This window comes from Pseudomonas sp. PB106, from assembly GCF_009764645.1.
GTDB lineage: Bacteria > Pseudomonadota > Gammaproteobacteria > Pseudomonadales > Pseudomonadaceae > Aquipseudomonas.
Genome location: NZ_RWIM01000078.1, coordinates 1 through 55,163 on the forward strand (window position 1 = coordinate 1; position 55,163 = coordinate 55,163).

The 55,163-nt window shown below is 59.1% G+C and carries 58 protein-coding genes and 2 pseudogenes (1 of these 60 running past the window's edge); 35 read left to right on the forward strand and 25 right to left on the reverse strand.

Going from position 1 to position 55,163, the window contains the following annotated elements:
- Positions 1-73 precede the first annotated feature (73 nt).
- Positions 74-670 carry a LysE family translocator gene (locus EJA71_RS09860; RefSeq protein ID WP_158956382.1) on the reverse strand — a complete coding sequence of 199 codons (597 nt, stop codon included), beginning with the start codon at positions 668-670 and terminating at the stop codon, positions 74-76.
- Positions 671-725: 55 nt separating this feature from the next.
- Complete coding sequence (locus tag EJA71_RS09865) at positions 726-1,562, reverse strand: AraC family transcriptional regulator (protein ID WP_158956384.1); 837 nt, start codon at positions 1,560-1,562, stop codon at positions 726-728.
- 146 nt (positions 1,563-1,708) lie between these two features.
- On the opposite strand from EJA71_RS09865, the gene EJA71_RS09870 reads away from it, so the two are divergent.
- The 10 genes from EJA71_RS09870 to catA all read left to right on the forward strand — a co-directional run bounded on the left by EJA71_RS09870 (position 1,709) and on the right by catA (position 10,030).
- Positions 1,709-1,984 carry a hypothetical protein gene (locus tag EJA71_RS09870; RefSeq protein WP_158956386.1) on the forward strand — a complete coding sequence of 92 codons (276 nt, stop codon included), beginning with the start codon at positions 1,709-1,711 and terminating at the stop codon, positions 1,982-1,984.
- A gap of 333 nt (positions 1,985-2,317) precedes the next feature.
- Positions 2,318-2,536 carry a hypothetical protein gene (locus EJA71_RS09875; RefSeq protein ID WP_105707715.1) on the forward strand — a complete coding sequence of 73 codons (219 nt, stop codon included), beginning with the start codon at positions 2,318-2,320 and terminating at the stop codon, positions 2,534-2,536.
- A gap of 202 nt (positions 2,537-2,738) precedes the next feature.
- Positions 2,739-3,695: an AraC family transcriptional regulator gene (locus tag EJA71_RS09880; protein ID WP_158956388.1), complete on the forward strand. Its 957-nt coding sequence runs from the start codon at positions 2,739-2,741 to the stop codon at positions 3,693-3,695.
- A gap of 141 nt (positions 3,696-3,836) precedes the next feature.
- Entirely contained in the window at positions 3,837-5,192 is a 1,356-nt protein-coding gene (benA, locus tag EJA71_RS09885) for a benzoate 1,2-dioxygenase large subunit (RefSeq protein WP_158956390.1), read from the forward strand.
- Positions 5,192-5,680, forward strand: a complete 489-nt coding sequence (benB, locus tag EJA71_RS09890) for a benzoate 1,2-dioxygenase small subunit (RefSeq protein ID WP_158956392.1) — start codon at positions 5,192-5,194, stop codon at positions 5,678-5,680. Before benA ends, benB begins: the two co-directional genes overlap by 1 nt.
- A gap of 20 nt (positions 5,681-5,700) precedes the next feature.
- Positions 5,701-6,714: a benzoate 1,2-dioxygenase electron transfer component BenC gene (gene benC / locus EJA71_RS09895; RefSeq protein WP_158956394.1), complete on the forward strand. Its 1,014-nt coding sequence runs from the start codon at positions 5,701-5,703 to the stop codon at positions 6,712-6,714.
- 20 nt (positions 6,715-6,734) lie between these two features.
- Positions 6,735-7,496 (forward strand): 1,6-dihydroxycyclohexa-2,4-diene-1-carboxylate dehydrogenase, encoded by a 762-nt coding sequence (locus EJA71_RS09900; RefSeq protein ID WP_158956396.1) that lies wholly within the window; start codon positions 6,735-6,737, stop codon positions 7,494-7,496.
- Positions 7,497-7,518: 22 nt separating this feature from the next.
- On the forward strand, positions 7,519-8,640 hold the full coding sequence (locus EJA71_RS09905; RefSeq protein WP_158956398.1) for a muconate cycloisomerase family protein: 1,122 nt from the start codon (positions 7,519-7,521) through the stop codon (positions 8,638-8,640).
- A 15-nt stretch (positions 8,641-8,655) separates the two neighbouring features.
- Complete coding sequence (gene catC / locus EJA71_RS09910; RefSeq protein WP_158956400.1) at positions 8,656-8,946, forward strand: muconolactone Delta-isomerase; 291 nt, start codon at positions 8,656-8,658, stop codon at positions 8,944-8,946.
- Between the two features lie 166 nt (positions 8,947-9,112).
- Positions 9,113-10,030, forward strand: a complete 918-nt coding sequence (catA, locus tag EJA71_RS09915) for a catechol 1,2-dioxygenase (RefSeq protein WP_158956402.1) — start codon at positions 9,113-9,115, stop codon at positions 10,028-10,030.
- 155 nt (positions 10,031-10,185) lie between these two features.
- Here catA and EJA71_RS09920 read toward each other — a convergent pair whose 3' ends face one another.
- Both EJA71_RS09920 and EJA71_RS09925 read right to left on the reverse strand, forming a co-directional pair.
- Complete coding sequence (locus tag EJA71_RS09920; RefSeq protein ID WP_158956404.1) at positions 10,186-12,564, reverse strand: DUF3772 domain-containing protein; 2,379 nt, start codon at positions 12,562-12,564, stop codon at positions 10,186-10,188.
- Between the two features lie 72 nt (positions 12,565-12,636).
- On the reverse strand, positions 12,637-13,095 hold the full coding sequence (locus EJA71_RS09925; RefSeq protein ID WP_158956406.1) for a metallophosphoesterase family protein: 459 nt from the start codon (positions 13,093-13,095) through the stop codon (positions 12,637-12,639).
- 125 nt (positions 13,096-13,220) lie between these two features.
- Between EJA71_RS09925 and EJA71_RS09930 the strand changes: the two genes are divergently transcribed.
- Together EJA71_RS09930 and EJA71_RS09935 are read left to right on the forward strand one after the other, a co-directional pair.
- Positions 13,221-13,574, forward strand: coding sequence for a hypothetical protein (locus EJA71_RS09930; protein ID WP_158956408.1), 354 nt, complete (start codon positions 13,221-13,223; stop codon positions 13,572-13,574).
- Between the two features lie 157 nt (positions 13,575-13,731).
- Positions 13,732-13,995, forward strand: coding sequence for a hypothetical protein (locus EJA71_RS09935; protein WP_163005357.1), 264 nt, complete (start codon positions 13,732-13,734; stop codon positions 13,993-13,995).
- Between the two features lie 51 nt (positions 13,996-14,046).
- Here the strand turns inward: EJA71_RS09935 and EJA71_RS09940 are convergent, their stop codons facing one another.
- The 3 genes from EJA71_RS09940 to EJA71_RS09950 all read right to left on the reverse strand — a co-directional run bounded on the left by EJA71_RS09940 (position 14,047) and on the right by EJA71_RS09950 (position 16,053).
- A complete protein-coding gene (locus EJA71_RS09940) occupies positions 14,047-14,607 on the reverse strand; it encodes a fasciclin domain-containing protein (protein ID WP_158956410.1) in 561 nt (186 codons plus the stop codon).
- A 201-nt stretch (positions 14,608-14,808) separates the two neighbouring features.
- Complete coding sequence (locus EJA71_RS27540; protein WP_256671614.1) at positions 14,809-15,348, reverse strand: AAA family ATPase; 540 nt, start codon at positions 15,346-15,348, stop codon at positions 14,809-14,811.
- A 186-nt stretch (positions 15,349-15,534) separates the two neighbouring features.
- A complete protein-coding gene (locus EJA71_RS09950; RefSeq protein ID WP_158956414.1) occupies positions 15,535-16,053 on the reverse strand; it encodes an isochorismatase family protein in 519 nt (172 codons plus the stop codon).
- A gap of 412 nt (positions 16,054-16,465) precedes the next feature.
- On the opposite strand from EJA71_RS09950, the gene EJA71_RS09955 reads away from it, so the two are divergent.
- From EJA71_RS09955 to EJA71_RS09965, 3 genes are all read left to right on the forward strand, one after another.
- The gene (locus EJA71_RS09955) at positions 16,466-16,867 is read left to right on the forward strand and encodes a hypothetical protein (protein WP_178113675.1); all 402 of its coding nucleotides are present in this window, start codon (positions 16,466-16,468) and stop codon (positions 16,865-16,867) included.
- Between the two features lie 211 nt (positions 16,868-17,078).
- Complete coding sequence (locus EJA71_RS09960; RefSeq protein ID WP_158956418.1) at positions 17,079-17,522, forward strand: lysozyme inhibitor LprI family protein; 444 nt, start codon at positions 17,079-17,081, stop codon at positions 17,520-17,522.
- Between the two features lie 251 nt (positions 17,523-17,773).
- Entirely contained in the window at positions 17,774-18,331 is a 558-nt protein-coding gene (locus tag EJA71_RS09965) for a nucleotidyltransferase family protein (RefSeq protein ID WP_158956613.1), read from the forward strand.
- An 81-nt stretch (positions 18,332-18,412) separates the two neighbouring features.
- Here EJA71_RS09965 and EJA71_RS09970 read toward each other — a convergent pair whose 3' ends face one another.
- Complete coding sequence (locus EJA71_RS09970) at positions 18,413-19,291, reverse strand: LysR substrate-binding domain-containing protein (protein ID WP_158956420.1); 879 nt, start codon at positions 19,289-19,291, stop codon at positions 18,413-18,415.
- Between the two features lie 154 nt (positions 19,292-19,445).
- Here EJA71_RS09970 and EJA71_RS09975 point away from each other — a divergent pair, with 154 nt between their 5' ends.
- The 8 genes and pseudogenes from EJA71_RS09975 (at position 19,446) to msrA (ending at position 25,020) form a co-directional block, all read left to right on the forward strand.
- Entirely contained in the window at positions 19,446-19,871 is a 426-nt protein-coding gene (locus tag EJA71_RS09975) for a VOC family protein (RefSeq protein ID WP_122595572.1), read from the forward strand.
- Positions 19,872-19,984: 113 nt separating this feature from the next.
- Entirely contained in the window at positions 19,985-21,241 is a 1,257-nt protein-coding gene (locus tag EJA71_RS09980) for a cation:dicarboxylate symporter family transporter (RefSeq protein WP_158956422.1), read from the forward strand.
- Positions 21,242-21,348: 107 nt separating this feature from the next.
- Positions 21,349-22,452 carry an alkene reductase gene (locus EJA71_RS09985; RefSeq protein WP_158956424.1) on the forward strand — a complete coding sequence of 368 codons (1,104 nt, stop codon included), beginning with the start codon at positions 21,349-21,351 and terminating at the stop codon, positions 22,450-22,452.
- A 53-nt stretch (positions 22,453-22,505) separates the two neighbouring features.
- Positions 22,506-23,249, forward strand: a complete 744-nt coding sequence (locus EJA71_RS09990; RefSeq protein WP_158956426.1) for an SDR family oxidoreductase — start codon at positions 22,506-22,508, stop codon at positions 23,247-23,249.
- A 32-nt stretch (positions 23,250-23,281) separates the two neighbouring features.
- The gene (locus EJA71_RS09995; RefSeq protein WP_158956428.1) at positions 23,282-23,668 is read left to right on the forward strand and encodes a nuclear transport factor 2 family protein; all 387 of its coding nucleotides are present in this window, start codon (positions 23,282-23,284) and stop codon (positions 23,666-23,668) included.
- Between the two features lie 65 nt (positions 23,669-23,733).
- Positions 23,734-24,171 carry an SRPBCC family protein gene (locus tag EJA71_RS10000; RefSeq protein WP_158956430.1) on the forward strand — a complete coding sequence of 146 codons (438 nt, stop codon included), beginning with the start codon at positions 23,734-23,736 and terminating at the stop codon, positions 24,169-24,171.
- A gap of 29 nt (positions 24,172-24,200) precedes the next feature.
- Positions 24,201-24,422: pseudogene (locus tag EJA71_RS27545) on the forward strand (SAM-dependent methyltransferase); the annotation flags it as partial.
- Positions 24,423-24,513: 91 nt separating this feature from the next.
- Positions 24,514-25,020, forward strand: a complete 507-nt coding sequence (gene msrA / locus EJA71_RS10005; RefSeq protein WP_158956432.1) for a peptide-methionine (S)-S-oxide reductase MsrA — start codon at positions 24,514-24,516, stop codon at positions 25,018-25,020.
- Between the two features lie 192 nt (positions 25,021-25,212).
- Here msrA and EJA71_RS10010 read toward each other — a convergent pair whose 3' ends face one another.
- The 5 genes from EJA71_RS10010 to EJA71_RS10030 form a co-directional block, all read right to left on the reverse strand.
- Entirely contained in the window at positions 25,213-26,538 is a 1,326-nt protein-coding gene (locus EJA71_RS10010; RefSeq protein ID WP_158956434.1) for an LLM class flavin-dependent oxidoreductase, read from the reverse strand.
- A gap of 7 nt (positions 26,539-26,545) precedes the next feature.
- Positions 26,546-28,900 (reverse strand): TonB-dependent receptor, encoded by a 2,355-nt coding sequence (locus EJA71_RS10015; protein ID WP_158956436.1) that lies wholly within the window; start codon positions 28,898-28,900, stop codon positions 26,546-26,548.
- 129 nt (positions 28,901-29,029) lie between these two features.
- Positions 29,030-30,103 carry an AraC family transcriptional regulator gene (locus EJA71_RS10020; protein ID WP_158956438.1) on the reverse strand — a complete coding sequence of 358 codons (1,074 nt, stop codon included), beginning with the start codon at positions 30,101-30,103 and terminating at the stop codon, positions 29,030-29,032.
- Positions 30,104-30,145: 42 nt separating this feature from the next.
- Positions 30,146-30,763 carry a glutathione binding-like protein gene (locus EJA71_RS10025; RefSeq protein ID WP_158956440.1) on the reverse strand — a complete coding sequence of 206 codons (618 nt, stop codon included), beginning with the start codon at positions 30,761-30,763 and terminating at the stop codon, positions 30,146-30,148.
- A 15-nt stretch (positions 30,764-30,778) separates the two neighbouring features.
- Positions 30,779-31,825, reverse strand: a complete 1,047-nt coding sequence (locus EJA71_RS10030) for an ABC transporter substrate-binding protein (protein WP_158956442.1) — start codon at positions 31,823-31,825, stop codon at positions 30,779-30,781.
- Positions 31,826-32,151: 326 nt separating this feature from the next.
- Between EJA71_RS10030 and EJA71_RS10035 the strand changes: the two genes are divergently transcribed.
- Entirely contained in the window at positions 32,152-32,607 is a 456-nt protein-coding gene (locus EJA71_RS10035) for a hypothetical protein (RefSeq protein WP_158956444.1), read from the forward strand.
- A gap of 53 nt (positions 32,608-32,660) precedes the next feature.
- On the opposite strand, the gene EJA71_RS10040 is transcribed toward EJA71_RS10035, so the two are convergent.
- The 4 genes from EJA71_RS10040 to EJA71_RS10055 all read right to left on the reverse strand — a co-directional run bounded on the left by EJA71_RS10040 (position 32,661) and on the right by EJA71_RS10055 (position 36,234).
- On the reverse strand, positions 32,661-33,554 hold the full coding sequence (locus tag EJA71_RS10040) for a LysR family transcriptional regulator (RefSeq protein ID WP_158956446.1): 894 nt from the start codon (positions 33,552-33,554) through the stop codon (positions 32,661-32,663).
- A gap of 98 nt (positions 33,555-33,652) precedes the next feature.
- Complete coding sequence (locus EJA71_RS10045; protein ID WP_158956448.1) at positions 33,653-34,426, reverse strand: carboxymuconolactone decarboxylase family protein; 774 nt, start codon at positions 34,424-34,426, stop codon at positions 33,653-33,655.
- 234 nt (positions 34,427-34,660) lie between these two features.
- The gene (locus EJA71_RS10050) at positions 34,661-35,248 is read right to left on the reverse strand and encodes a flavodoxin (protein WP_158956450.1); all 588 of its coding nucleotides are present in this window, start codon (positions 35,246-35,248) and stop codon (positions 34,661-34,663) included.
- Complete coding sequence (locus tag EJA71_RS10055) at positions 35,245-36,234, reverse strand: aldo/keto reductase (protein ID WP_158956452.1); 990 nt, start codon at positions 36,232-36,234, stop codon at positions 35,245-35,247. The genes EJA71_RS10050 and EJA71_RS10055 overlap by 4 nt, the downstream gene beginning before the upstream one ends.
- Positions 36,235-36,838: 604 nt before the next feature.
- Here EJA71_RS10055 and EJA71_RS10060 point away from each other — a divergent pair.
- The 3 genes from EJA71_RS10060 (at position 36,839) to EJA71_RS10070 (ending at position 40,318) form a co-directional block, all read left to right on the forward strand.
- Entirely contained in the window at positions 36,839-38,869 is a 2,031-nt protein-coding gene (locus EJA71_RS10060) for an alkyl/aryl-sulfatase (protein ID WP_158956454.1), read from the forward strand.
- A 92-nt stretch (positions 38,870-38,961) separates the two neighbouring features.
- Positions 38,962-39,630, forward strand: coding sequence for a DUF3313 domain-containing protein (locus EJA71_RS10065; RefSeq protein ID WP_158956456.1), 669 nt, complete (start codon positions 38,962-38,964; stop codon positions 39,628-39,630).
- Positions 39,631-39,805: 175 nt separating this feature from the next.
- Complete coding sequence (locus tag EJA71_RS10070; protein ID WP_158956458.1) at positions 39,806-40,318, forward strand: hypothetical protein; 513 nt, start codon at positions 39,806-39,808, stop codon at positions 40,316-40,318.
- A 153-nt stretch (positions 40,319-40,471) separates the two neighbouring features.
- Here the strand turns inward: EJA71_RS10070 and EJA71_RS10075 are convergent, their stop codons facing one another.
- From EJA71_RS10075 to EJA71_RS10085, 3 genes are all read right to left on the reverse strand, one after another.
- Positions 40,472-40,831 carry a DUF6124 family protein gene (locus tag EJA71_RS10075; protein WP_158956460.1) on the reverse strand — a complete coding sequence of 120 codons (360 nt, stop codon included), beginning with the start codon at positions 40,829-40,831 and terminating at the stop codon, positions 40,472-40,474.
- An 89-nt stretch (positions 40,832-40,920) separates the two neighbouring features.
- Positions 40,921-41,286 carry a DUF6124 family protein gene (locus tag EJA71_RS10080; RefSeq protein WP_122595591.1) on the reverse strand — a complete coding sequence of 122 codons (366 nt, stop codon included), beginning with the start codon at positions 41,284-41,286 and terminating at the stop codon, positions 40,921-40,923.
- 701 nt (positions 41,287-41,987) lie between these two features.
- A complete protein-coding gene (locus tag EJA71_RS10085) occupies positions 41,988-42,854 on the reverse strand; it encodes an AraC family transcriptional regulator (RefSeq protein WP_069556797.1) in 867 nt (288 codons plus the stop codon).
- Positions 42,855-43,016: 162 nt separating this feature from the next.
- On the opposite strand from EJA71_RS10085, the gene EJA71_RS10090 reads away from it, so the two are divergent.
- On the forward strand, positions 43,017-43,487 hold the full coding sequence (locus EJA71_RS10090; protein WP_158956462.1) for a nuclear transport factor 2 family protein: 471 nt from the start codon (positions 43,017-43,019) through the stop codon (positions 43,485-43,487).
- 134 nt (positions 43,488-43,621) lie between these two features.
- Here EJA71_RS10090 and EJA71_RS10095 read toward each other — a convergent pair.
- Both EJA71_RS10095 and EJA71_RS10100 read right to left on the reverse strand, forming a co-directional pair.
- Positions 43,622-43,906, reverse strand: a pseudogene (locus tag EJA71_RS10095) (LysR substrate-binding domain-containing protein); the annotation flags it as partial.
- A gap of 133 nt (positions 43,907-44,039) precedes the next feature.
- Positions 44,040-44,954, reverse strand: a complete 915-nt coding sequence (locus EJA71_RS10100; protein WP_158956464.1) for a LysR family transcriptional regulator — start codon at positions 44,952-44,954, stop codon at positions 44,040-44,042.
- Positions 44,955-45,116: 162 nt separating this feature from the next.
- On the opposite strand from EJA71_RS10100, the gene EJA71_RS10105 reads away from it, so the two are divergent.
- Complete coding sequence (locus tag EJA71_RS10105; protein ID WP_158956466.1) at positions 45,117-46,127, forward strand: NAD(P)-dependent alcohol dehydrogenase; 1,011 nt, start codon at positions 45,117-45,119, stop codon at positions 46,125-46,127.
- Between the two features lie 96 nt (positions 46,128-46,223).
- On the opposite strand, the gene EJA71_RS10110 is transcribed toward EJA71_RS10105, so the two are convergent.
- Positions 46,224-46,388: a DUF2986 domain-containing protein gene (locus EJA71_RS10110; RefSeq protein WP_158956468.1), complete on the reverse strand. Its 165-nt coding sequence runs from the start codon at positions 46,386-46,388 to the stop codon at positions 46,224-46,226.
- Positions 46,389-46,515: 127 nt separating this feature from the next.
- Positions 46,516-47,424 (reverse strand): alpha/beta fold hydrolase, encoded by a 909-nt coding sequence (locus EJA71_RS10115; protein ID WP_158956470.1) that lies wholly within the window; start codon positions 47,422-47,424, stop codon positions 46,516-46,518.
- Between the two features lie 219 nt (positions 47,425-47,643).
- On the opposite strand from EJA71_RS10115, the gene EJA71_RS10120 reads away from it, so the two are divergent.
- From EJA71_RS10120 to EJA71_RS10130, 3 genes are read left to right on the forward strand one after another with little or no spacing between them, the layout of a single operon-like run.
- Complete coding sequence (locus EJA71_RS10120; protein ID WP_158956471.1) at positions 47,644-48,162, forward strand: 2,4'-dihydroxyacetophenone dioxygenase family protein; 519 nt, start codon at positions 47,644-47,646, stop codon at positions 48,160-48,162.
- A gap of 59 nt (positions 48,163-48,221) precedes the next feature.
- A complete protein-coding gene (locus tag EJA71_RS10125; protein WP_218576477.1) occupies positions 48,222-49,244 on the forward strand; it encodes an NAD(P)-dependent oxidoreductase in 1,023 nt (340 codons plus the stop codon).
- Between the two features lie 52 nt (positions 49,245-49,296).
- Positions 49,297-50,376, forward strand: coding sequence for a zinc-binding dehydrogenase (locus tag EJA71_RS10130; RefSeq protein ID WP_158956473.1), 1,080 nt, complete (start codon positions 49,297-49,299; stop codon positions 50,374-50,376).
- A gap of 18 nt (positions 50,377-50,394) precedes the next feature.
- On the opposite strand, the gene EJA71_RS10135 is transcribed toward EJA71_RS10130, so the two are convergent.
- On the reverse strand, positions 50,395-51,408 hold the full coding sequence (locus EJA71_RS10135) for an AraC family transcriptional regulator (RefSeq protein ID WP_158956475.1): 1,014 nt from the start codon (positions 51,406-51,408) through the stop codon (positions 50,395-50,397).
- Between the two features lie 250 nt (positions 51,409-51,658).
- Between EJA71_RS10135 and EJA71_RS10140 the strand changes: the two genes are divergently transcribed.
- The 3 genes from EJA71_RS10140 to EJA71_RS10150 form a co-directional block, all read left to right on the forward strand.
- Positions 51,659-53,533: a DUF1302 domain-containing protein gene (locus EJA71_RS10140; protein ID WP_158956477.1), complete on the forward strand. Its 1,875-nt coding sequence runs from the start codon at positions 51,659-51,661 to the stop codon at positions 53,531-53,533.
- Positions 53,534-53,556: 23 nt separating this feature from the next.
- On the forward strand, positions 53,557-54,912 hold the full coding sequence (locus EJA71_RS10145; RefSeq protein WP_158956479.1) for a DUF1329 domain-containing protein: 1,356 nt from the start codon (positions 53,557-53,559) through the stop codon (positions 54,910-54,912).
- Positions 54,913-54,983: 71 nt separating this feature from the next.
- Positions 54,984-55,163: the beginning of a YCF48-related protein gene (locus tag EJA71_RS10150; protein ID WP_158956481.1), read on the forward strand. Its footprint extends 777 nt past the window's final position; the window shows 180 of its 957 coding nt (coding positions 1-180); the start codon lies at positions 54,984-54,986; its stop codon lies off the right edge, out of view.

Sequence of the window (55,163 nt, forward strand, 5' to 3'; positions counted from 1 at the left end):
GCGATCTTTTGATCTGTCTTTTTAAAAACAACATCAAAAGATCGCAGCCTGCGGCAGCTCCTACAGGGGATATTCAGGCGAGGATGGTGAGCCATGCCGACAGCAGCAGTAACAGCGCCAGCACTGCATTCATGCGCTTGAATGCTCGCGGTGAGCCGATCAATCGCCTGCTGCCCACGCCCAGCAGCGCCCAAAGTGTCATGCACGGCAACGACACCAGCAGAAATGCCAACGACAACACCAACAGGCGCAGCGTCTTGTCGCCGCCGCCGACAAACACACTGACCACTGCCATGGCCATCATCCACACCTTGGGGTTGACCAGTTGCAGCGTTGCCGCGCCGAGCACGCTCAAGCCTTGTTCTTGCTGCTCGGTCGGGTTCAGTGATGGCGGTGCACTGCGAAAGATCTGCCAGGCTAGCCAACTCAACCAGAGCACGCCGACCCAGGCCATCGCTTGCTGCACACGAGGGAAACGCAGCAGTGTTTCGCCGGCACCGAGGCCCACCACCAGCACGATGAGCGCCGCCGCTGCGCAGGCACCAAAAATGATCGGCAGCGTGGCCAGCAAGCCTTGGCGCGAGCTGTGGCTCAACACCAGGATATTGGTCGGCCCGGGAGTGATGGACGCAACGAAAGCAAACAGCAGGAAGGGCAGTAATGACGCCATGGTGCAGATTCCCTGAAAGTGAAAACAGGGGGCCATGATTACTCGGCGGTGCGCGTCAGTCTGGAAGGTTTGAGCAACGCTTGCGGTAGTCCGCTGGTGTCAGTTGGTAGGCGCGGCGGAACCAGCGACCCAAGTGACTCTGATCGGCAAAACCCAGCACGCTGGCGACCTGCGCCGGTGTTTCACCGCGTGCCAGCAACTGCCGTGCCTTGGCCAAACGTAGCTGGATCAGGTACGCGTGCGGTGCCAGACCAAAGGCTGTCTTGAAGGCACGGCTCAGACGAAAACGATCCACTCCGCAGACGCGCGCCAGGTCATCAAGGCCGATGTCTTCATAGGTATGCGCGTGCAGGTAGTCCCGCGCCACTTGAGCCACCATCGGCAGGCGCGGATCGAAATCCTGACGCTTGCGCCAGGCGAGATGGCCAGTGAGCGAGCCCAGCAGGCCATCGATGGCGGTTTGGCGAACGATGCGCAAGTCGCCGTCATGCAGTGCGTGGAAGGCTTGATGAATGGCGGTCGCCAGACGCGGGTCCTGGCTCAGGGTGTCGGCAAAACCGGGCTGGCTGTCGGACGGCGCGTCTTCGAACAGCGCGTGCATTTCGCGCTCCAGCCAATGCGGATCGAGGTACAGCATCGAATAGGTGAAGCCGTCCTCAGTCGGCGCATGGCCATCGTGAATCTCCCCCGGTTCCAGCAAGATCGCCTGGCCCGGCGTACTGCGATGGCGCACGCGGCGGCAATTGAACTGCTGAACGCCTTGCTCGGTGACCCCAACGAGAAAGCTGTCATGCCAGTGCGGGTCGTAGGCATGCCCTTCGAAGTGAGCGCGAATCGATTCAATCCCGGTGTCGACATCCTGGGACAGATCGATCCAGTTGCGTTTATCCACGGAAGGCTCCAGGGCTCGGCTTTGAACAATGCGGCCTCATAAAGTACCGCGCAATGCACCTGGACGTTTAGAAGATTTGTGCAGAAAGGCGAGTGCAAAAGGCTAGACTCAACGGCACACGACCCTTTAGCGACAGGTGCAACGCGATGAACGACCGACGCTCGCTATGGGTTCTGCCTACCCTGATCGTCCTCAGCCTGACGCTGATCGCAGGCTGCTCGAACCGCAAGCATTATCCACCGTCCGGCGTCGGCGACAGCTGTTACGCCAAAGCCTTGCCGACCGTTGGCGAGGGAGGTCTGGCGTGGGGCTCCAGCCTGAACATGGCGCGGCAGAAATCGATGAATAACTGCATCCGCTACGCCGGCCGTTCAGGCGGCACGCCGAATACCTGTCAGGTGGTGTTGGCCAAATGTAAATAGCGTTTCATTGGCTTGGGTGCGTTGGTTGTGTGCATCTGGAACACCAATTTACAGGCGAAAAAAAACCGCCTTTGCGGGGCGGTTCTTTTGTAAACCTCGGTTTGCGGCCGGGGTTTGGTGCTTCACTAGCCGAACTGACGTGCAGGAATGGTAAGAGCCTTTGCTTCACCCTGCAACGGTGTTTTGGCCTTTCATCGGCGCCTATAGGTAATCATCCCGAGGGTGTAACTATTGACTGCATCAATAACAACCATTAACTCAATGAAGTTCTCATATCAGTACCACGGCGTAAGATCGGCTCCATTCCCAACCACGCAATCGGAGCACATCACCATGAAACGCCAAGTCCTTCTCGGTATCGCTTTCTCGATCTTCGCACTGAATGCTTTTGCCGCCACCGAAACCGATCCTTTGTTCAGTGACGCCGTTGCCGCTACTGAAACCGATCCTCTATTCAGCGACGCCGTTGCCTCTGATGGTTCGGATCATCTGCAGGGCAATCGGGTCGCGGAAGGCGGCGCGGATCGTCTGATCGAACGCCGTGCAGTCTGAATGCACGCACTTACCGCAGTCGCCACCGAAAAGCCCGGCCAGATCAGCCGGGCTTTTTCGCTTGAGCGACCATGACACGCTGGTAAAAGTGTTCGATTACCGGATACCCGATCTGTCGTCCGATTGCCCGCATCAGAACCGGGGCGTACTGTGACCGGTGAAGCCGTGAAACCATAATAATGACAAGATCGAGCACCGCCACATGGACAGCCATCTGCTGAGTGATCGCAGCAGCGTGTTTCGTCACGCTGACCCTTACGCCGTCTCCGACTACGTCAACCAGCACGTCGGCCAGCACTTCATCGGCCTGTCCAAAACCGCCCATCCGCAAGCCAGTCTCAATCACCGCAAACTCGCCGATCTCGATCTCGCACGCATCAGTTATGGCGGCAGTGTTCGCGTGACATCGCTGGCGCTGGAAACCGTTTACCACCTGCAAGTCCTGCTGCAAGGCAATTGCCTGTGGCGCGGGCACAAACACGAGCAACATCTGGTGCCGGGCGAACTGTTGCTGATCAACCCGGACGATCCGGTCGATCTGACCTACTCGGACGATTGCGAGAAATTCATCCTCAAGGTGCCGGTCAGCGTGCTCGAAACAGTGTGCGACGAGCAACGCTGGATACGCCCGGCGAGCGGTATTCGATTCCTGCGCAATCACTATCAGTTGAATGAGCTGGAAGGCTTCACCAACCTGCTGGCAATGATCTGCCAGGAAGCCGAGGCCAGCGATCCGTTGTTGCGGGTGCAGGAGCATTACGCGCAGATCATCGGCAGCAAACTGATTTCGCTGATGAACACCAACGTCAGCCGTGAATGCCTGAGTTCACCCAACGTCAGTTTTGAACGCATCCTCGATTACATCGAACGCAACCTGAAACGCGACTTGCCCGCCGAACATCTGGCCGCGCAAGCCAGCATGAGCCCGCGTTCGCTGTACACCTTGTTCGAACGCCAACTGGGCGTCACGCCGATGCAATACATCCGCCAGCGCAAGCTCGAACGCATCCACGCCTGCCTCAGCGACCCGAGTTGCCCGGTGCGCAATCTGACTGAACTGGCGCTGGATTACGGCTTCCTGCACCTGGGCCGTTTCTCCGAAAGCTATCGCCAACAGTTCGGCGAACTGCCGTCACAGACCTTCAAGCGCCGCCACTGATACCTCCCTTCGAAACACGCTGAATCATCTGCCGCGCCGTCCTGCACAAAACGGATAGCAGTCTGCAGGATTCGGCTATTGCCCCGCGCATCGCCTCCCTAATCTGACCTGGCCTGAACAATAACAATGGAGGCCCCGGCCATGTCCCTGGGAATCGACTACCTCAATGCCATGCTTGAAGAAGACAAGGAGAAGGGCGCCTACCGCTGCAAGCGGGAGATGTTCACCGATCCGCGTCTGTTCGAACTGGAGATGGCGCACATCTTCGAGGGCAACTGGATTTACCTCGCCCACGAAAGCCAGATCCCCAACAACAACGATTTTCTGACCACCACCATGGGGCGCCAGCCGATTTTTATCGCGCGCAACAAGGACGGTGTGCTCAACGCTTTTCTCAACGCCTGCAGCCATCGCGGCGCCATGCTCTGCCGACACAAGTCCGGCAACCGCTCCAGCTACACCTGCCCGTTCCACGGCTGGACGTTCAACAACAGCGGCAAACTGCTCAAAGTCAAAGATCCGAGCGAGGCGGGTTACCCGCAAGGCTTCAACCGCGAAGGCTCCCATGACCTGACCAAAGTGGCGCGCTTCGAATCCTATCGCGGCTTTCTGTTCGGCAGCTTGAACGCCGAGGTGAAATCCCTCGCGGAGCATTTGGGCGAGTCGGCAAAAATCATCGACATGATCGTCGACCAGTCGCCAGAAGGCCTGGAAGTGCTGCGCGGTTCCAGCTCCTATGTCTACGAAGGCAACTGGAAGCTCACCGCCGAAAATGGCGCCGACGGTTACCACGTCAGCTCAGTGCACTGGAACTACGCAGCGACTCAAAACCAGCGCCAGCAGCGCGAAGCGGGCGAAGCGATCAAGACCATGAGCGCCGGCAGTTGGGCAAAGAAGGGTGGCGGTTTTTACTCCTTCGATCACGGCCATCTGCTGCTCTGGACGCGCTGGGCCAACCCCGAAGACCGTCCGGCGTACGAGCGTCGCGATGAACTCGCTCGGGATTTCGGTCAGGCCCGCGCCGACTGGATGATCGAAAACTCGCGCAACCTGTGCCTTTACCCGAACGTGTATCTGATGGATCAGTTCAGTTCGCAGATCCGTATCGCCCGGCCGATTTCGGTCGACAAGACTGAAATCACCATCTACTGCATCGCCCCCAAAGGCGAGAGCGCCGAGGCCCGCGCCAAACGCATTCGTCAGTACGAAGATTTCTTCAATGTCAGCGGCATGGCCACGCCGGATGATCTGGAAGAATTCCGCTCGTGCCAGACCGGTTACGGCGCCGGACGCGGCTGGAACGACATGTCCCGAGGCGCGACCCACTGGGTCGAAGGCGCCGATGCCGCAGCCGAAGAAATCGACCTTAAACCGCTGCTTTCCGGCCTGCGCACCGAAGACGAAGGCCTGTTCGTCCTGCAACACAAGTACTGGCAGGAAACCATGCTCAAAGCGGCTGCCGCCGAACCACAACTGATTCCCGTGGAGGCCGTGTGATGAGCAACCTCTACGACAGCGTGCGTGATTTTCTCTACCGCGAGGCGCGTTATCTCGATGACGGTCAGTGGGATCAATGGCTGGAACTGTACGCCGCCGACGCGACGTTCTGGATGCCGGCCTGGGACGATCACGACACGCTCACCGAAGACCCGCAAAGCGAAATCTCCCTGATCTGGTACGGCAACCGTGGCGGCCTTGAAGACCGTATTTTCCGGATCAAGACCGAGCGCTCCAGCGCGACCATTCCCGACACCCGCACCTCGCACAACCTGAGCAACATCGAGATCGTCGGGCAGGGCGAAGGGCAATGCGAGGTGCGTTTCAACTGGCACACCCTGAGCTTCCGCTACCAGGTCACCGACAGCTACTTCGGCAGCAGTTTCTACACCCTCGATCTGCGCGGCGAGCAGCCGCTGATCAAGGCCAAGAAAGTCGTGCTGAAAAACGATTACGTCCGTCAGGTCATCGACATCTACCACATCTAGTCGGCACGGCGAGGTGCACCATGAATTTCCAGATCGCATTGAATTTTGAAGACGGCGTCACCCGTTTCATCGAGGCTGGCAGCCATGAAACCGTTGCCGACGCGGCGTATCGCCAAGGCATCAACATCCCGCTGGACTGCCGCGATGGGGCCTGCGGCACCTGCAAATGTTTCGCCGAGGCCGGGCGTTACGACATGGGCGACAACTTCATCGAAGACGCCTTGAGCCCGGACGAACTCGCGCAAGGTTTTGTGCTGACTTGCCAGATGCGCGCCGAAAGCGATTGCGTGGTGCGAGTGCCGGCAGGTTCGCAGGTCTGCAAGACCGAACAGGCGAATTTCCAGGCCGCGATCAGCGATGTCCGGCAATTGTCCGAGAGCACCATCGCGCTGTCGATCAAGGGCGAGGCGCTGAGCAAACTGGCGTTTCTGCCGGGGCAATACGTCAATCTGCAAGTGCCGGGCAGCGAGCAGAGTCGCGCTTACTCCTTCAGCTCGTTGCAGAAGGATGGCGAGGTCAGCTTTCTGATTCGCAATGTGCCCGGCGGCTTGATGAGCAGCTTCCTCACCGGGCTGGCCAAGGCTGGCGACAGCATGAACCTGGCCGGGCCGTTGGGCAGTTTCTACCTGCGCGAAATCAAGCGGCCGCTGCTGTTGCTGGCCGGCGGCACGGGCCTGGCACCGTTCACCGCGATGCTGGAAAAGATCGCCGAGCAGGGCAGCGATCATCCCGTGCATTTGATCTATGGCGTGACCAACGATTTCGATCTGGTCGAACTTGATCGCCTCGAAGCCTTCGCCGCCCGCATTCCGAACTTCAGTTTTAGTGCCTGCGTGGCCAATCCGCAGAGCGCGTACCCGCTCAAGGGCTACGTCACCCAGCACATCGAACCGCGCCACCTCAACGCAGGCGACGTCGACGTGTACCTCTGCGGGCCGCCACCGATGGTTGAGGCGGTCAGCCAATACATCCGCGAGCAGGGCATCACCCCGGCGAACTTCTATTACGAAAAATTCGCCGCTGCGGCTGCCTGAACCCTTTCTGCGAGGTTGTCATGAACAACAGATTCTCCAACAAGGTCGCGCTGGTCACCGGCGCGGCGCAAGGCATCGGCCGCCGCGTCTGCGAGCGCCTGCTCAACGAAGGCGCGCAAGTGGTCGCGGTCGACCGCTCCGAACTGGTTCACGAACTGCACGGCGAAGGTGTTCTGGCATTGACGGCTGACCTCGAACAGTACGCCGATTGCGCCCGCGTCATGGCCAAGGCGATCAACACATTCGGCCGTCTCGACATCCTGGTCAACAACGTCGGTGGCACGATCTGGGCCAAGCCGTTCGAACACTACGAAGTCGAGCAGATCGAGGCTGAAGTACGTCGCTCGCTGTTCCCGACCTTGTGGTGCTGCCATGCCGCGCTGCCGTACATGCTCAAGCAAGGTCGCGGCGCCATCGTCAACGTTTCATCGATTGCCACCCGCAGCGTCAATCGCGTGCCCTACGGCGCGGCCAAGGGCGGCATCAACGCACTTACCGCGTGCCTGGCCTTCGAAAACGCCGAGCGCGGCATTCGTGTCAACGCCACGGCTCCCGGCGGTACCGAAGCGCCGCCTCGACGCATCCCGCGTAACGCCGGCGAACAGTCGGCGCAGGAGCAGGCCTGGTATCAGGAAATCGTCGCGCAAACCCTCGATAGCAGCTTGATGAAACGCTACGGCAGCCTCGACGAACAGGTCGGCGCGATCCTCTTTCTCGCCTCCGACGACGCCTCCTACATCACCGGCGTGACCTTGCCGGTCGGTGGCGGCGATCTCGGTTGAGCACTTCTGAAGGGATACTCAAATGCAGCGAATTCTGATTGAAAACCTGACGACGATCATCGTCGACCTGCCGACCATCCGCCCGCACAAATTGGCGATGCACACCATGCAAAAGCAGACGCTGGTGATCCTGCGGCTGCGCTGCAGCGATGGCGTCGAGGGCATCGGCGAAGCCACCACCATTGGCGGTCTCGCTTACGGTTACGAAAGCCCGGAAAGCATCAAGGCCAACATCGACGCGCATCTGGCTCCGGCGCTGGTGGGCATGGCCGCTGACAACATCAATGCCGCCATGCAGCGGCTCGACAAGATCGCCAAAGGCAACACCTTCGCCAAATCGGCTATCGAAAGTGCGCTGCTCGATGCCCAAGGCAAACGTCTCGGTCTGCCGGTCAGCGAACTGTTGGGCGGGCGCGTCCGGGACAGCCTGGAAGTCGCTTGGACGCTGGCCAGCGGTGACACCGCCCGCGACATCGCCGAGGCCGAACAGATGCTCGAAGCGCGGCGTCATCGCATCTTCAAACTGAAAATCGGTGCCAACCCGCTGGAACAGGATCTCAAACACGTCGTGGCGATCAAAAAGGCCCTCGGCGAGCGCGCCAGTGTGCGGGTCGACGTCAACCAGTATTGGGACGAGTCCCAGGCGATTCGTGGCTGTCAGGTCCTGGGTGAAAATGGCATCGACCTGATTGAGCAGCCGATTTCCCGGGTCAATCGCTCCGGGCAGATTCGCCTGAACCAGCGCAGCCCGGCACCGATCATGGCCGACGAGTCAATTGAAAGTGTCGAGGACGCCTTCAGCCTCGCGGCGGACGGTGCGGCCAGTGTGTTCGCCCTGAAAATCGGCAAAAACGGCGGCCCCCGCGCCGTGCTCAGAACCGCGCAGATCGCCGAAGCCGCCGGCATCGCGCTGTACGGCGGCACCATGCTCGAGGGCTCCATCGGCACGCTGGCTTCGGCCCATGCCTTCCTCACGCTCAAGCAACTGACCTGGGACACCGAGCTGTTCGGGCCGTTGCTGCTGACCGAAGACATCGTCACCGCGAGGCCCGAATACCGCGATTTCCACCTGCACATCCCAGCCACACCAGGCCTTGGCCTGATCCTGGATGAACAACGTCTGGCGCGTTTTCGCCGCCACTGAATCAGGAGAGCCAGCATGCTGTTCCACGTAAAAATGACCGTGAAATTGCCCGTCGACATGGACCCGGCCGTCGCCACCCGACTCAAGGCGGACGAAAAAGAACTGGCGCAACGCCTGCAACGTGAAGGGCAGTGGCGCCATTTGTGGCGTATCGCCGGGCACTACGCCAATTACAGCGTGTTCGACGTGCCAAGCGTCGAAGCGCTGCACGACACGCTGATGCAATTGCCGTTGTTTGCGTACATGGACATCGAGATCGATGGCCTCTGCCGGCATCCGTCGTCGATCCACAGCGACGATCGCTGAAGTCACCGCTGAACCCTGTGGGAGCTGGCTTGCCAGCGATAGCGATCGATCCACTGGCAACAATGTTGGATGACACACCGCAATCGCTGGCAAGCCAGCTCCCACAGGGAAATTTGCCTGGATTCAAGAACTGCACCGACAAAACAACAAGATGAGGTAAGCCACCATGACCGTGAAAATTGCCCACACCCCCGAGCTGCAAAAGTTCTTCAAAGAAGCCGCCGGTTTTGCCAATGACGACGGTAGTTCGCGCCTGAAGAACATCGTCCTGCGCATTTTGCAGGACACTGCGACCATCATCGAAGACCTCGACATCAGCGAAGACGAGTTCTGGAAAGCCGTCGATTATCTCAATCGCCTGGGCGGTCGCTCAGAGGCCGGGTTACTGGTCGCCGGCCTTGGTATCGAACACTTTCTCGACCTGTTGCAAGACGCCAAGGATGCGCAGATCGGTTTGACCGGCGGCACGCCGCGCACCATCGAAGGCCCGCTGTATGTGGCCGGAGCCCCCCTGTGCGAAGGCGAATGCCGGATGGACGACGGCAGCGAGGAGGGCATCGCCACCGTGATGTTCCTCGAAGGCCAGGTGTTCGATCTTCACGGCCAACCGCTGCCAGGCGCCACCGTCGACCTGTGGCACGCCAACACCAAAGGCACTTACTCGTTCTTCGACCCGAGCCAGTCCGAGTACAACCTGCGCCGTCGCATCATCACCGACGCCGAAGGCCGCTACCGCGCGCGCAGCATCGTGCCATCCGGTTACGGCTGCGATCCACAAGGCCCGACCCAGGAATGCCTGAACCTGCTCGGCCGCCATGGTCAACGCCCGGCTCACGTGCACTTTTTCATCAGTGCACCGGGGCATCGGCATCTGACAACGCAGATCAATCTGTCGGGCGACCAATATCTGTGGGACGACTTTGCTTATGCGACCCGTGAAGGGCTGGTGGGGGAAGTGCTGTTCCACGAGGAAGACGTCTCTGGGCGACATGCCGAACTGAAGTTCGACTTCCAGCTGCAACCGGCACCGGATGCCAGTGCCGAACAACGCAGCCAACGGCCACGTGCGTTGCAAGACGCTTGATACCGAATCGTCTGTGCCCCTGACCCTCTCTCTCGAGAGAGGACTGGGGTATGCCGGGGTAAGCGCCCCAGCAGGCTGCGTTCGCAGCGCATACCTGTGGGAGTCTCGTTTGCCAGCGAAAGCGGCATTCCAGACACCAGAATCATTGAATAACGCTAAGCACTCGCCGGTTTCGCCAAGGCAATCCCCGCGGCTCCCAGCCGTTTGAGAATCTCGAACAACAGATCACTCTTGGTCACGCCGACAATCCTCGGGCTGGCGACGTAACCGGTCACCGTCAGGGTAATCCCGTCCGGCGACAACTTGCTGAAGCGCACGAACGGCGCCGGTTTTTCGAGGATGGTTTCGTTCTCGCGGTAGGTGTTGAGCAGCAGATCCTTTACCTCCTCAGGATCGATATCCAGCGGGAACATCAACTCCAGCGTCGCCACGCCCTGAGCGCTGCCACCCAGCGTGACGTTGCGCAAGTTCTGCGAGATCAGTTGCGAGTTGGGCACGATGACAATCGAACGGTCACTGAGCTGAATCTCCGTGGCGCGCACGTTGATCCGGCGGATGTCGCCTTCGACGCCGCTGATGCTGATCAAATCGCCAACCTTCACTGGCCGTTCGGTCAGCAGAATCAGACCTGAGACGAAGTTCTTCACGATCTCCTGCAAACCAAAACCAATCCCCACCGACAGCGCACTGACGATCCACGCCAGATTGGTCCACTGCACGCCCAGCGACGACAGGGTCAGCAGAATCACAAACGCGTAACCGATATTGGAAAACAGCGTGCTCAGCGACGCACACATGCCCGGATCCATGTCGGTCTTGGGCAGGAACTCGTTGTCCAGCCAGCGGCGCAGCGCGCGGATCAACCAGATGCCGATCATCAACGCCAGCACCGCGTTGAGCAGGTGCGCCGGGACGATATTGAACTTACGCAACCCGGCGCCGCCGAGGATCGCCATGATGTTGCTCGCCAATTGCCCGAGCGTGGTGCCAATGCCACCCACGAACAGCGCGATTACCGCCAGCAGCAACAGGGCCGCGCGGCTGAAACCGGAGAGCAATATCGAAATCTGATCGAGGCGTCGATCACCGATGCCGAGCAACTGCTTGAGGGCCTTGCCGCTCGCATGCTTGGGCGAAAAGGCGTACTCGCAGCCGTCCTTGATCACCTGAATCAGCAGGTAAAAACCCGTCAGCACGATGTACGCCCAGACCACTTCATAGGTGATGAAGCGGGCCAGCGACACGTAACCGGTGAGCAGCGCAATCGTCGAAACGAACATCGCAATAGTCGCGATGGTGTACATCACGCCGGCAAACGTACTGTTGGCTTGCGCGTCATTGGCGGCGACCAGGGCCTTGCGCACTTTGCCGACGCGCAACAGCAGTGTCACGACAATCACCATGACGGCAATCGACGTGACACCGCGCCCGGCGAGCACGATCTGGCTGCTCATGCCGGTGGCATTGCACACCTGCACCAACGTCACCAGCACCAGTAAAGTGCCGGACAGAATCCGCGGAAAGCGCTTCAGCGCTTGCGCCACCTGATCATGAATCGCCGGCAGCCGCCACGACGGATGATCGATCGACAACAACGCCCGGCTAAGCCCGGTGATCAACACGCAAGCGTAGACAGCCTTTTCGAACTCCTCGGAAAACGTCGACAGCACCGGCGTCAGCGGCGCGTGACGGGTTAGGGCGTAAAACAGCAAATGCAGGGCGAGGGCGGTGGTCGCGATCGTTGCGAGCGCCGAAGCGAATGCCAGCGCACTGCGACGCAAACGTCCCTCGGGCACCCGATGGATGCAAATCCAGGTCAGCCCGCGCTCGGCCAGCCGCCGTCCGAATGTCCAGACCAGCAACGCCACCACCAGCAGCACCACGGTGAAAAAATGTCGCCCCGGCGCCCACACCGTGGCCCAGGTTTGCTCCACTTGCTCGACGAAAAAACTGAAACGTTGACGATCATCCAGCGAAGGCCGAACCAGCGGTGCCCAGAAATGCGGGTCGAGCACACTGAGCGTGCCCAGTGTCAGCTCACTCTCCAGCAACGTGCGCCGAATGCCGGCGATCTGCGTGATCAGATCCGCCGCGCTCTGCTTCAACGCCGCCAGACTCTTCAGCGTCCCATCAACCTTGTTCTTCTGCTCCGTCAGCGCTGCCCGCTGCGCGACGATATCCGCCTGCTCGGCGGCGATATCCGTATCCGGCGCCGCGCCCAACACACCCAGCTGCACGGTCAACTGCGCCTGCTGCGGCAACAACGCAGCCGATAACTTATCGACATCCAGAATGAACGCCTGCACTCGATCCTGCGGGCCTTCGAGCTGGTTGTAATTGTTCGCCGACGATATTTGTTGTTTGAGCCCGTCGAGGCGTTGTTGCAGGGCCTGAAGTTCGTTTTGCGAAATCACCGGGAGCGGCGCGGCAGCGCTCGCGACAGGCGCCGGCAGATCGGCTGCCCACAGTGATGAACTGCCGCCAGTGAGGAGCAGGAATGCGATGAGAAACAACGACTTCAAGGTGTGGCGCATGGCGCAGGCCGATTCTCAATGAACACACAGTCTATGAGGTTAGGTGATCGGGCCGGATGGGGCGAAAAAGTTTCAGGGCAGCAGGTGAATCAGCCGTGGTTCCAGCGCATCAGCGCCCACGTCGAGCAAGGCGAGGGTCACCGGAAGTTTGAAACGCCGGCGCCCGGCGCTGCCCGGGTTCAGGTAAAGCCGCTCGCCACGCCATTCGATCAAGGGTTTGTGGGAATGGCCGGAGATGATCAGTCGGGTCTGGCTGTCGAGGAGGGCGGGGATGTCGGCGATGTCGTGGATCAGCAGGGTGGGCCAGCCGTTGAGGTCGAGGGTGAGGTGGTCGGGGAGATCCTTTGCCCAAGGCAGACCCAGATCATTGTTGCCGCGCACGGCGTGGACCGGGGCGATTTGCGCCAATTCGGTGAGGATTTCGGCGCTGCCGATGTCGCCGGCGTGGAGGATAAGGTCGACGCCTTGGATCGCGGTCAGCGCCTCGGGGCGGAGGAGGCCGTGGGTGTCGGAGATGATGGCGGTTTTCATGGGGGAGAGATTAGCAGGGTTGTTCTGGATGGCTGTATTCGCCCCGTGGGCATCAACCTTGGTGAGAGGCGCCGTCGGTATACTGTTCGCTCAGAAACCTCCGATGACCTACCAAGGAACCTGCAATGCCTGCCGGAAAACGTGAACTGGCGCGACTGGAACGCCTGCTGATCACCACACTGACCGAAGCGTGCGAAACCGCAAAAAGTGAAATCCAAGGCTTTACCTGGCTCACCCACACGGGTGACCTGAACGCAGTGGCTGAAACCCTGAAAATAACCTGGGTGTTCGAAACCCTGGCCGACAGAAAGCTCGCACAGCTTGAGGCGAAAGCGCGAATCCTTGAGCTGACGGCCACCGCGCTGAATGAAGCCGGTATCGAGCTTAAACTGACCGATCACAATGTCCGCTTCGACTCTGAGCAGGAGTGCCAGAGCAGCCATGCTGGCGATTGGCAGAAGCGTTTGGCCAAGGGCTAGGTGTGGGCATTCGGCGGAAAAATGCTCGAAGTGCGTCATTCTTCCAAGAAGTCAAAACGCAGCAAAACAATTTGAACCGCTCTTGGGCACGCTCACCTAATGATTAGCCCATGGATAATTCCACAGGCGATCTGCCAATACCGGCATGCTCCGAGAGGTGGTCAACGTGGCTAAAGACGATAAGAAAAGCAAAGGTGAAGCTTCCAAAGCCAGTAAGGAACTGAAAGACAAGAAGTCATCACCGACGAAGAAGGCTGCGGCCGCTTCGACTCTTTCGAAATCCTCCGATAAGGACAAGAAAGACAAGAAAAAAGATGCCGAACCGAAGAAGTCTGCCAAGAAGGCTGATAGCAAACCTGAAAAGGCCAAGAAGTCAGACAAATCAGAGAAAGCAGAAAAACCGGCGAAAAAGAAAAAGTAACTTCGCTGTCGGCCAGGGCATTTACGCCCTGGCTACTTCTGGCCGTTGAAATCAATTCGGCATCAGCACCGTATCGATAACATGAATCACGCCGTTGGATTGCATGACGTCAGCGATGGTAATGGCTGCCTTACCTCCTTTGGCATCCACCAGCCACAGCTTGCCCTCGTTCAGCATGATGGTCAGTGATTCCCCCTGGACGGTTTTCAGCATAACTTTGCCGTCGTGCATTTTGGCGTCAGCCATCAACTGCTTGGCGGTATGAGTTCCCGGCACGACGTGGTAAGTCAGGATCTTTGTCAGGTCAGCCTTGTGTTCCGGTTTGACCAACGTGTCGACAGTCCCGGCGGGCAGTTTGGCGAAGGCCTCATTGGTGGGGGCGAAGACGGTAAACGGTCCTTTACCGTTGAGGGTATCGACAAGCCCGGCAGCCTTTACCGCAGCGACGAGCGTCGTGTGATCCTTGGAATTGACTGCGTTCTCGACGATGGTTTTCGTCGGATACATAGCGGCGCCACCGACCATCACGTTATCGGCGGCGAAACCGAGTCCAGCGCCAAGGCTCAGCATTGTCAGGCAGGTAATCGCGATGCGTTTGAAGAAAGTGTGCATGGTGTGTCTCCTGGATTCTTCGACCCTTCGAGTGAGGGTATTGAATTTACGGAGCGGAGGCGGGAATGGATGCAGGTTTGGGGAAATGTTTTTAGGGGAGCGCCGTTTTTGGGCCGAAGCGGGCGTTTGTGGACGGCAGCTTTCGGCCAAAAGCGGCCACTCGTAACCGGCAGTTTCCGCAGTGAATCAGGCAACCGTCGATCAATCTCGCGGAGTCTGGCCAGTCGAGTTTCCAATGCTCGCGAGAAAAATGCGGGTATCCCGATTAGAGCGCAGACAAACGACACGGCAAGCTGAAGGCGCTGTTGCAACAAGTTGCTGCATCTTTGCTCGCGCTGATTTTTTCGTCCGCCACATGAATCTAAAAAACTCTGGCAGGTTCATCAGCAGTTCGGGGCAGTTCTCCGGCAAGTCAGGCCGCGACTGGCCGCGTTGGAGCAGCGTCCTACGCAGTACGCGCAAGAATCTAAGCGTCGCCGAACGATCAATCCATATCAAAAGATCTGCACGGGCCAGCCGATTGTCCCAAGTGGCTGAATGGCCACCTTCGAATATCCAACAATCTCGGGCTTCTACATCGAGACAAAGCTGTGTCTTCTCGTCCCGACTTCGTTCGATCCACCCTGGCTGCCAGTGAATAGTATCGATATGAACGACCGGCAAACCCGTGCGCCGACCAAGCTCACGCGCCAAAGTGCTTTTGCCTGACCCAGGTTGACCAACAATCATCACCCGTTGCATCGAAGCTCCTTCTCGCTATGCAAGCTGATTTTTGGGGGTGGCGATTTTAGGTCAATGCCTATCTCGGTCAACAACAAGCGGTCAGCGTGACAGGCAGCTTTAGGCCGATTACTGCCTAATGTGGGGGCTGCAGCCACCCAAAGCGGACGGATCGACCCAGAACTTGAGTCGATCTATCAATGTCGGCTAGAAATGCCAGTCCTCAGCGTGAACGAGACGGCAGAATGGGCCCGCCAGGGTTGCATTATGATGAGCGATGATATTTTCAGCCTTCAAAGCGGGAGTGTCGGTGCAGGTATGACCATCGGCGATCAGTACTGCATCGAATCCAAGGTCCCGTGCGGCGCGGCAGGTGCTATCGACACAATACTGGGTCTTCATCCCGGCAATAACCACGCCCTGAGAACCACAAGCCTTAAGTCGATCGGCTAGGTCAGTCATGGCAAAAGCGTTAGGCCGGCTTTTTTTGAAAATCACTTCGTCGCCCTGCAGCAACAGTTCCTCTACCAGTTGCGTCAACGGGCTTCCTGGTTCGATAGGCGAGCCGGGCGGCCCTTCGTGGCGAGCAAGAAAAATTGGCGCGCCGGCCATACGGGCTTTAATCAATAGATTATTCAACGTATTCAGCAGCGCCTCACCAGCCCACGGTTTATCCGGGCCATGAAACAATCCAACCTGCATATCAAGAATCAACAGTGCATGCATAGTGCTTTTCCTTGCATTTGGACCAGCGACACAAGGGCAAAAGAAAAGGCCCTATCCATCACTGGCGGGCCTTTGAAGTTCGTGCGTTATTGGCTCACGACACCTCTCACGACCCGCCTCGGGCGGTCGTGGTAGTGGTGGTCGAGGCAATCTGTAGCTGATGCATAAGTGGACAGTACCCGCGTGGTACTGGGTTGGCAAGTGGACGAGATCTACGCGATGGCTACTTCTTGTGTTGCTCGTTGACGTCCGCTTTTGGTTGAAAACTGAGACCAAGACTGACCGGTTTTGGCCGAAGGCTGCTGCTCGCGAACGACTACTTTCGGCCAAAAGCGGACGATCAATTAGTAGTTGTAACAAAGAGTTGTCCGCCATTTAATGAGTGATCGAACACCAGGTTGATGAAACGAAAATGAGTAAATTGGGTTGCACATGTGGCCATGTGATTACCGATCAGACCGACGGCTTGCCCTATAAGGCGAGCCTGCTTCGCGACGAGGTAGAAAATGAATTTTGGGAAGAGGTGCACCGTGAACTCAAACCTCTGGTAGAGGCGGCGGAGTCCGGAGACAAGGCTGCGATCGCAGATGCATTTGGCGAGTTTTCACCCTGGTTCAGCGCTGCTGACAAGCTGCAAGACCGGATATCCAGCCTCTACATTCGCCGAATGTCGAGTGCCTACGAGTGCCAGAACTGTGGACGCCTTTGGGTGCAAAAAGATGACAGTGAAAGATTTGTTTCCTATGTCCCTGAGGAAGGCGCATATGGCGCAATCCTGGCAGTAGCATCAGGAGGATCTGAAAATCTGAATTAAGCGTTCGCGATGGGTCGGAAGCGGAGATTGCAATCGGCAGCAGACGGCCAGAAGCAGACGTTGCCTCGGGCTGGTTTCAATCGAGAAGTCTTGTGAACTTTTTACTAACGGCGTTCAGTCCTCGTCTTTAGAAAATGTCTGTCTTTTCGCCACGATCCGATTTCAAAGTCTTTGTTGTATTCCGCGCGGTAGACCTGATCAATGCGGATCGTTGAAGCATTTCAATCCATACGACCTTGGCATTCACTCCATGAAATCATGCCTTTTTATGTTACTGACCGTATCGATTTCCCACGCATGGGGCGCCGCTATTGAGCAGAAGGCATGTGATGTCGCCGGCAACGGTATTTTGCAGGTCACGCAATGCATGGAGCACCTCGCCGTTCAAAAGCGTGCTGCCGTCGAGCATCTGTACGCGGATTCTTTGGCAAAAGCTCCTGAAAACTCGGATGACGTACGCGCCACTCGGCAGCAGTTCGAGCAAGAACATGCCTCATGGAGAACGTATGTTTACGAGCATTGCAGTTTCTATGGCGGGGTATCAGAAGGAGCCAGCGCCTGGATAAGTCTTGCTGCATTGCGTTGCGAGCTTAATGAGTTAGATGCTCGCAGCTCTTTTTTGCAAAACATCCCGTGGAATCCAGAGCGTTATTAATCGTATTGGCGATCTAGGCTCAGCAATATTGGTGGCAGCCTGTATTGCTAAACCAGGCTCAAACCAGCGTCTGCTTCTGGCCGAAAGCTGCCATTCGCAAGCGCTGGAATATCTAATCCAACTCCCATCTGCCGTTTGTCCTGATGGAGTGCATGGGGCAGCTGAACAAAGCTCGTTTGGCGAAGCTGCGACTGAGCGCGTGTGGCCTAAACTCTCGACGCTGCGTGAACAATGACAAGGTAGGGAACAGGATGAACCACCAAACGCAGCTAAAGGCTTTGCTGGCTGAAGATCGAGTACGGATGCAGGTGCTGCGGACTGTTCGTGGCCTTGATTTGCCGGATTGCTGGGTCTCGGCAGGTTTTGTGCGCAGTCTGGTCTGGGATCACTTGCATCAGCGCAAGGTTTCAACGTTGCCTGAGGATATCGATGTCATCTGGTTCGACGCGGCGAGTGCGGATAAAGATGTCGATTCAGCAATGCAAGGCGAGCTGTCGCAGCGTTGTAGCACCGTGAACTGGTCGGTAAAAAATCAGGCACGCATGCATCAGCGCAACGCCGATGCCCCCTATCATTCGGCAACCGATGCAATGACGTATTGGCCGGAAACCGCCACGGCGGTGGGCGTCAGACTGGGTCCTGACGACGAAATAGAAGTGTCGGCGCCGCTGGGGCTAGAGGATCTGTTCTCGTTGGTGCTGCGACCAACCGAGCGATTCCGCACTGACAAATACGCGCTGTTCCTGGGCCGGGTTCAATCCAAGAGATGGCAGGAAATCTGGCCGAAATTGATCGTCGTCACGGCGTGATGAGAGGTCTGCGCCAGTTTACGTAGCCGGGGTCGAGGTTCGTCAATTCTGATTTGATCATTGGCAAGGGGCGTTTTGTTGCTATACCAAACCGCGCTTCACCTCGTCGCTGATCAGGTCAGCCATCATCTGCACCGGTTCAGTCAGGCTGCTGCGCGAGCGATGTATCAGTCCTATATCCCGGTGAAAGGTGTGTTCGCCAAGATCGAGCGCGCGGACGCCTGCCGGCCATTGCGGCCCGGGCGTTGTTTGCGGCACCAGCGCAACGCCGACGCCGTTTTCCACCAGTTTGACGATCGCCTCCAGCTCATCCAGTTCGCACACCTCATGCAGGGTGAAATGCATCTGGCGCAGAAAACGGTCGACCTGTCTGCCGCCGAAAGATGATCGGTCATAGCGAATGAAGGGTTGGCTGGAAAGCAGTTCTGCCCAGTCATCGCCCGGCACATCGCGCGGCACAATCAACCGGTAGGGTTCCAGCGCCAGAGTGGTCCAGCGCAGGTCGCTCTGCAGCGAGAAGGGCGGGCGGATGATGACGGCCATGTCGATTTCGCCGGCGTCCACGAGATTCACCATTTCCATCGACAGCCCCGGGACAACGCGCGTGCGGCATTGCGGGCAATGTTGGTGAAACTTCGCCAGCGCATCCGGCAAATAGGAACGCTGCACGGAAGCGATCGCGCCGATGTTGACCAGCACACTCGGCGGTTGTCCCACCGAGGTCGAGCCCAGATTTTCGTAAAGCCTGAGCAGCTCTTGCGCTTGCAGCAATACCTGCTGGCCCATTTTGTTGAGGTGCGCCGAGCGGCCCTTTCTGTCGAATATCTCGAAGCCGAGTTCAGCCTCCAGGCGCTGCATTTGCGCGCTGACGGCGGCCTGGGTGAGGCCAATCTTGTTGCCGGCTGCGGCAAACGTGCCTTCCCGCGCTACAGCGATGAGTGTCTTGAGTTCTTTGATCATTCACAAATATTAATTGTGTTTCTAAGAAATATATATTGATTTTTATGTTTGGTTTTCCGTCCTACGATGTTTCCCATCCCCGGCAACGGCTGAACCCAAAGAGCCAATGACGGTGGGAATGTTCGCCAACCAACAAAAAATATTTGGAGTTCTGATGAGCCTCTCGCCATTTCACCTTGCAATCCCTGTGTACGACCTGGCTGCAGCGCGGACCTTTTACGGTGAGGTCTTTGGTCTTGAAGAAGGGCGCTCCAGCAACCAGTGGGTCGATTTCGATTTTTACGGTCACCAGCTGGTGATTCACGAGCACCCGAAAACCGCCTCGCAAGAGAGCGTTCACAGCAACCCGGTCGATGGTCACGATGTTCCGGTGCCGCACTTCGGCATCATCCTGGGTTGGGAACAATGGGAAGCACTGGCCGAGCGTCTGAAGTCTTTCGGCACTGAGTTCGTGATCGAACCGTACATTCGCTTCAAAGGGCAGGTTGGCGAGCAAGCCACCATGTTCCTGTTTGATCCGTGCGGTAACGCCCTCGAATTCAAGGCGTTCAAGGATATGAGCCAGCTCTTCGCCAAGTAACAACCGGCATGGCACAACCCCGTTGTGCCATTTGATCTCAAGTGAGCTGGAAGCTCATGACTCTAGCAACTGCGAATAGCCGCAGACCTTTCATTCCAACAAGAAGGCTAGACATGAAACGTATTTCCTTGGTGTGGCAAATCCTTGCCGGGCTACTGCTTGGCGTGCTTGTCGGTTGGTACTTCAATACCCATCCGCAGTATCAAAGTTGGGTCAGTGCGGAAATCCTCAAACCGCTCGGTGACATCTTTATCAAGATGATGAAGATGGTGGTCGTTCCGATTGTGTTCTGTTGCATGATCCTCGGGATTGCAGGCGGTGGTGACAGCAAGTCGTTTGGCCGTATGGGCGCGAAGTCGCTCGGCTACTTCTTTGCGATTACTGCGCTGGCCATCGTTGTAGGCCTGTGTTTTGCCAACTTGTTCGAGCCTGGCACGGGTACCGATATTTCAGGCGTTTCGCACAGCTCGGCCGCCATTAATCTGGAGCCGTCCAAAGGCGCCTTGGTGATTTTGCAGAACATCGTTCCGGACAACCTGATCGTGGCGATGTCGGAGGCGAAGTTGCTGTCGGTGCTGTTCTTCGCCGTATTGTTGGGGCTGGCATTGAACGCGTTGCCGCAGGACAAAAGCGCACCGTTCATTGCGGTGATACAGAGCCTTTCCGATGCGATGTTCAAGGTCGTCTCCATCGTCATGGCCTACGCGCCGATTGGTGTGTTCGGCATGATCGGCGCAACCGTCGCGACGTTTGGTTTCGCCTCGTTGTTGCCGCTGCTCAAGTTGATTGGCGTGGTGTATCTGGCGCTGATTGTTTTCGCTTTGGTGGTGCTGGGAGGCATTTGCTACTTGATTGGCGAGAACATCTTCAAGTTGATCCGCTACTTCCGCAACGAGTTGATCCTGGCATTTTCCAGTGCCGCCTCAGCCGCCGTCATGCCGCAATTGATGACCAAACTGGAAAGCTACGGAGTGCCGCGTCGGATTGTCAGTTTTGTGGTGCCGGTCGGGTATGCCTTCAATCTTGATGGCGCGTCGATTTTTCTCGGCGTGGCGACGATCTTCGTCGCGCAGCTTTACGGCATCGACCTGTCGTTGTCGCAGCAGATTCTGCTGGTGGTGACGATGGTTCTGACTTCGAAGGGAGCGGCTGGGGTGCCGGGTTTTGCCATCATCATTTTGTCAGCCACGTTGGCGTCCGCCGGGCTGCCATTGGAAGGGGTGGCATTGATTGCCGGCATTTTCCGGATCATCGACAGCGGCACTACCACGTTGAACGTATTGGGTAATGCGATCGCTCCTTTGGTGATCGCCAAGTGGGAAAAGGTTGAACTGCAACCTGCATTGGCTCAGCCAGTGGCAAGGGGTTAGTCGACACCACGGCAGCAGTTGCACTGATCACACCTACGTCTGCTGACAAAGGGACGTTTTTTTTGGCCTCGTTTACTAGACGACCGGTCTATTGATTTGGAGGATTCATGACAGATTTCGCTTTAGATACCGATCTTTTTTCGCCGATGCACATGGGCGCGTTGCAGTTGGCCAACCGCATCGTCATGGCGCCCGTGACACGTAGCCGCATGGCCGACGACGGCGTGTCCAATGAAATGCACGCGACCTACTACGCCCAGCGCGCCAGTGCCGGCCTGATCATCGCCGAAGCGACAAACATTTCTGCCCAGGGCCGTGGCTACGCGATGACGCCGGGCATCTGGTCGGAAGAGCAGGTCGCCGGCTGGAAAAAAGTCACCGATGCCGTGCACGCGGCGGGCGGCAAAATCGTCAGCCAGTTGTGGCACGTCGGGCGTTTTTCCAGCGTCGAGTTACAGCCTGACGGCGCAGCGCCGGTGGCACCTTCGGCCATCAAGGCTGAGGGCAGCACGTACACCGAAAAAGGCTTTGTCGAAGTGTCGATGCCGCGCGCGCTGGAGACGTCGGAGATGCCCGGCATCATCGAGCAATACAAGCGCGCCGCCGAGAATGCCAAGCGCGCCGGTTTCGATGGTGTGGAAGTGCATTCCGCCAACAGTTATCTGCTCGATCAGTTCCTGCGCGACTCCACCAATCAGCGCACGGACCGCTACGGTGGCTCCATTGAAAACCGGGCTCGGCTGACGCTGGAAGTCACCGAAGCCGTGGTGTCGATCTGGGGCAGTGAGCGAGTCGGGATTCGCCTTTCGCCAGTGACACCGGATGCCGGTAACACGCCTCCCGACAGCAACGTTATGGCGACTTACGGCTACCTGATCCAGCAACTCAATCGATTCAATCTGGCTTATCTGCATTTCGTCGAAGGCGCGACAGCGACCTCCCGCACGGTGCCCGAAGGCGTCGATCTGGACGCGCTGAGTGCACAGTTCACCGGTGCATTTATCGGCAATAACAACTACGACCTGGCGATGGCCCTGGAGCGTCGCGCGCAAGGGCGGATTGATGCGGTGGCGTTTGGTCGCCTGTTCATCTCCAACCCCGACCTTGTTGAGCGCCTGCGCCGCGGTCTCGAGCTGACCATCGCGCCCCGCGAGAGTTACTACGGCGGCGGCGCCAAAGGCTACATCGATTGGCCAACCGCGGACGCCTGAGTCAGGCCTGCGCCAGATACGGCGCAATCATTCAACGTAAAGAGGCACTGAAGATGAATTATCTGCAAAACAAAGTCGCCATCGTCACGGGCGCATCGTCCGGTATCGGTGCGGCCACCACCCGTGCGCTGGCGGCACACGGTGTGCGTGTGGTCGCTGCCGCGCTGGATGAGCAGGGCCTGGAGTCCTTCGTCGCCGAGTTGCGCGAAACCGGCAATGAGGTGGTCGCTTTCACCGCTGACGTGACCCAAGCGGAGCAAACCCAGGCACTGGCCCGGTTTGCCCGGGACACCTATGGCACCGTCGACATTCTGGTGAACAACGCCGGGTTGATGCTGTTCTCCAACTGGGTCGATCTGGCCGTGCAGGATTGGGAAAAGATGATCGACGTGAATATCAAAGGCTACCTCAACGCGACTGCTGCGGTGCTGCCTCTGATGCTGGCGCAGAAGTCCGGACAGATCCTCAACATGGATTCGGTGGCCGGCCATCAGGTCGGGCCGGCCGCCGGCGTTTACAGCGCCACCAAGTTCTTTGTCCAGGCCATGACCGAGTCGATGCGCAAGGAGCTTGGTGTGCAGCATGGCATCCGCGTCAACACCGTCAGCCCTGGTGTGATCAATACCGGCTGGGCCGACAAGGTCAGCGATCCCGAAGGGCGCAAAGCGGCCCAGGAGCTGAACCGGATTGCCATCGCCCCCGACGATATCGCCCGCGCGGTGATCTACGCACTCAACCAACCGGAAAACGTCACCGTCAACGATTTGATCATCTCGCCGACGCGCCAGGATTGGTAACGATCACTCATCTTCATCAAGAGGAAACAACCATGTCCAAGAACATCAAAGCCGTACCCACTGCTGAATACAACGCCGTCATCGCCACCGCCACGCAGTACGTCGAAGGTCTGCGGATCGGCAGCGCTGCCGGCGTCGCCCAAGCCTTCCATAAAGACGCCGTGATGTACGGTTTCACTAACGGCGAACTGCTCGGCGGCCCGATCAAAAACCTCTTCGACTTTGTCGAGAAGAACGGTGGCGCTCCCGAAATCACCACGCGGCTCGACGTACTCGCCATCACACCAACCACCGCCGTGGTACGTGTCGACATGGAAAACGATGCGATCGGCGCCGACTACAACGACTACCTGACGCTGATCAAAATGGACGGCGTGTGGAAGGTTATCGCTAAGGTCTATCACCAGTTCGACGCGTAAGCATCGAGCGATCCCGGCGTGCCTCATGCCGGGATCGCAAACTGTCTATTTCAAGGATTTATACAATGACGATGGTTGAGCATTCCGCTGTTCTGGAGGGCAACGCAGAACAGGTCTGGAGCGTGTTGAAAAAGTTTGGCGAGATCCGTAGCTGGCACCCTTCGATTGTCGACAGCGAGATCGAAGGCGGGCTGCCTGATGGCCTCACAGGGTGCATTCGCAAACTGGTTCTTGCTGACGGCGCGGTGGTCAGAGAGCGGCTGCTGTCGGTTGATGATCGTGCGCTGACCTTGTCCTATCAGTTCGAGGAAGCGCCCTTGCCGCTGGATAACTACGTGGCAACGGTACGGCTGGTGGCTTTGACGGAGCACAGTCAGACGCTGATTACATGGGTGGCTAATTTCGACCTGCAAGAGCCGAACACGGCTGAGCATTACCAGGCGCTGATTCGTGGCTTGATTGTCGAAGGGCACAACGGATTGCAGGGATTGCTTGCTCAGTAAGGCGATAAGCGCAGCTTCAGCTTCATCAGGCCGAGCTTGCGTTATTGCTGGAGGCGTGGGGACAGCGCTGGCGGCAGCAGGGTGCGAGCGCGGAGGAGGTGAGGGCCAAGCTTGGCAAAATTCTTCAGGGCGCGGATCCGCCGCATTCCGAGGCAGCGGTGCAGCAACTGTTGACTGACGCAGGATTTGGCCCGGCGACGCGGTTTTTCAGCAGTCTGTTCTGGGGTGCCTGGCTGACGTGCAAGGTTTGAAAGTCTGTTGATCCGGACCGGTGACCTTGGTATTCATCGAATCGCCCTCATAACCATGGCTAAACCCGATGCCCGAGAGGAAGCACTGATCATGACCACTCAAACCGAAACTGCGATTCTGGCCGGCGGCTGCTTCTGGGGCATGCAGGATCTGCTGCGGCGCTATCCCGGGGTGCTGGAAACGCGCGTCGGCTACACCGGCGGCGAGGTGCCGAATGCCACCTATCGCAACCATGGCAATCACGCTGAAGCCATCGAGATCGTCTTCGATCCGGCGGTGATCAGCTACCGCCAGATCCTTGAGTTCTTCTTCCAGATTCACGACCCGAGCACACCCAACCGCCAAGGCAACGACCTCGGTCCGAGCTATCGCTCGGCGATCTATTACCTCAACGAAGCGCAACGGGATATCGCCGAAGACACCGCTGCCGACGTCGATGCCTCAAAGCTGTGGCCAGGGCGAGTGGTGACCGAGATCGAACCGGCGCGGGAATTCTGGGAGGCCGAGCCGGAGCATCAGGACTACCTGGAGCGTATTCCGAATGGCTACACCTGCCACTTCATCCGCCCGAACTGGAAGCTGCCAAAGCGCGCCTAAAGACGAGCGTGTGACATTCGGCCCATGGCAGTCATTCGTCATGGGTCGATGCGGCGCAACTCACGACTCCAGCACGATATTCGCTTCGATCTTCTTGCCCATGCTGATGTGCGCTGGTGATGGTGTTTATGGCGAAACGGGCACCGTTTTACTGGCGACATAAAACGCTGCCCGAGCGCCGGAATACCCGGCTTAACGCGAGTAACGATTCCCCGGCCGCTGCAAGCCCAGATGATCACGCAACGTGCTGCCGCTGTATTCGTGGCGGAACAAACCGCGTTGTTGCAGCAACGGCACCACGCCGTCGACGAAGTCATCCAGCCCCTCAGGCAAGAACGGCGGCATGATGTTGAAGCCGTCGGCGGCCTGGCCGACGAACCACTCTTCAAGGGTGTCGGCGATGGTTTTCGGCGTGCCGATCACGGTGTGATGACCGCGTGCGCCGGCGACTTTCAGGTAGAGCTCGCGAATCGTCAGATTTTCCCGGCGCGCCAGATCGATGAACAGGGCCTGACGACTCTGCATCGAATTGCTCTGCGGCAGCTCCGGCAACGGGCCGTCGAGATCATATTCGGACAGGTCGAAACCACCCGCCATGCCCGCGAGCATCGCCAGGCCCACCCGTGGTTCGACCAGATCTTGCAACTGCTGGTATTTGTCCTCGGCTTCACTCTGCGTGCGGCCAATCACCGGGGAAATCCCCGGCATGACTTTCAACTGATCTGGACGGCGTCCGTAGCCGGCGAGGCGACCTTTGACGTCAGCGTAAAAGGCTTGGGCGTTGCTCAGCGTCTGCTGCGCGGTGAACACCACTTCGGCGGTGCGCGCGGCGAGTGCCTTGCCGGGTTCGGATGAGCCCGCCTGAATCAGCACCGGATAACCCTGTGGCGTACGCGGAATATTCAGCGGCCCGCGTACCCGGTAGTTTTCGCCGTGGTGATTGAGCACATGCAGTTTGTCCGGCTGGAAAAACACGCCGCGGGACTTGTCGCGGACGAAGGCATCGTCTTCAAAACTGTCCCACAGGCCCGTCACCACATCGATGAACTCTTCAGCGCGCTGATAGCGGTCACCGTGTTCGAAATGCTTGTCGCGACCAAAGTTCAGCGCCTCCAGATCGGTCGCCGACGTCACCAGATTCCAGCCACTGCGCCCGCCACTCAAGTGGTCGAGGGAGGCGAACTTGCGCGCCAGTAGATAAGGTTCGTTGTAGCTGGTCGAGACCGTGGAAACCAGGCCGATACGCTCGGTCACCGCCGCCAGCCCCGAGAGCAGCACCAGTGGATCGAACACATCGCCGGCGGTGGTGAATTGTCCCAGTTCCGGCGAGCCCATCAGGGCCAGATTGTCGGCGAAAAATATCGCGTCGAACTTGCCGCGTTCGGCGGTGGTGGCGAGTTTTTTGAAGTGCTGGAAATCCAGCCCACCGCCGGCCCATGCACGCGGATGGCGCCACGCGGCGAGGTGATGGCCGCTGCTCATGAGAAACGCGCCCAGGCTCATTTTTGCTGTTGTCATAGTGTCCTCAGAAGTCATAGCGCAAGGTCACGCCGGCAGTGCGCGGCTGGCCTGGCGAGGCGGTGTAGAGACCGTTGGAACCACTGCCAACGGCCAGGTAATACTCACGATCGAAAGCGTTTTTGACCCACAGCGAGGCGTCGAGCAAACCGTCGCCGTAGTCCACCCGCGCGCCGAGCGTGAAGTTGGCGAGGCCATAGCCGTCGATCTTCGCCAGATCAGAATTGTCGAGGGTGCCTTCGCTGGCCGAGCGATAGGCGTAGCTGCCGGTGGCGTAAGGTTCGATGCCGTCGATGCGCGGCCATTTGTATTCGCCGTTGACATTGCCGATCCAGCGCGAGGCGCCGGCGACACGCTGGCCACTGAGGTCGCAGTTGGTTTGTCCCGGGGTTTCTGCAGGGCAGGGCGCGTCTTTGAACGACAGATAAGTCACGTCGTTGAACGAGCCGTTGACGTTCAACGTCAGGCCGCGCACAGGCACGGTGGTCGCCTCGAATTCGAGGCCGCGCGAGCGCACGGTGCCGGCGTTGGTCAGCAACTGGTAACCGGTCAACGAGCCCGGCGGCTGGTAATAGGTGGTGGCTTGATAGCCGTTGACGCCGGTCCAGAACAGGTTGGCGTTGAGCTGCAATCGCTGATCGAACAGCTGACTCTTGATGCCCAGTTCCGCGTCGTTCGCCCGCTCCGGGCCGACCAGCAATGACTCTGCGCCAGCGCTGGGCGCCGAGCCGACCGCGAGGTTGACGCCGCCGGATTTCTCGCCGTGAGACAGCGAGGTATAGCCGAGCACCTCGTCGCTGAAGTGGTAGCTCAGACTGGCCAGAAACGACGGCGCCGCGTTGTACAGGTGCAGGTCGCCGGTGTCATAGGCGCCGACCTGGCCGGCGCGAATCGCGTTGCCATTGACCACACCCGGGATCACCACCGGCGCGCCACCGCCCACCGGGGCAAAGCGCTTCACGTTGGCCTCTTTCTCTTCGTAGGTGCCGCGTATGCCGGCGCTGAAATCCAGGCGCTGGGTCAGGTGCCACGTGCCTTGGGCGAACAGCGCGTAGCTCTCGGTGTCGATCTTGCCGTTGACCTTGCTGTTGACGTTGTTCAGCGCATTGAGATTGGCGCCGATCAGGTTGAGATCCGCCAGCGGCCCGAGATTGGTGAAGATGCGATTGCCGAGGTCTTGCTTGAACGCATAGGCGCCGACGACGTAATCGAAGAATTCGCCTTTGGGCGAGGCCAGACGCACTTCCTGGGAGAACTGGCGGTCATGCACTTCATAGCCGAAGTCGTTGATCACCGGGACTTCCAGTTGATCGGCGTCGTTGGCCGGGTTGAAGTGCCAGCTGCGATAAGCGCTGATCGAGGTCAGCGTGTAGCCGCCTGCGAGATTCCAGTTGGCTTCAACAGAGCTGGCGTTCTGGTGCACGCTGACGTTTTGCCGGCCATCGATGTTGCTTTCGCCGACCTGTGGATTCGCCCCGACCAATGCCGCTCGGCGCCAGAACAACGGGCCGGCGCCGTAAATAACGCTGCTGCCGCTGCTGGAGTTTTCCGTGTTGTATTCGTTGATCCAGCGCAGGCTGAAATCGTCGTTGGGCTTGAACAATAACTGGCCGCGCAAGCCTTCGCGCTCACCGCCGAGCAGCGTGCGGTCGTCATGGCGATTGTTCAGGTAGCCGTCATCGCGGGTGCGATAGAACGACAGACGCCCGGCGAGTGTGTCGGTCAGCGGCCCGGACACCGTGCCCTTGCCCTGAAAGTAGCCGTCCTGCCCGCCGGAGATTTCGAGGCTGCGTTCGGGAGTGAACGTCGGCCCGCGTGTGGTGATGTTAAGCACGCCGGCTGTGGTGTTTTTGCCGAACAAGGTGCCTTGCGGCCCGCGCAACAGCTCCAGTTGCTCGACATCAAGCATGTCGAACGCGGCCATGCCGGGGCGACCGAGATAGACGTTGTCCAGATAGATCCCGGCGCTGCCTTCCAGACCATCGCTGGCCGGGTTATTGCCGATGCCGCGCACGGCGAAGCTGGAAACCCGCGCATGAACATAGGCGACGTTGACACTCGGCAAGGCCTGTTGCAGATCCTGAATCTTGTAGATGCGCTGGCTTTCCAGGTTAGCGCCGCTGAGGGTGGTGATCGGCGTTGGCACGTCCTGCGACTGTTCCTCGCGGCGGCGCGCGGTCACGGTGACCTGTTCGAGCCTCGGCGCCGAGCTGTCAGCCTGAGCCGCCGCCGGTGCAGACGCTTCAGCTTCGTCCGCCGCAAAGCTCTGAGTCGAGTAAAGGACACCGGGCAGCGCCAGCCATAGGGAAAAGCTCAGGGGCTTGAGGCGGTGGGCCGTGGTGGCCGAGTAACGTAAAAGCATGGACGCAAAGCTCCTTTCATTGCCGCGCGATTCTGTCGGTCGGGCTCGGTAGAAAGGCCATGCTAGAGCGTGTGAAGGAAGGAAAAGGGGCCTGCGCGGACAACCTATGGTCCGGCGCAGACAAGTGACTCAAACCGCAATCGAAAGAGCCCCTTCAGCCGCGAGAACAGTGAGCCGAGGCACGTAGCGTTCAGGTTGCGACGGCACGTCATCACGCCGCCATTTGCCTGGACTTTCGCCGGTCCAGCGCCGGAACGCACGGTTGAAACTGCTCGGCTCATTGAAGCCCAGTCGATAGCAGATTTCGTTGATCGAACAATCGGTCTGGCGCAAGTAACTGAACGCCAATTGCCGTCGGCAATCATCTAGCAAGGCCTTGAAACTGCTGTCGTGCTTGAGCAAGTGCCGATGCAGATTGCGCACGCTCATGCCGAGTTCATCGGCCACCCGACTTTGCTGAACTTCACCCAATGGCAGGTCACGGATAATTGCCGCGCGAACCCGTTGCGGCAAGTTCAGGCGCCGCTGGCGTTCGAGGTAATCGTTGAGCACGCTGTCGAGGCCTTGGGCCACGGCGTGATTGGCCGTGGTCAGTGGTGCATGCAGCCAGCGGTTGCTGTATTCGATGGCGTTTTCGCCAGCGTCGAAGTGAATCGGGCAACCGAGCAAACGTGTCCAGCGCATCGGATCCTGCGGGGCCGGGCGGGCCAGGCGCACGCCGTGGACGATCGGCAAATCGACCCAGGTCTGCCGGGTGAAACGCACCGCACAGGCAATCGACGCTTCGGTGGCGATCTGCTCCACCTCGGCGCCGTCGGCCACGCCGTAAACCATCCGCGTGGTGTGCCGCCCGCGCACCAGACGCAGCGCCGCCGACGTGGTAATCACCGGGGCGTAACGCACGCCACGCTGCAACGCTTCGATCACCGTCGAGCTGCTCTGCGCGGCGAAAAACAACCCATGAAAATCCGTCGGATAACTGTACTGCGCCACGTGCAGGCCGAAGCACTCGTCGGCACTGATGCGCCGCGCCGCCCGCCACAGCGTACTCATCGCGGAGAGGGCGATGCGCTGATCAGGGTCGTGCAAATGACACCGATCGATACCGGCCTCGCGCAGCAGCGGGGACGCGTCGATGCCCTGCGCTTCCAGCGTGCGGGCGATGACTTGAGCCCAGGTGGCAATGGTGTCGGTGCTTGGCATGCTGTTTCTCCGGCGTGCTCGTTGATCGATCCTCGGTGTGACTCAGGCAAGGCCTTCGGCGCTGGCGGTGTGCACCACGGATTCACGCGCTCGGAAGCGTGCGAGCGCGGCTTGCAGCGCCGGGAAGTCACCCAGCACACCGACGCGGGCGCTCCAGCCGAGGAACACGCCGAGGTAGATGTCCGCCAGCGTCAGGCGATTGCCCACCAGATAATCGCTTTGGGTCAGACGCGCTTCGATTGGTTTCAGCGCGTTCGCCAGCTGCTCCAGAGCGCGCTGACGAATACCGGGGAATGCCGCTTCATCGGCGCTGTAACGCTCGGGCCGATTGATCGGGCGAAAGGCGCCGACGTGCACCTCGGTGGCGACGTAACCGAGCCAGCCTTGAATCTGCGCTCGCTCGACCGAACCCGCCGGTGCGAACAACGGCGTGCCGGGTTTGAGGTCGGCGAGGTACGGCAGGATCGCGGTGTTTTCGGTCAGCAGGGTCTGGTCATCCAGCAACAACGCCGGCACGCGACCTGTCGGGTTGATCTGGCGATACGGCGCGTTCGGGTCGCCCAGCGTCACGGGCTCGACGCTGATGGGCAGTTGCAATTCGTGAATCACGACATGGGCAGCGAACGAGCAGGCACCGGGAAAAATGAACAGCGTGGTCATGGCGAATCCTTGTTATTAGAGGCTGACTTGTGGGGTTTGAGCGGCGGTGTCGGTCTGTTGCAGGGCGGCATCGATGAAGCGCGGTTCAGCCCAGGTCTTGACCTCGAAACCTTTGCGGATGAGCTTAGCGTCTAGCGCCAGATCCACGCTGCGCTGCAAGTTGTCGAGGAACGGCGCATCGAGTTGCGGGGCGAAAATCTTCACCAGCGACTGATCTTTCGCGTCCGTGGTGAGGATGTCCGCCGGGTAGCTGGCGAGCTTCGAGACCAGGTTGATGTAGTCCTGTTTGTGCTCGTCGTTGCGCAACCAAGTTATCGCCGGCTGCTGTGCTTTGATCAGGCGTGCGACCAGCTCCGGGTGTGCGTCGACGAAGGCGCCACGGCCCAGCAACACACCCTGCATGCTGCCGGCGCCATCGAGGTCAACGGTGGTCAGTGGCAGCTCGGCGAGGCCGCGCGCCTTGAGCGCAATCACCCCGGCGCCGGACCACGTCGCGTCAATCTGCTTGGCCGCCAGCGCTGCGTTGGCCGCGTTGTAGTCGAGGTTGACCACTTTGTAGTCGCTCTCTTTCAGGCCTTGATGGGCCAGCGCCGAAGCAAAGGAAAGTTGCGTGGCAGTGCCGCGAAAAATCGCCACGCGCTTGCCCTTCAAGGCTTCGAGGGTGGTGATGCCCGAACCCGGCTGCACCGCCAGATACAGTTTGACGTCTCGAGCAGTCGCACTCAGCAAGCGCGTGTCGAGACCGCCGGCCTTGCCGATGATCGCCGGCAGATCGCCGAGGTACGCGAAGTCTTCCTGATTGTTGGCCAGGGCTTCATTGATAGCCGGCCCCGCGCCTTTGAAGAAGTCCCAACGAATTTTGATCCCGTCTTTCTCGAACTCTTTTTCCAAGGTCTGGCGGTCGCGCAACACATCGACGATGCCGGCACCACTGGGCGTCGGGCCGGCGCTGATGTCCGGCACCGCGATGCGAATTTCTTTGACCGTATCGGCCAATGCCACGCTGGAAACCAACAGTGCAGCGAGGGTAAGCGCTGCTCGCGAGAGGGGAAAAGAAGTCATTCGAATCACACGTCTGCTCCTGCAAAGGCCGGCGAGGTGCCGGATCGAAGGCGCAGATATAGCGGCGTGTTGATGCAGAAATAAAATACTTAAAACGACGCTGTTTATTCGCTTGAGGCATATGGCCGATGGATCAACGGCTGCGTGGGCGATGCTTGAAAGGCATAAAAAATATGCGCGATGTGGCGTCGGTTCCGCACTACACCAGCATGGGTCATGCACGGCACTGCTCAATCAACAACACCAACGCAATGACGATCATCAGGCCACCCGACCATCAGCTAATCTGTTGATCACTTGCAGATCAGCGATGAATGGGAGTTCACATGAGGATCAGGGACGATTTGGTCTGTTCGACGTTTTTGGTCGCGCTGGTTCTCGTTTACGCATCCATTGCTGGCAACACCCTCTATCTAGGGCCTTGGTACATCATCGGCGTGTCGGTGATCCTGTTGCTTCCGGGCCTGATGCTACGTGCGCGCGCACTGTTTCTGACCGGTACGACGGCCGCCGTGATGGTGACGCTTTTGGTCTACATGGCCATCATCACCCGCGCAGGGCGAGAGGGCGGACTCGTTGGGTTGGGCCATGTTTTTTCGGTTCCCGGCATGTTCCTCGGTGCAGGGGTCGCGGCCTGGTTGTTGAGGGGCAGTATCCATGCGAGCTTGCCTTGGGTGGTTGCGGCGCTTGGTTTTCTGGGCGCCGGCCTCGGTTTCATCCTCGCTCAGTTAATTGTTTGCAACACCGCGATGTACTGCGGGGTTCTATCGTTTGCAGCGTAAAACCGGCAGAAGACAAGAAGCATCTAGCTGCCCGTGCGCCTGAGCAACTGAGTTCAACCTTTGTAGATCAAAGCGTCGACCACCACGCCGAAGGCTGACGAATGCTCGCGGCGATTCGGGTAATAGAGATGGTAGCCAGCAAACGGCTGGCACCAATCCTCCATGACCCGCACCAGACGGCCCTCAGCGAGGTCCTTGGCCACCATGTCTTCAGGCAGAAAGCCCAGACCGCATCCCGCCAGCGCCGCACGCAAAATCGGCACGCTGCTGTTGAATGTCCATTGGCCTTCGACGCGAGCCTTGAGTTCGTGGCCATCCTTTTCGAAATCCCATTGCATCAGGCTGCCGTGAGTCGGCAGGCGCAAGTTGATGCAGTTGTGCGCCGCCAGATCTCCCGGTTCCATCGGGTAAGGCCGCTGTTTGAAATATTCCGGCGAGCCGACAACGGCAATGCGCAGCGATGGCCCGATCGGCACGGCGATCATGTCCTTGGCCACCTGATCCCCCAGTCGAACACCCGCGTCATAGCGCTGCGCGACGATGTCGGCGAGGGCGTAATCGACGGTGATTTCGACCTTGATGTCCGGGTAGTCGGGCAGCACCTTCAGCAGCTTCGGCCAGAGAATATTGTTCGCCGCGTGTTCCGACGCCTGAATCCGCACATTGCCGGCCGGGGTGTCGCGAAATTCGCTGACGGCGGCCAGTTCCAGTTCGATCTCATCGAAGCGCGGTGCCATCGATTGGTACAGCCGCTGACCCGCCTCGGTCGGCGAGACGCTGCGCGTAGTTCGCGTCAGCAGGCGCACGCCCAGCCGGGTTTCCAGTGCCCGCAGAGTGTGGCTCAGCGCTGACTGCGAAACGCCCAATTGCGCGGCGACACGGGTAAAACTGCCTTCGCGGGTGATGACCACGAAGGCTTGCAGGTCGTTGAGATTGGCGCGGGACATTGATGAGAACCTCTCATGAGGGACGCGGGATTGATCCATGAAGCAGGTTGCGCACGGTTCCGCGACTCTCAGTTCGGCAAGGTTCTCGCGAATGTCTGTCACTTCACCGAAGCCGCGAGTGCTTGAGTCAGCGCCGCATGAGCACGCTCGGCAGTCTGGGCATCGCCATGTTGTTTCAGCAGTTCGATCACCTGACGCAACTGCGCCGCGCTCAGCCCGACGCGCAGGCTCGCCGCCATATGTGAGCGCAACTGCGACTCCACGCCAGGCGTTGCCGCCAGCGCGCCGACAGTCGCCAGTTCGCGGCTTTGCCAGTCGAGGTTGTCGCGTTCGAAAATGTCACCGAACAAATGGGTTTGCAGGAACTGGTTGATCACTGGGGCGAACTCGAACACCGGGCCTTTGACCGGACCACCGGAAATTTTCGTTTGATTGGCCGTGCCGGCGGCCAGCAGCTCATCACCGACCGGAATCGCCCGGTTTGGCTCACGCCCCGGCGCATCTTCAATGCCGCGCTGTTTGCGCGCCTGCACGACGGTCATCAATTCATTCAAGGCATTGAGGCTGCGCGGGAAGCCGACATAGGCGTAGAGCTGCACCAGTACTTCGCGGGTTTCGCTGACAGTCAGTCCAGCGTCGAGTCCCTGATTCAGCGCGGCGTTGAGCTTGGGTATGTCGCTGGTCGCCATGAATGCTGCGATCAGGGGAATCGCCAGTTGCTGGCTCGACAGTGATTCAGCGCGGTCGGGGGTGCTGGTCATGGTTTTTGATGCCTCGGTTGCTTGAGTGGGAACACTGAACATCGCGCCAACGCTCAGGCAGAGCGCCATGACGGTGGGGAGGGCAGTGGTGTTGCGGGCGACAGTGGTCATCGTGAAAGGCTCCATCCATTGCGGGTCACTGCGGTATCGCTGGATCGTACGGAGGATGGTTGCAGTGATTAAGACCAAAATTGCGCATGGACTCTTGAGCTGAGCTCATGAGTCCAGGATTGAGTGCTTTGTGAAAACTGCACGCCGAGCCGAAGATACGGGGCTTGAGGCTTCAGGATCCCGCGTTGCGGGCTGCCCCGCAGAGGAAGTCGCGGTGGCAAAGCGAGTGATCAATCATGTGGCAGGTTGATCACTCAACCAGCCGTTCACGCGTTCCATGGTCTTGCGCTCCTGCTCACCCTCCATCACAAAACCTTCCAGCACTCTGGTCTTCGGCGCGTGCTTGAGGAGCACGCTGCGGCTGTTGCCCAAGCCATAACCGCCGTGAGTGTTAAAGGGGATGAGGGTCTTGCCGGTCAAGTCGTGGGCGCTGAGGAAGGCGCGTACGATCGGCGGCGCGGTTTCACCCCAGATCGGAAAGCCGAGATAGATCGTGTCGTAGTCGCCAAGGGCGTGAACCTTGTTTTGCAGCTCGGGTTCGAAGCCGCTGTCACGCTCCTGGCGCGCCTGTTCCACGGTTTGCAGATAGTCCTCGGGGTAAGGGTGGGCCGGGCGAATCTCGAACAGATCGGCACCCAGTCCACGCTGGATCAGCCCAGCGACCACGCGGGTGTTGCCCGAGCGCGAGAAATACGCGACCAGAATCCGCGAGCCCGAACGCGGGGTTTCACGGGCGCCTTGCGTGTCGGCGAGCGACAGCAGCGGGGCGCTCGCCAGGGCGGCGATCACCGTACGCCGCAGCGGATCGTGATCGTTGCTCATCGGCCGACGCGCGCCTTGAGGGCCTCGGGATAGCGCTCGCCTTCGATGCGGGTCTGCGCCAGTGCAGCATCAATCGCCTGGAGTTCGGCGGCGTCGAGGGTGATGTCCGCGCCGCCGAGGTTTTCTTCCAGGCGATGCAGTTTGGTCGTGCCCGGAATCGGCACGATCCACGGTGCCTGCGCGAGCAGCCAGGCCAGCGCGATCTGTGCCGGTGTCGCTTGTTTCTGCGCGGCGATCTGCCGGATCAGCACTACCAGGCCCTGATTGGCCTGCAGCGCCGACTGGCTGAAACGCGGGACGATGCTGCGGAAATCGTCGCTGCCGTAAGTGGCGTCGGCCGACACCGTGCCGGTGAGAAAGCCTTTGCCCAATGGGCTGAACGGCACGAAGCCGATGCCCAGCTCCCAAAGTGTCGGCAGGATTTCCTGCTCGGGCTCGCGCCACCACAGCGAGTATTCGCTTTGCAGCGCCGTGACCGGCTGCACCGCATGCGCACGGCGAATGGTTTGCGCGCCAGCCTCCGACAGGCCGAAGTGCTTGACCTTGCCTTCGCTGATCAGATCTTTCACCGCCCCGGCGACGTCTTCGATGGGCACGTCCGGATCGACGCGGTGCTGATACAGCAGATCGATGTAATCGGTTTTCAGTCGACGCAACGAACCCTCGACAGCAACCCGAATGTGCTCCGGGCGGCTGTTGAGAATCTGCTGTTTATTGTCGTCGCCGAAGGTGAAGCCGAACTTGGTGGCGATCACCACCTGATCGCGCACCGGTGCCAATGCTTCGCCCACCACTTGCTCGTTCAAGTAAGGGCCGTAGACCTCGGCGGTGTCGAAAAAAGTCACGCCGCGATCGACCGCCGAACGAATCAGCGCGATCGCTTGCGCAGTGTCCGTCGCCGGGCCGTAACCATGGCTCAAACCCATGCAGCCGAAACCGAGTGCCGATACTTCAAGTGAGCTGTTGCCGAGTGTGCGCTTGTGCATTTCGTTCTCCCAAGATTGCGTTGGGGAACGGTAAGCGCGATGACCACTGAGCACTAGACGGGTAAATCGGCAAGGGCTCATGAGCGCTGTTCATCAGTGCGTCTGAACGTGGAAAACGTGGCCCTCGCTCATCAACCCGGCAACGGACTATCAAACCCGATCACTGTTTCTCAGTAACCGACAAACGATAGCGCTCGCAGCTTGGTGTTAAAATCTCGTCTGTATGGCCATTTGCGACCGTCGCGATGGTGATGACCTTCTTCAGTAAAATTACCGCTCGTCGCCTCACGACCGCCTGTACAGGTTATCGCCGGCACTGCAGTTATCGATTAACCGCCAATGTGCGCCAACTTCTTTTGATAGGTAAAGATCATTCGCAACTGACTGATATTTGTAGGTTTTTTGGATTTTTTCAACGTTTGGTCTGAAACCGTTTCACCTGTAACCCCTGAGGGTTTTACTACCAACGATAAAATTTGTTTCACTTGATTTCTGAAAATCATCGAGCTTTTTTCTAGCCAGTTGCGAATTCCTACTACCTTCAAACGGGCTTGTTCTTTGCGCTTTAGGCTTAGCGCATTCCTACTATGAAGGAGCGTAGAAGATGGTCTGGGAAACTCACTCGACAGTGCAACGTCAGTCCGGAGGGGAATGGCGTTCCTTGAAATTGGCTGGCGCCGCTTTTTCGTTGGTGGCAGCTATTGGATTGGCGTCACAAGCCTTCGCGGCTGACGCGGAAAAGCCAAAGCCTGCGTCGGAAGCCACCAAGGCGGCGAACAATGCGTTGCTCAATGAGCTGCCGTTCAACGACAAGACCTCGTTTGAACTGGCGCACAAAGGCTTTATTGCGCCGTTGCCATCGACAGTCATCAAAGGCGGTTCGGGCAATGTCATTTGGGACCCCGCCAAGTATGCCTTTATCAAGGAAGGTGAGGCTGCACCGGACACCACCAACCCCAGCCTGTGGCGTCAGTCTCAGCTGATCAATATTTCTGGCTTGTTCGAAGTCACCGATGGCATCTATCAGGTGCGTAACTACGATCTTTCGAACATGACCATCGTTGAGGGGAAGGACGGCATCACCATCTTTGACCCGTTGATTTCCACCGAAACCGCCAAGGCAGCCCTCGATCTTTACTATCAGCACCGGCCAAAGAAACCCGTGGTCGCGGTGATCTATACCCACAGCCACGTCGATCACTATGGCGGCGTACGGGGGGTGATCAACGAAGACGATGTGAAGGCCGGAAAGGTCAAGGTTTACGCCCCACTGGGCTTCGTCGAACACGCAGTGGCCGAAAACGTCATGGCCGGCACCGCCATGAGTCGCCGGGCCAGCTACATGTACGGCAACCTGCTACCCCCTTCGGCGACCGGTCAGCTCGGCGCAGGCCTGGGCACCACCACATCGGCCGGCACCGTGACACTGATACCGCCGACCGACATCATCAAGACCACCGGTGAAACCCACGTCATCGACGGTCTGACGTACCAATTCCTGTATGCGCCCGGCAGTGAGGCACCGGCGGAAATGCTCTATTACATCAAGGAGAAAAAGGCGCTCAACACCGCCGAGGATTCCACCCATACCCTGCACAACACCTACTCGCTGCGCGGCGCGAAAATCCGCGAACCGCTGCCATGGTCCAAGTACCTCAACGAAGCGCTGAAATTGTGGGGTGACGATGTCCAGGTGATGTACGCCATGCACCACTGGCCGGTGTGGGGCAACAAGGAAGTGCGTGAGCAATTGTCTTCCCAGCGCGACATGTACCGCTACATCAACGATGAAACCCTGCGCATGATCAACAAGGGTTACACGATGGTGGAGATCGCCGAGCAGTTCAAACTGCCCAAAGCGATCGCCAACAAGTTTTCCAACCGTGGTTATTACGGTTCGGTGAACCACAACGTCAAAGCCACCTATGTGCTGTACCTGGGCTGGTTTACCGGCAACCCGGCCACGTTGAATGAATTGCCGCCGGAGGAGGGCGCCAAGCATTACGTGGAAATGATGGGTGGCGAAGACGCCGTACTCAAGAAAGCCAAGGAGTACATGGATAAAGGCGAATTCCGCTGGGTCGCCGAAGTGGTCAATCATGTGGTGTTTGCCAACCCGAGCAACCAAGCGGCGAAAAACCTGCAAGCCGATGCGCTTGAGCAACTGGGTTACCAGGCCGAAAGCGGCCCATGGCGCAATTTCTACCTCACCGGTGCACAGGAACTGCGCGATGGCGTAAGGAAACTGCCGACGCCGGACACCGCCAGTCCGGACACCGTGCGCGCGATGGATCTCGATCTGTTCTTCGATTTCCTGGCCATGCGCCTCAATGGCCCGAAAGCGGATGGCAAGCGTTTGTCGCTCAACTTTGATTTCACTGACTTGAAGCAAAACTACTCGGTGGAAATGGAGAACGGCGTGCTTAACCACACTGAAGGCGTTGCAGCCAAAGATGCTGATGCCAAAGTGACCCTGACCCGCGACACCCTGAATAAAATCGTGCTGAAAGAAACCACGTTGAAGGACGCCTTGGACAAGGGTGATATCAAAGTCGACGGCACGCAGGGCAAGCTCGAAGAGTTGGTGTCGTACATGGATGACTTCGATTTCTGGTTCAACATCGTCACGCCGTAACGACCGAGTCAGTCGATGTCGGTCTGCGGTAGCGGTTCAAAACGCCGCCGCAGACCCGCTTCACACCCGTATGTCGACAATGGAGCGTTCTCATGCAATTCAAGGCACTCGCTGTACCGTTGTGTGTGCTGTCGTTGGCCCTTTCCGGCTGTGCCAGCAAGTACGTTGACCCCGAGCAGTACTCCGGATTTCTCGGCGACTACAGCGTCCTGAAGGAGGAGAAATCGCCTTCCGGTGCCGCTGTCATGCGCTGGATTGATCCGAAGGTCGATGTCAGCAAATTCACCAGCGTTTACGTCGAACCCAGTCAGCTCTTTCCCAAGCCGCAACCTACCGCAAAAATTCCGCAAAAGACCCTCAATGGCATCACTCAGTACTACGATCAGACCTTGAAAAATGCCTTTTCCAGCGCGCTTCCGCTCGCCAGCGGCCCAGGGCCGGGCGTGCTGGTGGTACGGCCGGCAATCACCGCAGCCAGTGCCAAGACCAAGGGGTTGCGTCCGTATGAAGTCATCCCGATTGCCTTGGTCGCCGCTGGTGTCAGTGCCGCCACCGGCATTCGTGATCAGGACACCAGCCTGGCGACCGAAGCCGCGTTTCTCGATGGAAGTGACAACAAGCTGGTCGCCGAAGTGGTGCGCAAGGGCGCCGGTGCTGACCTCGACAACTCCGCGCAAGTCCTGGAGGCCAATGATTTCAAAGCGGTGCTCGATGTCTGGGCACGGGACATGGTCAAGTCTTATGAGCAGTTGAAGAAATAGCGCTGCACGTTCGGGCACAACCTTATCGGGCATCCACAAGAGCGCCGCGTTGCACATCATCAGTGGTGCGACGTGGCGGTTCTGAAGGCACGGTAAAAAAGCAGTACACCCTGAATGCTTGAACACTTTTGGTCTTGGTGCAAAGCGGATTTCTTACCTTCTAAAGGACGCCGAAATGAACGCGGTGATGATTAAGGTCAAACATGAATTCATGAAAGTGCTGCCACCCACCGTGTTTTTTTTCGTGATTTTGCACATAGTCGCGTTGATTCGTTCACTCATGATCAAAGGTTCGGGGCTCGATCTTCCGGTGTCAGCCTCGGTGCTGATTGCCTCTCTCATTCTTGGAAAGTCCGTGTTGGTCGCGGATATGCTGCCGTTCATCAACCGTTTTCCCAATAAGCCGCTGATCTGGAACGTCATCTGGAAAACGCTCATGTATGCGCTGGTGGCGCTGACCGTCCACTATCTGGAGCGGCTTTACGATTTCTGGAAAGAAGCGCCGAACCTCATGGACGCGAACTCTTTGCTGTGGGCTTCGATGAACTGGCCGCGATTTTGGGCGGTGCAGATACTGCTCGTCACGCTGATATTCATGTATTGCGTTATCGCAGAGTTGGCCCGTGTCATCGGAAAGGATCGGCTAAAGGTGATGTTCGTCGGGCCGCTTCAGCCTATGCAACGCTAGAGTGTCGAACGGCTGCGTTTGGCCAGAAGCCGCCGTTCTCCCAAACCCGCGCCCTGCTCAAAAGTCGATGACCCGTCCCTCAGTGCAGCGAAACGCAGAAAACGTAGCCCTCGCCAGCAGAATGCATGGCACTTGCTGGGCGAGGGCGGTTGCTTACTCCTTCGGCACCACGTTATCCAGCGCCTGATTCACCGCCAACTCCCCCAGCATCACCACCTGGGCGATGCCCAACAGCGTATTGCGGTTCGGCCCCTGCAACGTCCCGGCAAAATCACCGAGCATCACCGTCGCCGACGCCAAAGACTCGCAGGCATTCGCCAGCAAGGATTCGGTGTCGCTTTGCGGATTGACCATAAACAGACTGTTGGGCGAGTAGGGCGCAGCCATGATCGCCGCCGGCAAAAGATAATGATCGAGCGCACGCTCGGCGGCATCGTGGAGCTTTCGTGAATTGAACGATTCGTAAGGCGAGGCCGGATCGCAATCCGGTGCAAGCGGTGGGGTCTTGGACATCGACTGAGACTCCAGAAAGTGAAACATCGCGACCGCGAACGGCCCGTGTGCAGCGAGGGGCGCACGCCCCTCGCACATCAACCAGACGACTAGTGCGGCACGCGGTAGTTGTCCAACACGCGATTGACCGCCAGCTCACTGAGCATGATCACCTGCTGCAACACCAGCATCGCCCGACGCTGCGAACCGTCCATGGAATCAGCAAAATCACGCGCCATATCACCGGCCGTGGACAGCGATTCGCACGCCTCGACGAGCAGGGTCTCATCGTCGACGGTGGGGTCGATGACGTAGATCTTGCCGGTTTTGCGGGATGGGATTGAGGTCTTTGGAGTGCGCGGGTTTAGATAGAAATGGATCGCCCGGTCGGTCGCTTCTTTGATGTTCTGAGGTTCGAGCGCGGCGTCGTACGGGATTGGATCGGTTTCTGGAGGATTTGGTGTGGCTTTGAACATGGATGAAACTCCCACTTAGAAAATAAGGAGCCATCACACTCGCTACCAAACGAGGGTGGCGGCCATACGCAGGTTGGTAGACCGGTCTAAGCGGGAAAACCCGGCGCTCTCGAAAGAGCCCCACGCATGGCCACCATAAACTGAGCCCCAGAAAAAGGGACTGTGTACGGTGTCGCATTACGCTTAGAGACGGGCTACCAAACCCGATCACTGTTTCTCAGTGACCAGCCAACGATAACGCCCGCCCCACAGCCGTGTAAGCCGGCGGATTCTGGCGCACGCGTAGGCAACGGCGCAAGGTGTTGTAGGGTGGGTGCAGTAACAGGGGGTGTCTTTTAAACGGGGGGTGTTGAAAGGGGCGGATTCCCGGATAGTCTTGTGTTGGACAGGGGGTGGGAAACGCGGGCGGTCAAAATCTATGACTGGCGGTATCTCCATATCCGCCAAAGTGGCTCGGGAAAGGTCCGGGCCAATGGCTGCTATCGGCCAGAAGCGGACCCTCCACCATCGCATCACATAGACTAAGAACCCCATTGGGTAGTACAAACAGCAACTGCGCTGAAAGCCAAAACCCGGCATTGCGCCGGGCCTTCGTCAACAACCCAAACACATTGACTTTAAATGCGCTTCAAGCTTTCCAGCCGCCTGACGCATAGAGACTCACGCGCAATTCGAGCCTGATCCGATTGAAAAAGCTCAAATCAGCGGCGCAGTGATAAAGCGTCGCGGTTCGGCGCTACGCCGAAAGCCTTCTTGTATTCTCGACTGAACTGAGAGGGGCTGGCGTATCCGGTCTCAAATGCGACACCTGTAACATTTGATGCTCCGGATGCGAGCAGCCGTCGAGCAGCGAGTAGCCTAAGTTGTCGCTGGTAAGCGAGCGGACTATGTGCAGTAACCGCCTTGAAATGTCGGTGGAACGACGTGACGCTCATACCGACATGAGCGGCAAGCCAATGCACACTCATCGGCTTATCGGCGTTCGCGCTGATCCAGTCTGCCGCGATTTTGATTTGTCCGAACCGGGTGTTGTGCATTCCAATTTGGCAGAGCCTGGAGCCTAGCGGACTTAACAATAGGCGGTAGTAGAACTCGCGCTCGAACTGGGAGCCAAGCACCTTAACCTCTGCTGGCGTGTCAAGCAGACCGATGAAGCGAACCAACGGCTCGACAAAACTGCTATCGGCTTGGGCGATAGAGATAGCGCCCGCCTGCGGATACGGTTGGGTGGACTTGCTCATATCGAGAAGCAAGCCAGCGACGATCCCTGCATCGAGCATTAATTCGACACTGATATAAGGTTTTTCCGGGCTCGCCTCTACCACTTCACTCACGAACGGTAACCCGACCGATGCCACTGCACAGGTGCCCGGATGGCAGTCAAACGTGCTATCGGCAATGTTCATCCGCTTGGCGCCTTGCAGCAGCAGATAGAACTTCGGCGCAAATAGAGCCGGGGTCGGAGGAACCGGAGCATCTGTGGATCTGATTGTCAGTCGGGGAAGAGTGTTTGATAGATCGGCGCAACCGCGATGTCGGCTCACTATTGCGAGAAGATGTTCCAGCATGATGGCTATCGATCCTGGTCGCACTCGCGACAGGCCAGTGGTTTCTCAAACTAAAACAGTTGGTAGGATCAGGCAAGGCTTTAGCACTATCGAGGATGTGGTCGGGCCGGATGTTCGCGAAAGTGGAGGCATCCAATATAACCCTGGCTTAGAGGGCCGATGATGTCAGACCAACCTTCTCGCTTGCAGCAATTCATGGACGAGGCGTCCATCCGGAACACCATTGCACGTTTCGCCGACAGCGCGACTCGCGCAGACCTCGCAATGTTTTACTCGGTTTGGGCAGATGATGGCGAATTCATCATTGGTCAAGCCCCTCACGGCCAGTACTCCAAAGGCCCAGACAACAACGTGGCGCTGCTTCACAAACTGCGCGCAGGCAAGGAGTTCTTCGTCCAATTCGCACTGCCGGGGGTGATTGTTATCGACGGTGATCAGGCAACTACCCGCACATTCGTGCATGAATCTGCACGCGGCCCAGGCGAGAAGTACTACCGCAATCACTGCATTGCGTTCGATGTGCTGCAACGCTCGGGAGACGATTGGGTTTTCAAGAGCAGATCCTTTCAGTACCTCTGGCTCGACACCGAAGCGTTCTCCGGAACCGGATTCCCGCTATTTCCGGCGGCATAATGCCTGGCCTGACTACCTGATCCCTTTGACAGGGCTATTCATATGTCGAAACAGATGTGTTTTTTGGGCTACAGCGGGCGCGATGCAATCGACCCGCTTCCAACGATTTTCGCCCAGGCAATAAGGCACACGCGGGTTCTCAGAACGCTTACGAGTTTCGCAAACGCGTCAGCGGCCACGCTGTGATACCCATTGTTTCGGCGATACAGCACCACTGTGCGACCAGGCAACGATAGGATTGTCCGAAGCTCACGTAATCCAGCTTGCTCACGCACTATCGCGTCGAGAAGGATAGTCGCCAAGCGACATTGCTTGAGTACATTGTTCAAGATGGCAATCGAGTTAGCTTCCAGCACGATGTTCGGACTAAAACGTTGCTTCTGGCGCCAGGCATCCACCGCCATCCGTGTCATTCGGCCAAGTTCTCCCTGTCGCGACCGTTCGCTTTGGGTCGTAAGCAACCTTCTGTGACTGGCAGCTATTGGCCGATAGCAGCCCCTCACAAGCCCCCCATTTGGACCCAGCCTTCACAGCAGCCCCCCGAAACCAACCCTAAAATTCCAACCACTCAGAATGAAGCCGCGGAAAACGCTCCTGCAACCATTCAATAAACACCTGAACCTGTGGCGCCAGGTGCGTGCGACTGGGGTACAGCAGCGTCACGGGGCGCGGAGCTGGGCGGTAGCGCTTTAGAATTTCCACCAGATCGCCACTGTCGAGATGCTCCGCCACGGCAATCCCGGGTGCCTGGATGATTCCGAAGCCGGACACGCCGCACTGAACGTACGCGTTCGACTCGTTGACGGTGATGCCGGTGTTGCTCACGAAAACCCGATCCTGACCCTTTACCGTGAAATGCCAGGGCAATGCTCTGTTGCTCTGTCCGGACAAGAAGGTGACGCCTCGATGGGAGGCCAGATCGTCGAGTGTTTCGGGTTCGCCATGCTCGTGCAGATACGCGGGTGCGGCACACGTCACCATGGTCGCCATTGCGATAGGGCGCGCGATCAAGGACGAGTCCGGTAAATCGCCGATACGCAATGCACAGTCGATACCTTCTCCGATCAGGTCGACGGCGCGGTCAGTCACTCCCAGAACCACGTTGATACCCGGATAGGCTGCGGTAAATTCTTTCAGGCTTTTGATGAATTTCAATTGCGCGAACGCCGTCGGGATGTCGACGCGAAGTCGCCCTGCGAGCGTTGCTCCGGATCGATCAAACATGGTGGTCGCAGCAGAAATATCCGCCAGAATTTCCTGGACGCGTTCATAAAACCGCTCGCCCTCGGCGGTGAGTGCCACTTTTCTCGTGGTGCGCTGGAACAGGCGCACGCCTAGTGACGTCTCCAGCTCCTGGATATACCGAGTGACTTGAGGCCGCCCGATGTCCAGCGATTCGGCGGCTTTGGTAAAGCTGCCGAGTTCGGCAAGCCTGGCGAACAGGCGCATCGATTGAAGCAATTCCATAACGCTATGAACCCGTCTGACTCGCACATGATTGTTGCCCAAGGATAGAACAATCCTGTCTGTTTCCACGCATTTATTGCGCACAGCCAAAAGCGAAAAATGCACACCCAAGGCAGAACCGGCTCTGGTTCTCGGCCCATGACGTGTATTTGGAGACTCACAATGAAAGCTTGGTTATTGAAAGATTTCGGACTCGAAAATCTGCAGTTGGGGGAGGTCGCGACCCCGCAGCCAGAGGCTGGCGAGTTGCTGGTCAAGGTCGGTGCGGTCTCGCTCAATTTTCGCGACAAGGCAATCGTGGATGGCATTTATGAGCCGCACATGGTGCCCAAACCCCTGATCCCGGTCAGCGATGCCGCCGGCACGGTTGTCGCGGTCGGTGACGACGTGACGCGTTTCAAGGTGGGTGATCGCGTCAACTCGCATCTTTACTCTCGCTGGCTGGATGGCGAAACCGGACCGAACGAACCCGATTACTGCTTCGGTTCGCCGTTGCCCGGCGGCTTGGCCGAATACATGATCATCCATGAAGACAGCGCCGTCGGTGCCCCCGACAACATGAGCGACGAGGAGGCGGCCACACTGCCTATTGCGGCGCTCACAGCTTGGTATTCGTTGGTGGACTTTGGACAGATCCAGCCAGGGCAGACCGTATTGGTTCAAGGCACCGGCGGCGTATCGATATTTGCTGTGCAAATTGCGACAGCGCTTGGCGCGAAGGTCATCGCAACGTCAAGCAGCGACCAGAATCTGCAAACCGTGAAGGGACTGGGAGCGGTGGCGGGCATCAACTACAGAACGACACCGCAATGGGCGGACGAAGTCCTGAAACTGACCGACGGCAAGGGCGTGGACTTGCTACTTGATGTGGCCGGCGGCAGCGGTATCAATCAATCGGTTGCAGCCACCAAGGCATCGGGGCGTATTGCGCAGATTGGCTTTCTGACCGGGCAAACCGTCGAACTGAATCTGATGCCTCTGATTTTCCGTCAGACGACCATTCGCGGGATCGCCGTGGCGCCACGCTCATCATTCGACCGGATGAACGCTTTCCTCAACCAACACCAGATCCGTCCTGTGATCGATACGGTCTATCCGTTCGAGAAGGCACGAGAAGCTTACGAACATCTCGCGAGGGGAGCATTGGGCAAGGTTGTGATCAAGATCGCTTGATAGCATTAAGGCGCCAATTGGCGCCTTTTTTGCGGATCGCGGCAGATTCGCTGCCAGGGTCTGAGCGGAAGATCCGCGGAATCTGATGTCCGCCGATCAGCTCTCAGCCGACTCACCCGACTCCACAACCCCTTGCCCCTCAGCCTCCATCTTCGCCCGCTCAGCCTTACTGATGTATTTCGGCTTCTTCGGCGCCAATTTCGCGCTGGCCTTTTTGGCCTTTTCCTTGAACAACTGCTTCAGTTTTTTCTGACGATTCATGTGTGTTACTCAGTAAGCAAAGGTAAAAAATCAACGATCGAAGGGCATAAACGCAGGCGTCCATGGCCGCGCCATCAAAAAGGGGCGAATCCTGACGCATGCATCGGGTTCAGGCAATGTCATTTGCTCACATGGCGATAAAGTCGCGCACGGCTTTGATGGTCGGCGTCGGTGCTTCTTCCATCAGCCAGTGGCCGGCGGCGGGGATGACCACTTCGGTGACGTTGTCGGCGGCGTTGCGCATGACGATGGCTTCGTTGTTGCCGAAGGATTTTTCGCCGCCGATGGCCAGCACCGGCATGGTCAGTTTCTGTTGCAGAACCGGGGCGTTGTCGATGGCGTCCTGACGGATGCTGCGAAATTGCGCGAACGCGGCGTGCATGGCGCCGGGGCGGGCGTAGAGTTTGGCGTAGTGCTGGCGGGTGCCTTCGTCGACTTTGGCGGGGGTGCCGGCGAATTCGTTCCAGAAGCGGTCGAGGTAGACGCGCTCGCGCCCAGCTACAAGTCGTTCCATGTCGGCGCCGCCGAAGTCGAAGTGCCAGAGCATCGGCGAACGGACGATGTCGTTCCACGGCGTGATGCCGGGCACCGGCGCGTCCATCACCACCAGCCGCTCAGTGAGTTGCGGATACCGCGCGGCGTAGGCGAAGGCGACCATGGTGCCGATGTCGTGACCGATCACCACTGAGTGTTCGATTTTCAGGGCGCTCAACACGCCGCGAATGTCCGCCGCTTGAGTCTTCTTGTCGTAACCGCCCTCGGGAATCGACGACAGGCCCATGCCGCGCAAGTCCGGCACTACCACGGTGTGGTCACGCGCCAGATCCGCCGCCAGCGGCGCCCACATGTCGCCGGTGTCGCCAAAACCATGCAACAACACCACGGCGGGGCCTTTGCCGCCGACGCGCACGTGCATGGTCGCGCCTTCGACTTTGATGTCCTGGGTCTTGAAGGCCGCGGGGAACGGCGTGACGTCAGCGAGAGCCGGCAGGCTGAGGGCGAGCAAGGTCAGGGTGGTAAAAAACAGGCGGGTCATGGGGCGACTCCAGGCGTGTGGGGGATGGAATGAGCGTAGCCGCATCCGCCATTTGCGCCTCTGCAGTGGGTGCGCATGAATCGACGTCAGCGCGGTCGATTGGCTGTCGGCAAATGCCAAACGAGTGGCGGCAAATGACAATTCTTGTGCCGGTATCCACCGCAGTATGGGCAGACGTAATGACCGTTACCTGCCACCGTCTGCCTGAGGAAAACAATAATGCCAATGCCCGTGCCGTTCTTCGATCACAAGGAACTGCTGACCCTCAACACCCACGACCTGCCGATCTACAAAGATGCGCTGGCGCCGTACTTTCCCGGCGTCGATGTGCAGCCGCTGTATCTGGACCCGAACCTCGGTATCTGGACGCTGCGCGTGATCTTTCAGCCCGGCGTGCGCCTGCCATGCCATTACCACACCGGCCCGGTGCACCTGTTCACGATGTCGGGGCGGTGGCACTACGTCGAATACCCGGATCAGCCACAGACTGCCGGTAGCTATCTGTACGAGCCGGGCGGTTCGATCCACACGTTCATGGTGCCGCAAGACAATACCGAGCCCACCGACACATTCATGGTGGTCCACGGCGCCAACATCAACTTCGACCAGGACGGCAACTTTGTCAACGTCATGGACGCGACCGACATCATGCAACTCATCGACCGTCTGGTGAAGGAGCGCGGCCTCGACCCGGCGCGTTACATCCGCCCTGGCAACGCCGATTACACCGTCGGCTGAGCACTCGCGGCGGGCGCTGCGGCGGCCGCCCATTCGTCTGGATTTGTGGAGTGTGCTCAATGAGCCAACCTGTCATGCCAACCGGCAGCGAAGGGCAGACGCCTGACGTGCCGCGTTCGGTTTTCATCACTGGTGCCAGCGGCTTTATCGGCCAGGCATTGGCGCGTCGCTATCGGGCGCTCGGGGTCGAAGTGCGCGGCATGGACCTGCGCGCGGACGCTGCCAACGGCGTGGTCGCCGGTGACCTGACCCGCCCGCAGCAATGGGCCGAACATGCTCGCGGCTGCGAGTTGTTCATCAACACCGCAGCGGTGGTGTCCCTCGCGGCGTCGTGGCAGCAGTACCGCGAGGTCTCGGTTCGCGGCGTGCGCAATTGCCTCGATGTCGCCATCGCCAGCGGCGCCAAACGCTTCGTGCAGTTTTCCTCGATTGCCGCCCTCGGCTGGGAATACGCCGAGCAGGCCGACGAGCGCAGTGACGTGGTCATCGGTGATCACTATCGCTACGGCGTGGCCAAAGGTGCGAGCGAGCACGTGGTGTTGGCGGCGCATGCAGCGGGTGAAATTGATTGCACGGTGGTGCGTCCCGGTGACGTGTACGGCCCCGGTTCCCGTGCCTGGCTCAGCGAGCCGCTGAAGATGGCCAAGGCCGGCGCGCTGATTCTGCCCAACGGCGGCAAGGGGCGCTGGACCCCGGTATACATCGATGACTTGCTCGACGGCGTGATGCTCGCCGCCGGTTTGCCTCAGGCGAGCGGGCAGATCTTCCACGTCAGTGCGAGTGAGTCGGTCAGTTGCCGTGAATTCTTCAGCCATCACTGGCGTTGGGCCGGTCGCAGCGGTGCGCCGCGCAGCCTGCCGCTGGGTCTGGCGGTGACGCTGACCTGGGCGATCTGGCAGATCAATCAACTGCTGCGCCGCAACGACGAAGTCACGCCGGACACCATGTACATGTTCGCCCGCACCGGCGGCATTTCCATCGACAAGGCCCGCCGTCTGCTGGGTTACGCGCCCAAGGTCAGCCTCGACGAAGGCTTGCGCCGTTCCGAGGCGTGGCTGCGTGAAGTCGGCCAGTTGAGCTGATGCCTGCACGCCGCCGAGTCGTCGGCGGTGCAATCTGATAAGGAGAATTCTGATGAAAGCGGTTGTCATGCGTGACAAGCAATTGCAAGTTGACTCGATCACAGCGCCCACGCCGGGGCAGGGTGAGGTGCTGGTCAAAACCCTCGCTTGTGGCATTTGCGGCTCGGATCTGCACATGTTCCATCACTGCGAACATGTCCTGGCCAACTTCAAGCGCGGGCACATTCCGATTGCCTTCGATGATCGCCAGGATGTGGTGTTCGGCCATGAATACTGTGCCGAGATTCTCGATCACGGGCCGGGCAGCGAGAAGAAACTCAAGGTCGGCACACGCGTCTGTTCGTTGCCGTTCGTGATTACCCCGGAGCATTTCCATCACATCGGTTTTTCCAACCGTTATCCGGGTGGTTACGGCGAGCAGATGGTGTTGGCCGAGCAGATGTTGATGCCGGTACCAGGCGATCTGCCGGCGGACATCGCGGCATTGACCGAGCCGCTGACCGTGGCCGCTCACGCCGTCAATCGTGCGCGTCTGGATGGCAGCGAAGTGCCGGTGGTGATCGGTTGCGGGCCGATTGGCCTGGCCGTGATCGCGGTGCTGAAATCCCGCGGTATCGGCCCGGTGGTGGCTTCCGACTTCTCCGCCGGGCGTCGCGCCCTCGCAGAGAAAATGGGCGCCGACGTGGTGGTCAATCCGGCTGAACAGTCGCCGTACCAGTCGTGGCTGCAAGTCGCGGCGCCCGAGGGTTACGACATCACCGGGCCGATGGCGCTGTTGGGTTTGGGGCCACAACCCAAGCCGTGCGTGGTGTTCGAGTGCGTGGGCGTGCCGGGACTGATTCAGCAAGTGATCCAGAACGCTGCGCCGCGCTCAAGACTGATCGTCGTCGGCGTGTGCATGGAGAGCGACCGCATCGAACCCTTGATCGGCATCGGCAAGGAAATGAACGTGCATTTTTCCTTCGGCTACACCGGGGAAGAGTTCGCCCACACCTTGCACGCGCTCGCTGACGGCAAACTCGACGGCGCGCCGATGATCACCGGTCGCGTCGGACTGGATCAGGTGGCCGGTGCGTTCGCCGATCTGGCGCAGCCGGATGAGCACGCGAAAATCATCATCACCTACGCGTGAAAGCCTTTGCGCGCCGGCTTACGGGTCGGCGCGCAATTGCGTGCGGCGCACGCGCGGCGGAACGCCGTACCAGCGTTTGCAGGCGCGGTTGAACGAACTCTGTTCGGCATAGCCCAGCAGGCCGGCAATCTGCGCCATCGGCATGTTCGCTTCCGCCAGGTACAACTCGGCAAGTTCCTGACGTGCGCGCTCGACCATGTCTTCGAACACCAGATCGTTGTCGGCCAGCCGCCGTTGCAGCGAGCGTTCGCGCATGCCCAGTTGTTCGGCAATCAGCGGCAGGGCGCAGCGTTGCGTCGGCAACAGCCGGCGAATCGACGACTCGACCTGCTTGCCGATGTCCAGCGGGTTGGCCGCGCCCATGTTGCTGACGTATTCCATCATGGTGTCGTGCAATTGGCTGTTGTGCTGGTCGATCGGTTTGCTCAGGCAATCAGGCTGCAGCACCAAGGCGTTGTGCGCCTGGCCGAAGTAGGTGCGGGCGCCGAAGAAGCGCTGATAGCGACTCTGTGGCAGCCGCGCTTCGGTGCGCGACAGCACCGAGTGCGGGCGGAATCCCGGGCCGTAAAGCATCTGCAAGGTTTTGAACATGACCCCCAGGGACGTCTCGATCACCTGGCGCTGGCGCGGTGGCGGCCGCAGGGTCATTTCATAGATCAGGTAGGGGTGGACCGGGTCGATTTCGGTGTCCAGGTGCACCAGCACGCCGGGGCTGTAGATGTGCAGGAAACGCACGATCTCCGTCAGCGCTTCGCCGACATTGCGCGCGTTCTGCGCCACCACTGCCAACGGGCCGAGGATATTGATGCTTTGCCGCTCGGCCAGACGCAGGCCGAAATCAGTGCATTGCAACTGTTCGGCAGTCAGCTCCAGCAAGTTGATCATCGCCCGGTACGGCACCACGGCCGAGCCGTTGTCGAGCGACTTGGGATCGATCTGCAGCTGGCGCAGCAGGTCATCGGGATTGCCGCCCAGTTCTCGCACGAGCTGGGGGTAACCGGTCAGGGAAGAGGTTTTGATCAGGGCAGTCATGGTCGGCTTTTAGGCTCTTGTGTCATGAAACAGGCGATGCCCGACCTCTGCGGGCGGGCAGCGCCATCGTCTCTGCATTTGTGATGGACGAACAGTTTAATTCGTTGGCTGACGGCTAATGACAAAAGTCTGACATGAACGGACAAATGATTCTGCACGCCCTCTCTGCATGCTTGCGCACACAAACAAGAACGCTCAGCCATGGGGTCAAGTCCGGCCCCGCACGGTAAGGGCGATGGCGGAGACCTGCATGCACAATAAAAACAGCAACGTTCGTACCTGGATGAAACCGTTGGCCGTGGCCATTTCCTGCGTGTCGGCCGGGGCCGTGCAGGCCCTGCCGTTCCAGTTGGAAAACGGCTGGGAAGGGGAGTGGAACACCACGCTGTCGGTCGGTTCGCAATGGCGTGCGGAGAATCAGGACAAAGCGCTGTACAGCGGCGCCAACGGTGCACTGCTCGGCAAATCCGGCGGCACGGGCGGCTCGGTTGACGCTGGCAACCTCAACTATGACAAGGGCGACCGCGTCTCCACCATCGCCAAATTCGTCACCGATCTGTCGCTGCGCAATGGCGACATGGGCGGTCTGGTGCGGGTCAAAGGCTGGTATGACGAAGCGCTCAAGGACGAAGACGTCAATTTCGGCAGCGCCGGCAATGGCTATCGCAAGAAACCGCTCAACGATGACGGTTACGCCGACCTGCAGAAATTCAGCGGCGTTTACCTGCTCGATGCCTACGCCTACAACACCTATTACTTCGACGACACGCCGGTGCAGGTGCGCCTTGGCCGGCAAGTGGTCAACTGGGGCGAAAGCGCTTATATCCAGGGCATCAACCAGATCAACCCGCTCGACGTCCCGGCCTTGCGCCGCCCCGGCACGGAGCTCAAGGAAGCGCTGATTCCGGTGTGGATGGGCTACGTCAACATTGGTCTGCCCGCCGGGATTTCCATGGAGGCGTTCTACCAGCTCAAGTACGAAAGCACGGCTATCGAAGGCTGCGGCCACTATTGGTCGGTGACCGAAAGTGCCATTGGCCAGGACTTCGGCGATTGCCAGGTGGGCACCTTACTCGGTGGCACCAATCCTTCATCGCCCACCAAGATTGCCGCTGGCGCGTACTTGCCGGAAGTGAAGGGCAAAGACCCGCGCGACAGCGGTCAGTGGGGCGTGGCGTTCCGTTTCCCGCTCGATGCCCTCGACGGCGAGTTGGGCGTGTATTACATGAACTACCACTCGCGCACGCCTTATCTGGGCATGCGCAGCACCGGTTCGGCCGCGCTGACGGCGTTTCCCAACGCTGGCACACCCGGTGCTATCGCGCGCAACGCGCAAGGTCAGTTCGTCGGGCCTAGCTGGGAATACCCGGAAGACATTCGCCTGTACGGGCTGAGTTTCACCACCACGCTGGGCGGCTGGTCGATCGGTTCGGAACTCAGCTATTCGCCCAATCAACCGGCACAAATCAACGGTGCCGATTTGCTCAACGGCGCTTTGACCGGGGTCGGCCCGGCAGGCGAATTGCTGCAAGCGGTGAAGGTGCAAAGTGCGCCGTTCACCGCCGGTTGGGACCGGTACGAGAAAACCCAGTTTCAAGTCAACGGCGTCAACGTGTTCCCCAACGTGCTCAAGGCGGACAACCTGACGGTGGTCGCCGAAGCCGGGTTCCAGTGGAACAACATTGCGCAGGGTGACGAAGACCGCCGCTACGGTCGCGGTTTCATCTACGGCATGGGCTCGTCGCCGACCATTCCCGGGGGGGGCAACACCTGCACCACGACCATCGCCAGCCTGAACAACTCAAGCCCCGCCGGGTGCAAGAACCAAGGCTATGTCACCGATTTTGCCTGGGGTTATCGCCTGCGCGGCCAGCTCGATTACAACAACTTCCTCGGCACCAGCATCACCGCGTCGCCTTACGCGTTCCTCGGCCAGGACGTCGATGGCGTGTCGATGGATGGCCAGTTCAACGAGGGGCGGATTACCACGGCGGTGGGCATCACCTTCGATTACAACAAGCAGCAAAAACTCGATTTCAGCTACGTCAGTTTCGACAACAGCGCCGAATACGACCCCCTGCATGACCGCGATTTCTACGCGGTCAATTACAGCTACAGCTTCTGACAGAACAATAAGAGGTAAGTCTGATGAACAAGCTTATTCATGCCACGCGCCTGGGTGGCGTGGCGTCTGCCTTGCTGCTCGCCTTGAGCAGCCCGGCGCACGCCCAGATCAGCGCCGATCAAGCCGCCCGTCTGGGCAAAGACCTGACCCCGCTGGGTGGCGAAATGGCCGGCAATGCTGACGGCTCGATTCCGGCCTACACCGGTGGCATGGCGCAGCCGCCCAGTGGCTGGAGCCCGGAGCAGGGCTACGTCGACCCGTTCGCCAGCGAAAAACCGCTGTTCACCATCACCGCCGCCAATTTCGCGCAGTACAAGGACAAACTCACGCCGGGCATGCAGGCGCTGCTGGCCAAGTACCCGAGTTTTGTCATGCCGGTTTACCCGACGCATCGCACGGCGATGGTTCCGGCAGCCGTTGCCGACAAGGTCAAACAGGAGGCGCCGCACGTCGAACTCAACGGTTTTGGCGTGAGCAACCTGAACGGTTCGACCACGCCGTTCCCGATCCCGAAAAATGGTCTTGAGGCCATCTGGAATCACAACGTGCGTTACCTCGGCGGTGGTTTGCAGCGCACCTACGCCTCGTTCCCGGTGCGTGGCGGCGGTGATTACTACGCGTTGCGCGTGGAAGAAAATCGCGTCTTCGATGCCAACATGGACAAGCAATCGGACAACCGTCTGCTCAACTATTCGGCGCGATTCATCTCCCCGGCAACCCTGGCCGGCACCGTGCAACTGGTGCAGGAACCGATCGATCAGGTCAAGGAAGTGCGTTCGGCGTGGATCTACAACGTCGGCCAGCGCCGTGTGCGTCGTGCCCCGGATCTGGCCTATGACAACGTCAACGACGGCACCGAAGGCCTGCGCGTGACCGACGACTTCGACGGCTACAACGGCGCTCCGGACCGCTTCGACTGGAAACTCATCGGCAAGCGCGAGATGTACGTGCCGTACAACGACTACAAGCTCGGCTCGAAACAGGTCAAGTACAAAGACATCCTCACCGTCAACACGCCCAACCCGGATTTGCTGCGCTACGAGCTGCACCGTGTCTGGGTGGTCGAAGGCACCTTGCGCGCCGATGCCAAACACGTGTACGGCAAGCGTGTGATGTACCTCGACGAAGATTCCTGGACCGTGTTGGCCAGTGATGCCTATGACACCCGTGGCACCTTGTGGCGCGTGGGTGTGCATCCGCTGATCCAGTTCTACGACGCGCAAGTGCCGTGGTATCGCGCCAACATCTGGCATGACCTGAGCAATGGCAGCTATTACCTGTCCGGCCTGGCCAACGAAGAACAGCAGCCGTGGAAATTCGGGATCAAGGGGCGTTTCGTCGACTTCCAGCCTGACGCCTTGCGGCGCATGGGCAAGTGATCGCCACGCCTCTTGATTAACCCGCTGCGGACGGCCATCCGGTCGTTCGCAGGCTTACTGGAATCCTTGTCATGTCGTTACGTCATCTGGAATGGCTGGCGGGCGTGGGGTTGTGCCTGCTCGCCGGCGCACTGCGCGCCGAATCGCCCAAGCTCGACTATCAGGTCAGCTCGCAACACGCGTTCCTGCTCAACATTGCCGACAACGGCGACCATCTGGTGGCGGTCGGCGAGCGCGGCGTGGTGCTGATC

Excerpts from the sequence above, each read along its gene's own strand:
- EJA71_RS10110 (WP_158956468.1), bottom strand. The coding sequence starts at position 46,388 with ATGAATCGTCAGAAAAAACTGAAGCAGTTGTTCAAGGAAAAGGCCAAA.
- EJA71_RS10090 (WP_158956462.1), top strand. The coding sequence starts at position 43,017 with ATGTCAGACCAACCTTCTCGCTTGCAGCAATTCATGGACGAGGCGTCC.
- EJA71_RS09975 (WP_122595572.1), top strand. The coding sequence starts at position 19,446 with ATGAGCCTCTCGCCATTTCACCTTGCAATCCCTGTGTACGACCTGGCT.
- EJA71_RS09990 (WP_158956426.1), top strand. The coding sequence starts at position 22,506 with ATGAATTATCTGCAAAACAAAGTCGCCATCGTCACGGGCGCATCGTCC.
- benC (WP_158956394.1), top strand. The coding sequence starts at position 5,701 with ATGAATTTCCAGATCGCATTGAATTTTGAAGACGGCGTCACCCGTTTC.
- EJA71_RS09925 (WP_158956406.1), bottom strand. The coding sequence starts at position 13,095 with ATGAAAACCGCCATCATCTCCGACACCCACGGCCTCCTCCGCCCCGAG.
- EJA71_RS09985 (WP_158956424.1), top strand. The coding sequence starts at position 21,349 with ATGACAGATTTCGCTTTAGATACCGATCTTTTTTCGCCGATGCACATG.
- catA (WP_158956402.1), top strand. The coding sequence starts at position 9,113 with ATGACCGTGAAAATTGCCCACACCCCCGAGCTGCAAAAGTTCTTCAAA.
- EJA71_RS09900 (WP_158956396.1), top strand. The coding sequence starts at position 6,735 with ATGAACAACAGATTCTCCAACAAGGTCGCGCTGGTCACCGGCGCGGCG.
- EJA71_RS09905 (WP_158956398.1), top strand. The coding sequence starts at position 7,519 with ATGCAGCGAATTCTGATTGAAAACCTGACGACGATCATCGTCGACCTG.
- EJA71_RS10015 (WP_158956436.1), bottom strand. The coding sequence starts at position 28,900 with ATGCTTTTACGTTACTCGGCCACCACGGCCCACCGCCTCAAGCCCCTG.
- EJA71_RS10070 (WP_158956458.1), top strand. The coding sequence starts at position 39,806 with ATGAACGCGGTGATGATTAAGGTCAAACATGAATTCATGAAAGTGCTG.
- EJA71_RS09955 (WP_178113675.1), top strand. The coding sequence starts at position 16,466 with ATGAGTAAATTGGGTTGCACATGTGGCCATGTGATTACCGATCAGACC.
- EJA71_RS10030 (WP_158956442.1), bottom strand. The coding sequence starts at position 31,825 with ATGACTTCTTTTCCCCTCTCGCGAGCAGCGCTTACCCTCGCTGCACTG.
- EJA71_RS10025 (WP_158956440.1), bottom strand. The coding sequence starts at position 30,763 with ATGACCACGCTGTTCATTTTTCCCGGTGCCTGCTCGTTCGCTGCCCAT.
- EJA71_RS09965 (WP_158956613.1), top strand. The coding sequence starts at position 17,774 with ATGAACCACCAAACGCAGCTAAAGGCTTTGCTGGCTGAAGATCGAGTA.
- EJA71_RS10010 (WP_158956434.1), bottom strand. The coding sequence starts at position 26,538 with ATGACAACAGCAAAAATGAGCCTGGGCGCGTTTCTCATGAGCAGCGGC.
- EJA71_RS10035 (WP_158956444.1), top strand. The coding sequence starts at position 32,152 with ATGAGGATCAGGGACGATTTGGTCTGTTCGACGTTTTTGGTCGCGCTG.
- EJA71_RS10075 (WP_158956460.1), bottom strand. The coding sequence starts at position 40,831 with ATGTCCAAGACCCCACCGCTTGCACCGGATTGCGATCCGGCCTCGCCT.
- msrA (WP_158956432.1), top strand. The coding sequence starts at position 24,514 with ATGACCACTCAAACCGAAACTGCGATTCTGGCCGGCGGCTGCTTCTGG.
- EJA71_RS09940 (WP_158956410.1), bottom strand. The coding sequence starts at position 14,607 with ATGCACACTTTCTTCAAACGCATCGCGATTACCTGCCTGACAATGCTG.
- EJA71_RS09950 (WP_158956414.1), bottom strand. The coding sequence starts at position 16,053 with ATGCATGCACTGTTGATTCTTGATATGCAGGTTGGATTGTTTCATGGC.
- EJA71_RS09920 (WP_158956404.1), bottom strand. The coding sequence starts at position 12,564 with ATGCGCCACACCTTGAAGTCGTTGTTTCTCATCGCATTCCTGCTCCTC.
- EJA71_RS10125 (WP_218576477.1), top strand. The coding sequence starts at position 48,222 with ATGAGCCAACCTGTCATGCCAACCGGCAGCGAAGGGCAGACGCCTGAC.
- EJA71_RS10065 (WP_158956456.1), top strand. The coding sequence starts at position 38,962 with ATGCAATTCAAGGCACTCGCTGTACCGTTGTGTGTGCTGTCGTTGGCC.
- EJA71_RS09995 (WP_158956428.1), top strand. The coding sequence starts at position 23,282 with ATGTCCAAGAACATCAAAGCCGTACCCACTGCTGAATACAACGCCGTC.
- EJA71_RS10040 (WP_158956446.1), bottom strand. The coding sequence starts at position 33,554 with ATGTCCCGCGCCAATCTCAACGACCTGCAAGCCTTCGTGGTCATCACC.
- EJA71_RS09970 (WP_158956420.1), bottom strand. The coding sequence starts at position 19,291 with ATGATCAAAGAACTCAAGACACTCATCGCTGTAGCGCGGGAAGGCACG.
- EJA71_RS10145 (WP_158956479.1), top strand. The coding sequence starts at position 53,557 with ATGAACAAGCTTATTCATGCCACGCGCCTGGGTGGCGTGGCGTCTGCC.
- EJA71_RS10140 (WP_158956477.1), top strand. The coding sequence starts at position 51,659 with ATGCACAATAAAAACAGCAACGTTCGTACCTGGATGAAACCGTTGGCC.
- EJA71_RS10080 (WP_122595591.1), bottom strand. The coding sequence starts at position 41,286 with ATGTTCAAAGCCACACCAAATCCTCCAGAAACCGATCCAATCCCGTAC.
- EJA71_RS09875 (WP_105707715.1), top strand. The coding sequence starts at position 2,318 with ATGAAACGCCAAGTCCTTCTCGGTATCGCTTTCTCGATCTTCGCACTG.
- benA (WP_158956390.1), top strand. The coding sequence starts at position 3,837 with ATGTCCCTGGGAATCGACTACCTCAATGCCATGCTTGAAGAAGACAAG.
- EJA71_RS10135 (WP_158956475.1), bottom strand. The coding sequence starts at position 51,408 with ATGACTGCCCTGATCAAAACCTCTTCCCTGACCGGTTACCCCCAGCTC.
- EJA71_RS10060 (WP_158956454.1), top strand. The coding sequence starts at position 36,839 with ATGGTCTGGGAAACTCACTCGACAGTGCAACGTCAGTCCGGAGGGGAA.
- EJA71_RS10000 (WP_158956430.1), top strand. The coding sequence starts at position 23,734 with ATGACGATGGTTGAGCATTCCGCTGTTCTGGAGGGCAACGCAGAACAG.
- EJA71_RS10100 (WP_158956464.1), bottom strand. The coding sequence starts at position 44,954 with ATGGAATTGCTTCAATCGATGCGCCTGTTCGCCAGGCTTGCCGAACTC.
- EJA71_RS10120 (WP_158956471.1), top strand. The coding sequence starts at position 47,644 with ATGCCAATGCCCGTGCCGTTCTTCGATCACAAGGAACTGCTGACCCTC.
- benB (WP_158956392.1), top strand. The coding sequence starts at position 5,192 with ATGAGCAACCTCTACGACAGCGTGCGTGATTTTCTCTACCGCGAGGCG.
- EJA71_RS10130 (WP_158956473.1), top strand. The coding sequence starts at position 49,297 with ATGAAAGCGGTTGTCATGCGTGACAAGCAATTGCAAGTTGACTCGATC.
- EJA71_RS10020 (WP_158956438.1), bottom strand. The coding sequence starts at position 30,103 with ATGCCAAGCACCGACACCATTGCCACCTGGGCTCAAGTCATCGCCCGC.
- EJA71_RS10055 (WP_158956452.1), bottom strand. The coding sequence starts at position 36,234 with ATGCACAAGCGCACACTCGGCAACAGCTCACTTGAAGTATCGGCACTC.
- EJA71_RS27540 (WP_256671614.1), bottom strand. The coding sequence starts at position 15,348 with ATGCAACGGGTGATGATTGTTGGTCAACCTGGGTCAGGCAAAAGCACT.
- EJA71_RS09880 (WP_158956388.1), top strand. The coding sequence starts at position 2,739 with ATGGACAGCCATCTGCTGAGTGATCGCAGCAGCGTGTTTCGTCACGCT.
- EJA71_RS09980 (WP_158956422.1), top strand. The coding sequence starts at position 19,985 with ATGAAACGTATTTCCTTGGTGTGGCAAATCCTTGCCGGGCTACTGCTT.
- EJA71_RS10085 (WP_069556797.1), bottom strand. The coding sequence starts at position 42,854 with ATGCTGGAACATCTTCTCGCAATAGTGAGCCGACATCGCGGTTGCGCC.
- catC (WP_158956400.1), top strand. The coding sequence starts at position 8,656 with ATGCTGTTCCACGTAAAAATGACCGTGAAATTGCCCGTCGACATGGAC.
- EJA71_RS10105 (WP_158956466.1), top strand. The coding sequence starts at position 45,117 with ATGAAAGCTTGGTTATTGAAAGATTTCGGACTCGAAAATCTGCAGTTG.
- EJA71_RS10050 (WP_158956450.1), bottom strand. The coding sequence starts at position 35,248 with ATGAGCAACGATCACGATCCGCTGCGGCGTACGGTGATCGCCGCCCTG.
- EJA71_RS10115 (WP_158956470.1), bottom strand. The coding sequence starts at position 47,424 with ATGACCCGCCTGTTTTTTACCACCCTGACCTTGCTCGCCCTCAGCCTG.
- EJA71_RS09930 (WP_158956408.1), top strand. The coding sequence starts at position 13,221 with ATGCCTGCCGGAAAACGTGAACTGGCGCGACTGGAACGCCTGCTGATC.
- EJA71_RS09870 (WP_158956386.1), top strand. The coding sequence starts at position 1,709 with ATGAACGACCGACGCTCGCTATGGGTTCTGCCTACCCTGATCGTCCTC.
- EJA71_RS09860 (WP_158956382.1), bottom strand. The coding sequence starts at position 670 with ATGGCGTCATTACTGCCCTTCCTGCTGTTTGCTTTCGTTGCGTCCATC.
- EJA71_RS10045 (WP_158956448.1), bottom strand. The coding sequence starts at position 34,426 with ATGACCACTGTCGCCCGCAACACCACTGCCCTCCCCACCGTCATGGCG.